A 53,838-nucleotide genomic window follows, 5' to 3' on the forward strand; every position below is an offset into this window, starting at 1 on the left:
GCGCGGTGAGGGCGACGAGACCGTCGCGCCAATAGAGGCCAGCCGCGATCGCAGCGACCAGAATGATCCCGAGCGTCTTCTTCATCGACGATGGTCCGTTTCGTTCCGTGGAGGGCGCCGTCGTGGAAACTTGACGGTCCTCGTGCGTCCGCCCGGGTCTGCCGGAAGGCATTGCCATCGTAAGCGGATTTCGCCTGTCGAGTGACGTGACAACTGTGGCAAATCCGGGAAATCGCCGCCGCTGATACAGATTGATGCACTTTTGTCGGTGGCCGGGCCGGCGCGACCGGCCGGATGCGCCGCCATTTACAACAGTCCCCTATAGGGATATCGACTGTCCTTAATCCGCCCGTGCTCCGTCCGACCGTGGAACGAACCGATGATCCTGAAAAGCCAAGTGGAGTGGGCGCTGCATTGCTGCGCCATTCTCGCCGGTCTGCCCGAGGGACGGTACCTGTCCACCAAGGCGCTGGCGGAGTTCCACGGACTGCCGAAGGAGTATCTCTCCAAGGCGCTGCAAAGCCTGTCGCAGGCGGGGCTCGTGCACACCACTCTCGGCCCGTCTGGCGGCTATCGCCTGGCGAGATCGCCGGAGGAACTGACCTTCCTCGATATCGTGGAGGCCGTGGAGGGCAAGACGCGGACCTTCGTCTGCAACGAGATCCGCGCCAACAATCCCTGTCGTCCGAAGGATCATTGCGACACTGCGCCCTGCGCGATCGCGCGGGTGATGTGGGATGCCGACAAGGCATGGCGCGACACGCTGCGCGGCGTCACCCTGGCCGATCTCGCGCGGACCCTGTTGCAGGAGCTTCCGCCGGAGCTCTTGAACGGCACGCGGGAGTGGGTGGAAGGCCGCGCGGGGTGAGGGCGAGCCGTCTCGCCCAGTAGTCCACACCGAAGACACACGGCCGGGGGCTTTGGTCCTTCGTCGTCCGAGCGGCGCCGTCCGACGCGCTCAGCAGAAGCAATTCCTCATCGCAGCTTCCCTCAACGGAGCCGTGAGCCGCCCCTCCTTGCCGATGGGCCGGCCCGAGCCCGCCTTCATGATCCGGTCCCCCGGCCGGTCGCGCTCCCCCTTTCTGCGTACCGGGCAGATTCCGCATTGACATCAATATTTCTATTATAGATATTTCTATTATTGAAATCGGAGGGGATCATGATCGTTGCCGACGCCAGCGCGCCACGTGAGTTGAAGACAGTGCATGTGGCGGCTGATTTCGTCGTGGTTGGCGGCGGCCTGTCCGGTACCTGCGCGGCCATCGCGGCGGCGCGCGCCGGGCTCAAGGTGGCGCTGGTGCAGGACCGCCCGGTGCTGGGCGGCAACGCGTCGAGCGAGGTGCGTCTCTGGATCCTCGGCGCCACCTCGCATGGCGGCAACAACAACCGCTGGGCTCGCGAGGGCGGCATCATCAACGAGCTGCTTCTGGAGAACCAGTTCCGCAATCCCGGCGGCAACCCGGTGATCTTCGACAGCCTGGTGCAGGACTGGGTGGGGCGCGAAAAGAACCTGACGGTGCTCGTCAACACCCAAGTGTTCCATGCGGTGACGGAAGCGAACCGCGTTCGCGAGATCCACGCCTTCAACTCGCAGAACAGCACCATGTATCGCCTCACGGGCGACTTCTTCGCCGATTCCTCGGGCGACGGCATCCTCGTGCACCTGTCGGGCGCCGCCTATCGCATGGGCGCCGAAAAGGCCGAGGAGTTCGACGAGCCGATGGCGCCGGGCGACAATTACGGCGAGCTGCTCGGCCACTCGATGTATTTCTACACCAAGGATGTCGGCCACCCCGTCGACTATGTGGCGCCCGACTTCGCTCTGAAGGACGTGCCGGCGCTGATCCCGCGCTATCGCCGCTTCCGGACCACCGAGCAGGGCTGTTCGCTCTGGTGGATCGAGTGGGGCGGCCGGCTCGACACCATCCACCAGTCGGAGGAGATCAAGAGCGAGCTGCAGAAGATCGTCTATGGCGTCTGGAACTACATCAAGAACTCCGGCGCGTTTCCCGATGCGGCCAACCTGACGCTCGAATGGGTCGGCACCATTCCCGGCAAGCGCGAAAGCCGCCGGGCCGAGGGCGACTACATCCTGCGCCAGCGGGACATCGTCGAGCAGGTGGAGCATGACGACGACGTCTGCCACGGCGGCTGGTCGATCGACCTGCACCCGGCCGATGGCGTCTATGGCGACGCGGACGGCTGCAACCAGTATCACGCCAAGGGCATCTACGGCATTCCGTTCCGCTCGATGTACAGCCGCAACATCGACAACCTGTTCACCAACGGCCGGCTGTTGTCGGCCTCGCACGTCGCCTTCGGCTCGACGCGGGTGATGGCGACGTCGTCCACCGTCGGTCAGGCCATCGGCACGGCCGCGGCGCTGTGCGTGAAGAACCACTGCCGGCCGCGCGACCTGCTGAAGGCCGAGTTCATGGCTGCGTTCAAGCGGATGCTGTCGGCGGCCGGCCACTACGTGCCGCATTACGACGCGCTCGCCGACGGCAACCTGGCGCGTGAGGCCGACATCTCGGTGTCGAGCACGCTTTCGCTGTCGGGCCTTGCCCATGACGGCGGCTGGAAGCGGCTTGCCGTCAGCTATGCCCAGATGCTGCCCGGCCGGACCGACAGGGACAACGTCATCCATGTTCCGGTGCGGGCCGACGCCGCGACGACGCTTGCCGTCGAACTCAGAGTTGCCGAAAGGCCGGAGAACCACACCCCGGAGGTGCGGCTCACGGCGATCGATCTGCCGCTCGTGGCCGGTGAGCAGACGGTCGCCGTGCCTTTACCCAGGCTGGAACGCCAGCAGTATCTCTTCGTCTCTTTCGGTGAGAATCCGGCCGTCGAAGTCGGTCTGTCCACCGAACAGGTCACCGGCCTTCTCGCGGTGAAGAAGGGCGGGCTCGACAAGGTGTCGACCACGGCGCGGCAGGAAGCGCCCGATGGCCTCGGCGTCCATTCCTTCGATTTCTGGGTGCCCGAGCGGCGGCCGAACGGGCGCAACATAGCGTTTGCGGCCGACGCCCCGGTGCATGTGTTCTCGGCCGACAATCTGGTGGGCGGCCCGCTCAGGCCGATCGCCGCGCCGAACGCCTGGGTGGCCGACCGCGCCGACGCCGCGCCGACCGTCGAGCTTGGCTTTGCCAAGCCGATCAAGGCGGCAAGGCTCAGCCTCTACCTCGATTGCGACTACGATCATCCGCTGGAAAGCGTGCAGTACCGCCACAACGACCGGGTGATGCCGCTCCTGGTTCATGGCCTCGACGTGCTGGCGAACGGCAGGTCGATCGCCGCGATCGCCGACAACCGCAGCCCGGTCATCACGGTCGATCTCCCGGAGGACGAGGAGATTTCCAGCCTGACCCTCAGGCTCGCCAACGCGCAGGGCCACCCCGTGGCCTTGCTCGGCATACGCATAGAGTAAAAACTGAAGCGGAGGAGAAACCCATGAATCTGATCAGAACCGGCATTGCCGCCCTTGCCCTCGCCGGATGCGCCACCTCGGCGCTGGCCGCCGACAAGCTGACCTTCCTCAACTGGATCACCGCCGAGCCGAGCAACGCGCCGGTCATGCAGAAGCTGATCGGCGACACCGGCGTGCCCGTCGAGGTGCTGTCGAGCTCCTGGGGCGACATGCAGAAGAGCGTGTTCCTGCGCCTGCGCACCAAGCAGCCGCTCGACGTGTTCCAGGCGCAGGAGCGCTGGTTGCCCACCTTCGCCCAGATGCCCAACGTCGTCGACTTCAATGACGTCTTCGGCAAGGAGTTCCTGGAAAAGACCTTCCCGCCGGAGGTGCTGGTCACCGGCCAGGTCAAGGGCAGGCAGGTCGGTCTGCCGTGGAACGTCGGCTCGATCAGCCTGATCTCCAACACCGAGGTGCTTGAGAAGGCCGGCGTCACCGACGCGCCGAAGACCATCGCCGATTTCGTCGCCGACCTCGAGAAGGTCAAGGCGGCGGCCCCGCAGAGCACGCCCTACGCCATGATGACCAAGGGCGACGACCTGATCTCCAGCGACTTCCAGCTGTGGCTGTGGGCGCACGGCGGCGCCATCTTCGATGAGAACGACAAGCCGGTGGTGAACTCCGAGGCGACGGTGAAGACGCTCACCTTCATGAAGGATCTGGTCGATCGCGGCCTTGCCTCGCTGGACGTCGATCGCGGCGCCGCCCGCCGCATGTTCGGCCAGGGCGAGAGCGCCTTCTACTTCGACGCCCCGGTGGCCAAGGGCTTTGCCGAGGACTTCAGCGGCAAGGGCGAGGCCTTCGTCCAGTATATCCACCCGATCCTGACGCCGGTCGAGACCGATGGCATGCAGTCGCGCTCGATGGAGTGGGGCCACCTCCTGGTCATGCTCGACACCGACGCCGCCAAGGTCGATGGCAAGCTCAGCGCCGACAGCCCGTCGGGCCGCTTCCTGAAGGGTCTGTCGATGAACGACGGCATCCAGCTCGAATACTTCCAGAAGCTCGGCGCCATCCCCGTCACCCTGTCGGCGCGGGCCAGCGACATCGTCACCTCCGACCGCTACACCGTCGAGTGGAACGCCTCGCTCGGCATGCCCAAGCTCAACGAGCTGGCGGCCCTGAAGGACAGCGCCAGCTATGTCGGCGTGGTCAGCGAGGAAGTGCAGTCGGCCGTGCTCGGCAAGAAGGACGCCAAGCAGGCGGCCGCCGATATGCAGAGCCGTATAGAAAAACTGCTCAATTAAGGGGCCCGCAAGGCCTGACACGGCGAGCCCTTGAACTCCCTCCCTTCAAGGGCTCGCCAACCCTCTCGCCGATGCCGCGTGCCGCTGGCACACTGAACGTCATTGAAAATGGCGAGCCCTTTCGCTCGCCGGCAAGAGACCCGCAAGAGGCACTGACATGGACATGGCGGCGACTACCAGCCAGGGGCGGACGCACCGCAAGCCCGGCTACCTGAAGCGCGGAGACAGGCGGTTCGCCTACCTCATCCTGGCGCCGGCCATGGCCGCGTTCCTGGTCATGGTCGCCTGGCCGTTCGTCGACGCCATGACCATGTCCTTCTACAGCTACACCGTCTACGACCCCGAGCCGGTGTTCATCGGCCTCGACAACTTCAAGACCATCCTGACCGACCCCTACGTGCTCGGCTCCTGGGTGACGACGGCGATCTTCGTGGCCGGCACGACGCTGCTCACCATGTTCCTCGGTCTTTCCTGGGCGCTGCTGATGTACCAGGACTTCAAGGGGCGGGCGGTGTTCCGCACCATGACGCTGCTGCCCTGGATCCTGCCGAGCACGGTCAGCGCCTTCATCTGGGCGTGGATGCTGAATGGCCGCTACGGTATCGTCAACGTGCTGATGATGAACGTCGGCGCCATCGATTCCCCGGTCCAGTTCCTGTCGGACGACATCGGCGCCATGGTCGCGGTCATCCTGACGCGCACCTGGATTTCGATCCCGCTGTTCATGTCGTTCTTCCTTGCGGGATTGCAGGGCATGGACTTCCAGCAGATCGAGGCGGCGCGCATCGACGGCGCCGGCAACCTCAGGATCGTCCGGCGGCTGATCCTGCCGCACTTGAAGCCGGTGTTCCTGGTGACCGGCGCCCTTGGCATGATCGGCAACCTGCAGCAGTTCGACATCATCTTCGCGCTGACCGGCGGCGGGCCGGTGCGGGCGACATCGGTGCTGTCGATCGAGGTCTACAAGCAGGCCTTCCAGAACTGGAGCCTCGGCATGGCCTCGGCCATCGGCGTGCTCTGGGTGTTCACGCTGATGCCGATCGTCATCTTCTATCTCCGCAGCCTGTTCCGGGAGGACTGAGCCATGTTCGAACTGCGCACATGGAAGGAAAAGCTCGGCTTCTTCGGCTTGCTGGCCGTGATCGCCTTCTTCCTGTTCTTCCCCGTCTACTGGGCCCTGTCGAGCGCCTTCAAGGCCAACGGCGAGCTCTACCGGATGGACCCGACCTTCGTCCCCCACGAGCCCTATCTCGGCCATTTCATCTCGGCCATCACCGAGGGGCCGCTGCTCTTGCAGCTCGGCAACAGCCTGCTCACCTCGACGGCGTCGGCGCTGCTCAACGCGGTGCTGGCGGCGCTGGCCGGCTACAGCTTCGCCAAGTTCGACTATCCGGCCAAGAAGCCGCTGATGCTGCTGATCCTGTCGGCGCAGATGTTCCCCTTCGGCGTGCTGCTCATCTCCATCTACCCGATGCTGCAATCGGTGGGGCTGCTCGACACGCGCATCGGCCTCACCGTCTCCTACATCGTCTTCGCGCTGCCGGTCAGCACCTACATGATGTACAGCTACTTCAAGCAGGTGCCGAACGAACTGATCGAGGCGGCGCATGTCGACGGCGCCAGCAATTTCAAGATCTTCCGGCGCATCGTCATGCCGATCTCGCTGCCGGCCTTCATCACCGTGGCGCTCTACGCCTTCATGTGGTCGTGGAACGATCTGCTCTATTCGATGACGCTGATCACCTCAGACGACAAGCGCACCGTCGGGCCCGGATTGCTGCTGCGATACATCAACGAAAACAACGCCGACTGGGGTGGGGCGATGGCCGCGTCCTTCCTCGTCGCCGCACCGATCATCCTTGTCTTTTCCGTGCTCCAGAGGCAGTTCATTGGCGGCGTGACCTCTGGCGCGGTGAAATGATGAAACCCGAGACATCCCAACCCAACCAGTCCCTGATCGACGGCATCCGCTGCTTTCAGGAACTGACGACCAGCGACCATCCGCTCGGCACCAAGGAACTGTCCGAGCGGCTGGGGATCAACATGATCAAGGTCAACCGGCTTCTCCGAACGCTGAAGTCGATCGGCATGGCCGAGCAGAACCAGCAGAAGAAGTACCGGCCGGGGCCGGTGGTGCATGTGCTGGCGGCGCAGAGCTTCCATTCGTCGGCCCTGTTCCGGGCGGCCACCCACGTGGCGATCCGCCACCCCTACGACGACCGAACGCTGGCCATCGGCATCCTGTGGAAGGACGCGGTGGTCTACATGTACCACGCGCTCGCCCACCAGAACCCGGCCGAGGGCCTGGGCGGCTACCACCTCTACCACGCCTCGCAGTCGTCGATCGGCAAGGCGCTTCTGGCCGAGATGGGCGACGAGGACCTGGCCATGTGCGTCGCCGGCTGGTCGCCGGAAGATCGGGTGGGGCTGGCCGAGATGCTGCCGACGATCCGCCGGCAGGGCTACGCCAGCCAGCGCGACAAGGCCGGCAAGATCAACAACATAGCCGCCACCTTCCAGGTGGGCGGCGCCCGGGCCGGCATCGCCTTTACCGACATGGTGATCGAGGACGGGGAGGTCGAGCGCCGTGTCGCCGAACTCCGCGGCCTGATCGGCGAGATCGAAAGCTACGGCTGAACAAAAAGAAGCGGAGAGCAGCAATGGCCGATGTGAAACTTGAGCGCGTGGTGAAGCGCTTCGGACAGATGGAAACGATCCACGGTGTCGACCTCGACATCGAAAGCGGTTCCTTCGTGGTGTTCGTCGGCCCGTCCGGTTGCGGCAAGTCGACGCTGCTCAGAATGATCGCCGGCCTCGAGGAAGTGACCGAGGGCGACGTCTACATCGACGGCGCCTGCGTGACCGAGGCCAAGGCCAGCGCGCGCGGCATCGGCATGGTGTTCCAGTCCTACGCGCTCTATCCGCACATGAGCGTGCGCGAGAACATGAGCTTCGGGCTGGAAGTGGCCGGCGAGCCGAAGGACGTGATCGAGAAGCGCGTCGCCGAAGCGGCGGAGATCCTGAAGCTCGGCGACCTCCTCGATCGCAAACCGCGCCAGTTGTCCGGCGGCCAGCGCCAGCGCGTCGCCATCGGCCGCACCATCGTCCGCCAGCCCAAGGTGTTCCTGTTCGACGAGCCGCTTTCCAATCTCGACGCCGAGCTGCGCGTGCAGATGCGCATCGAGATCACCCGCCTGCACGAGCGCCTCGGCAACACCATGATCTACGTCACCCACGACCAGGTCGAAGCGATGACCATGGCCGACAAGATCGTCGTCTTGCGCGAGGGGCGGGTGGAGCAGGTGGGTACGCCGCTCACCCTCTACCATCACCCCGAAAACCGCTTCGTCGCCGGCTTCATCGGCTCGCCGAAGATGAATTTCCTGCCGGTGACGGTGAAGACCGCATCCACCGACGCCGTCATCGTCGATCTCGCCGGCCAGGAGGTCGCGCTCGCTGCCGACGGCGCGACGCTGAAGGCCGGGCAGAAGCTGGAACTCGGCATCCGCCCCGAGCATCTGATGGTCGGCACCGGCGGCGACGTCGCCCTGTCGCTCCACTGCGACGTCGTCGAGGAGCTTGGCGGCACCACCTACGTCTATGGCGACCTCGCCGGGCAGCAGGTGATCGTCGAGAGCGACGGCGAAACGACGATCGAAAAGGGCAAGGCGAGCGCCTTCAGCTTCCAGAAGGCCCGCGCGCATCTGTTCGACGAGGCCGGCAAGGCGGTTGCCATGAGGCGGTGACCGGCAGCCCAGTTCGCGGGGCCGATCGAAAAGGGAGGAGACCATGACGACATTTGCAGTCCGCCTGATGGGCGGAGCCGGACTGGCGTGTCTTGCCTTGACCGGTGGCGCGTTGGCGGGGGAAGCGGTCAACGCCGGATCGCCGGCGCCCGAGTGCGCGGCCGACATCCACTACGATCAGAATGCCAAGGGCTGGCCCGGCTACTTCGCCGACGACCCCGATGGCCGGCACTGCGTGCCGTTCACGGCGACCAACCAGTTGGTGCCCGACGGTTCCCAGGGCGATTATTATGTCGACGCCTTCACCGACGCCAAGGTGCGCGCCGCCTGGGCTGCCTGCGTCGAGAAGGGCCCCGAATGCGCCGACCCCGTGCGCGCGCGGCTCAAGACCTTCGTTCGCGCCCCCTTCGCGGCCACGGGAACGGTGAACCCCACGGGCAAGATCGATCCGGATGGCGATGTCGATCTCAACGACATCCGCCGCCCGAAGTTCTTCGGCGAAGGGCCCTATTCGGAAAAGATCGCCGAGGTGGACGACCGGACCTCGATCGTCGAAATCGAGGTTCCCACCGAGCGCTACGAGCACGAGGCGCTGAACGTCGCGCCGTCGAAGACCTGGAAGCTGCGCGGCTGGTACATCGAGGGCAAGGGCGTCGAAGATGGCGAGGGCAAGCTCGTCCGGCCGCTCGCCATCCTGGTCGGCGGCCGCTCCATCGAAACGACGGCCATCCACGACCCGAAGGACGACAAGGTCTGGGTGTTCAATGCCGAGAAGGGCACCTACGACACCGCCAAGTTCCCTGGCAGCACCGAGGTCTGGGGCTCCATCCAGTGGCGCGAGTATCTGCGCAAGCTGAACGAGGCCGGCTTCGACGTGCTGACTCTGGATAAAAGGGCGCACGGCATTTCCGGCGGGCTCGACACCTCCAACACGGTCGAGCAGGCGCGCGACCTCTTCCGGGCCGTCGATGCGCTGGAAACCGGCAAGGGCCTGCGCATTGCCCGCCCCGACGGAACCGTGCTCAGCGGCGACGCGGCGGCCGGCATTCTGATGGCCGGGCAGAAGGCCAAGAACGTGCCGCTGCTGATCGGCGGCGCGTCGCAGGGCTCGATGGTGACCGGACACGCCATGTACCTCAACTTCGCCTGCGACCGGGCCTTCGAGGAGGCCGACGAGGCCTGTGGCGCGCCGCTCGGCTACAACGTCAGGGCCGGCATCGCCCTGGCCGAGTTCGTCCACGGCGTCGGCTACACGCCGCGCGTGCTGATCGAAGGGGCGCTGCGCAGCGAGTACCGCATCGCCTACGTTCCCACCGGCGGGATTCTCGGCAGCATCCCAAAGTGGCCGGCGGTGTTCCTGGGCCGTGGCCTCTGGGACATGGCCGGGGGCCTCGAAGGCGCGCTCGCGGTCTACGACCGGGCAACGGGGCTGAAGGAGATCGCCGTGGTGCGCGGGCCGCACGCCGAGGGTGCTGCCGGCCCGGAAAACGTCGCCCACCTGCAAGACCGCATCGTCGCCTTCTCGAAGGCGGTGATCCACGGCGACCGCGAAGTGCCCGGTGCCGCCAAGGTGGCCAACCTCAGGGATCTCGTGCTGTCGGCTCCCCCTATCTGGGAAGCATCGATGCAGCCCGGCGGAAACTGAGCGGGCGTGACACTACAGCCGGGGTGGCTCCGCCCCGGCTCTTATCTGCGACGAGAGGATCCAGGGACACTGGAACGCGGAGGTTCATGCCGGCTTGCTTTTGGAGCGCGATATTTGCGTTGCGCTCCATTCTGCCCGAGGTCCTCGCTTTCGCAAGGATGACAACTTGATAGAAAGGGGAAACAGCTGGAGTGCTGCCATACAGCTCGATGCCGCATGATCGGCAAGCGTTGCGAATGCCGGCGCGATGAAAGAGGATCTCCATCTAACCGATTGTCATTCCTATATATAATTCTGTCATCCTTGCAAAAGCCGCTTGAATTCGCGTGCGAATTCAAGGTGTACCTCGGGCAGAATGAAACAATCGGCCGATATCATGCTCCAAAAGCAAGCCGGCATGAACCTCCACGCTCCAACACCCCCGGATCCTCTCACCGCTGATAAGGGCGTGCCATACCGCGCCGGCTGTGAGTTGCGTGCCCCCCCGCGTCAGCTGAGGCCCGCCTTGTCGAGGCCATAGAGCTTGTCGGCCGAGCCGGGCACCGCCCTGAAGGCGATGGCGACACGGTTCCAGGCGTTGATGACCATGATCGCGAAGGTCAGGTCGGACAGTTCCTTCTCCGAGAAGTGGCTGCGCGCCTCGTCGAAGAGCGCGTCGGGAATGCCGCCTTCCGGCAGCCGGGTCACCGCCTCGGTCCAGGCGAGGGCGGCGCGTTCGCGCGGAGCGAACAGGTTCGATTCATGCCAGATGGCGACGTGGTGGAGCCGCAGCTCGCTCTCGCCGTGGATCTTGGCCTCCTTGACATGCATGTCGAGGCAGAAGGCGCAGCCGTTGATCTGCGAGGCGCGGATCTGGACGAGATCGTGCAGCTTCTGCTCGATGGCGCCGCCCTTCACCGCCATGCTGAGGTCGGACATCTTCTTGAGCAGTTCGGGGGATTGCTGGGCGTAGTTCAGGCGCTGGGTCATGATCGTCTCCTTGATCAAGGATATGCGTTATCCTTATGGATATTTAATATCCGTAATCTCTGGACGGTAAAGCCGTTCCGTCATACGCTCGGCGAATAAGGCCTATGTCCGGGACGAAGAGGACGGAGATGGACATCGTTGGCACGCTCAGGACGTTCCTGCGTGTGGTCGAGACGGGATCGTTTTCGGCCGCCGCCCTTGACCTCAAGCTGACGCAGCCAGCGGTTTCCCGGCAGGTTTCGGCGCTCGAGGCGCACCTCGGCCAACGCCTCCTCAATCGCTCGACCACCGCGCTGGCGCTCACCCCCGAGGGCGAGCGGACCATTCCGATGGCGCTCAAGGTCATCGAGGCGGTGGATGCGCTGGGCGAGTCCACCGGTCCGGCGGGAACCGTCTCCGGCAAAGTGCGGCTTTCCCTGCCGGCGCCGCTGGGGCTTTTCGCCAGCGAGCGGATCGGAGCGCTTCTCGACCGTCATCGGGAGCTTCAGGTCGAACTGCTGTTTCGCGAGGATCCATCGGATCTGGTCGGGGAGGGCATCGACCTGGAGGTCCGCCTCGGCCCCGTCCATGATGCCGGCCTGATCGGCCGCAGGATCGGCTGGACCACCGCCTATCTGGTCGCGGCGCCGGCCTATCTCGCAAAGCGCGGGGCTCCGAGAACGCCGGACGATCTCAACGGTCATGACTGCATCTGCTACAGGCGCGGCGGCGACGGTTCCTCCTGGCTGTTTTCCAATAGGATGGAGGAGTTGGCCGTGCGGGTCGCGCCTCGCCTCGTCGTCGACAGCGCGGTTGCCGTTCACCGGGCCGCGCTCGCCGGAAGCGGCCTCACCATCCTTTCGCACATCCTGGCAGTGCCCGACATCGAGAGCGGCCGTCTCGTCTGCCTGATGCCGGATTTCCCGCCGGCCCGCCTGCCGCTCAATCTGGTCTATCCGTCCCGCCGCAACATGCCGCTGCGCGTCAGGACCGTCATCGACTATCTCGTCGCTGCGATGCGAGATGACCCGCTGATGGCGTCCTCTCCGGCATCGGGCGCGCGTCTCCGTGCCGGGACCGATTGAGCCAACCGGCTCGCGGACCCGGGGGCTCCCCGCACCAGTGGTTCACGCTACCTTGCGAAAACTCGCAAGGTTGTCGCGATACCGACTAGTTGGTATGTCTCGTTGCAAGGAGGCGAGGCGATGTTCAGGCTGGCTGCGAAGATGGATGCCCGGGCGAAGCTGTTGGATGCCGCGCTGTCGGTGATCCGCCACAAGGGCTATTCGGCCTCGACGGTGGACGAGCTCTGCGCGGCGGCCGGCGTCACCAAGGGCGCTTTCTTCCACCACTTCAGGAGCAAGGATGCGCTCGGCGTCGCCGCGGCGGACCACTGGTCGGAGACCACCTCGGCGCTGTTTGCCGAGGCGGCCTATCACCGGCACGACGACCCGCTCGACCGGGTCCTCGCCTATGTCGACTTCCGCAAGAGCCTCATCGCCGGCGGGGTGCCGGACTTCACCTGCCTCGTCGGCACCATGGTGCAGGAAACCTACGAGACGGTGCCGGAGATCCGCGACGCCTGCGACCGCAGCATCAGCGGTCACGCGGCGACACTGGTGGCCGACATCGAGGCGGCGATGGCCGAGCGGGGCATGGTGACGACCGGATGGACGGCCCAGTCGCTGGCCCTCCATACGCAGGCGGTCCTGCAAGGCGCCTTCATCCTGGCCAAGGCCAAGGGTGGGGCGGAGGTGGCCAAGGACAGCGTCGACCATTTGCGGCGCTACATCGAGCTGCTGTTCGGCCGGGTGCCGGCCGGCCAGCCGGCGCGGAGCTCGGCGAACGCCTGACACGGCCGGGCCGTTCAGGGCGCTCATGGCCGCTTCACTCTTGATGCTCGCTCCGGAACACATCGCCGGCGCCGATGGTTTGACCGATGAACGGGAGGACACGACGATGCGGCTCTACTGGATCAAGGCCCAGGCTCCCCGGCGCGTGCTGGCGCTGATCAAGCACCTCGGCCTCGACGTCGACTGCGTCGAGAAGAACCTGATTGCGGGCGAACTTGCCGCGCCCGACTACGCCAGCCTCAATCCCAACAGGAAGGCGCCGACGCTGGTCGACGGAGACTACGTGCTGTGGGAAGCCAGCGCGATCATGGCGCATCTCTGCATCCGCGCCGGCTCCGACATGTGGCCGGCCCACGCGCCGGCCGAACAGGTGGAGGTGCTGCGCTGGCTGTCCTGGTGCGACAGCCACTGGTCGCCGGCGGTGGCGCCCTATTATTTCGAGCACGTGGTGAAGGCGACCTTCGGCGTCGGCCCGCCAGACGCCGATGCCTTGAAGGGCAAGGCGGAGGCGGTCAGGCGATATGCCGCCGTCCTCGACGGGCACCTTGAGCGGCACGCCTATGCCGCCTGCGACCGGCTGACCATCGCCGACTTCCAGCTGGCGTCGATGGCAAGCTATTGGCGGATCTCGGCCATGCCGCTCGAAGACTATGCCAACGTGACGGACTGGCTCGACCGGCTGATGACGCTCCCCGCCTGGGCCGATCCCTGGCCGGGGAAGTCTCCTGACAGGGGCTGACGTGCCCCGGTTGATTTATGACGATTCGTGAATGTATCTTGCCGGACCCCGAGTAACTGTTTAAGGGGTTATGACAGCTATCTGAAATCACGGAGGCGCTCATGAGAGTCCGTGGAACATTCAAAGCAAGCGATTTCAAACCCACATCTGTGGTCCCGGTTCCTCCCATCTCGACGGCCCTGCCCGTGAGTGTCTCAACGATCACGAAGACCTACATGGGTGAGATCAGCGGGCAGTCGGCATCGCTGTTCACCTCGGCCTTCGACCCCGCCCTCGGCATCGGCACCTATGTCGCCATGGAAAGCTTCGAGGGCAGCGTCGCCGGCCGGGCCGGCAGCGTCAACTTCCTGCATTCGGCTTCCACCACCGGGCGGGACAGGGCGAACGAGTTCTTCGCCATCGTCGAGGGCAGCGGCACCGGCGACCTCAGGGGCATGACCGGCAGCGGCGGCATCGCCATCGATCCCGACGGCACGCACCGCATCTGGTTCGATTGCGAGTTCGCGCCGTGAGGCCATCGGCGGCCGTGTTGCGGACCGCCCGCATGACGCTGGCGCCCTGCCGCCCCGACGACGCCGCCGACTTCATCGGCCTCGAACTCGATCCGGAGGTGATGCGCTTCCTGAACGGCGGCGCGGTCGATCACGCTGCAACCGATCCGGAGACGGCGGCGTTTCTGATGCCCAGGGGGACCGAGCCCTACGTCTGGACGGCCCGCCGGACGGACGGCGATGCGTTCGTCGGCTGGTTCTGCCTTTTTCCGGAGGACGAGACGCTGGCCGAACTCGGCTATCGCCTGCGCCGGTCGGACTGGGGGACGGGCCTCGCCTCGGAAGGGGCACGGGCGCTCGTCGCCTGGGGGTTCGAACACGGCGGCTACGAGCGGATCGTGGCGTCCACCATGGCGGTCAACCTCGGCTCGCGCCGGGTGATGGAGAAGATCGGCATGAGGCACGTCCGGACCGACTTCATCGACTTTCCCGACCCCATTCCGGGCTCGGAACACGGCGACGTTCAATACGAGATGACGCGAAGCGAGTGGCTTGCCTCGCTTGCTTCCATCCATCCCGCAAAAGGAGATGCCAGTGACTGACAAGACGACGACTGACAAGACGACGTCCGAACCGTTTTATCATGGAACGCGCGCCCAGCTGAACGTCGGCGACTTCATCAGCGTCGGGTTCGGGTCGAACCACGGCACGGGGAAGCCGCTGTCCTGGGTCTACTTCGCCCAGACCCTGGAGGCCGCCATCTGGGGCGCCGAGCTGGCGGTCGGCGATGGGCCGCAGCGGATCTACATCGTCGAGCCCACGGGCGACTTCATCGACGATCCCAACCTGACCGACAAGAAGTTTCCAGGCAACCCGACCAAGTCCTACCGCTCGCGCGAGCCGCTTCGGATCGTCGGCGAGGTGACCGAGTGGGAGGGGCACTCGGCCGAACGGCTGCAGCAGATGCGCGACGGTCTCGCGCGCCTCAAGGCGGAGGGGCGGGACATCATCATCGACTGACGGCAGAGCGATGAAAGCGCCGCCCGCGATGGGCGGTCGAGAGGAGGAGGAACCACCATGACCGATCTCGTGACGTGCCTTTGGTTCGACCATGGCGAGGCCCGCAAGGCGGCGGAGTTCTACGCCGCGACCTTTCCCGACAGCCACGTCGGCCGCGCCATGGCCGCCCCCGGCGACTACCCCGGCGGCAAGGAGAAAACCGAGCTGACCGTGGAGTTCACCGTGCTCGGGCGGAAGTTCGTCGGCCTCAACGGCGGCCCGGTGTTCACGCCGGACGAGGCGGTGAGCTTCATGGTGGTCACCGAGGACCAAGCGGAGACGGACCGCTACTGGAATGCCATCGTCAACGGCGGCGGCGCCGAGAGCGAGTGCGGCTGGTGCAAGGACCGCTGGGGCTTTTCCTGGCAGATCACGCCGAGGGTGCTGCTCGACCTGACCGCCGGGCCGGACGCCGCCAAAGCCAAGCGTGTCTTCGACGCCATGATGACCATGCGGAAGATCGACATCGCAACGCTGGAAAAGGCGGCGGCTGCAGCCTGAGGAGGACGGATGATCCCGACCATCACCGCCTTCGCGCGGTCGCCCGACGGCGGCCGGGGTCTTGCGCGCGACATGCGCGTGCGTTGGGCGCTGGAGGAGACGGGCCAGCCCTATGAGGTCAGGCTCGTGTCCTTCAAGGCCATGAAGGAGGCCGGCCATCTGGCGCTCCATCCCTTCGGCCAGATCCCGACCTTTGAGGAGGGCGATCTCGCCCTGTTCGAGACGGGGGCGATCGTCCTCCACATCGCCGAGCGTCACCCGGGCCTGTTGCCCGGGGAGCCGAACGCGCGGGCGCGGGCGATCGCCTGGATGTTCGCGGCGCTCAACACGGTGGAGCCGCCCATCCTCGACCGGGAGACGACGGCGCTCAGCGAACGCGGAGAAACCTGGGGCGAGGCGCGCCTGCGCCTCACCGAGGACCGCATCCGAGTTCGCCTCACGCAGCTCTCGGTCCGGCTCGGCGACGACTGGCTCGACGGGCCTTTCAGTGCCGGCGACCTCCTGATGGTGTCGGTGCTGATGCGCCTCGGACCACCCATTCTCGACGAGTTCCCCAATCTCGCGGCCTACGTGGCGCGCGGCCAGGCCCGCCCCGCCTACCAGCGGGCGTTCGAGGCGCAGCTCAGGGTGTTCCGGGAGGGGACGTGAAGGGCGATCAGCCCTTCGGTAAGTGTATGTGCACCTAGAGTTGGGGAAGCCGGCGGTGCCCACATTACTGGTCGGATATGGCGGCAGCCCTACTTTGAGCCCGATTTCATAGGCGAGCGACATCGAGCCCAGCGGTCTCGAGGCGCGCAGCAATTTTCCTCATCTTGGTGAACTCGGCACCGAATGACTCTCCTATCCCAAGGCCGGCGCAAAATTCCCGTCCAGTAAGTCCCTCGAGAAAAGCCGCATACTTGATAACCTGAATGTGCAGCTCGGCGACGTAGGCGTTGCGTGGTGACTCGTTAAGGGCGGTCCTGATCCTCGCGTAAACTTCTTCGATTGGCATGGTTCCCACCTCCGATTGGGTGTGTATGCCTGATATTTGTGATTTAAGCAATATGCTTTGATAATTTCAATATTTCACTGTTGAGACCCACTTCCAATCGTTCTCTCCATCTGCCGAGTGCCTTGCCGGTGACGGCAAATTTAGGATCATTCTGATGTTTGCGCCGCACGGCGAATAAACTTGACTCAACTTATCAACTTTGAGATTGGCGAGGGAGTGGCCCGCCTCGCCGGGCCGCGGTCGGCGCGTTGCCGACCGATGGTCAAGGGATAAGCGCGTGTTCTCCGTCTCCAACCTCGACGTCGCCATCGCGGGCACCCCACTTCTTCAGGATATCTCCGCCGCCTTCGCACCGGGCGAGATGATCGGCCTGATCGGCCACAACGGATCTGGCAAGTCGACGCTGGTCAAGGTGCTGGCCCGCCAGATCTCCCCGTTCGGGGGATCGGTGACCTATGGCGGCCGGCCGATCGCCGCCATCGATCCGCGCGCCTTCGCCAAGGAGGTCGCCTACCTGCCGCAGCACGGCGGCGACACCGGCCAGATGACGGTGCGCGAGCTGGTCGCCTGCGGCCGCTACCCCTGGCACGGCGCCCTCGGCCGGTTCAGCGCGGAGGACGCCCGGGCGGTCGAGGAGGCCATGGCGCGGACCCACGTCGACGGCCTCGCAGGGCGGATCGTCGCCACCATGTCGGGCGGCGAGCGCCAGCGGGTCTGGCTGGCCATGCTGGTGGCGCAGCACAGCCATTTCCTGCTGCTCGACGAGCCGACGTCGGCGCTCGACATCGCCCATCAGGTGGAGGTGCTGACGCTGGTCCGGGCGCTCGCCCACGACAGCGGCCTCGGGGTGATCGTCGTGCTGCACGACGTCAACATGGCCGCCCGCTTCTGCGACCGCATCCTGGCGCTGAAGGGCGGCCGGCTGCTGATCGACGCCGCGTCGGACACCATCATGAACCGGGCGCTGCTCAAGGAGATCTACGGCGTGAACATGGGCATCACCCGCCACCCCGAGCTCGACATGCCGCTCGCTTACGTCGGTTGATGAGGCTGGATATGCGATCCCTTTCACGACGGAGCCTGCTGGCGGCGGCCGGCGCAAGCCTCTGGATGTCAGCCCGTGCCGGCGCCGGGGAACAGAGGATCGTCAGCCTCGACTACGGCCTTTCCTCCACGCTTCTGTCGCTGGGCCTGACGCCGGTCGGCATCGCCGGCGTCGCCGACTGGGGCAAATGGGTGGTCGAGCCGCCGCTGCCGCCTGGTATCGCCGACGTCGGCGACGCGCTGATGGTCAACCGGGAGGCGCTGACCGCCCTGTCGCCGACGCTGATCCTGTCGACGCCCTATCTCGACGGTCTCAAGCCGATGCTGGAGACGATCGCGCCCGTTCTCAGGCTTTCCGTCTATGACGCCAGCGGCGGGCCGGTGCTGCCGAAGGCCGCGGCGGCGACGCGCCAGCTCGGCGACCATCTCGGCCGACGCGTCGAGGCCGAAGCCTTTCTCGACCGCGCCGAGCGGCATTTCGACACGTGCCGCGAGGCGGTGCGGGCGGCCGGCGCGCCGCCGGTGGCGGTGATCAGCTTTCTCGATGCGCGGCACGCCCGCATCTACACGGCGCCGGGCCTGTTCGACGATACGCTCGGCCGCATCGGCATGCGCAACGCCTGGCCCCAGGGCGGGCAATACTGGGGCTTCGACACCATCGGCATCGAACGGCTGACCGAGATCGACGCGCCCGGCGCGCATCTGATCGCGCTCGAACCCCTGCCGCGCGAGGTGCTGCCGACGCTGAGCGACAGCCCCATCTGGTCGAACCTCACCTTCGTACGCGAGGGCCGCTTCGCCGTGCTCCCCATCACGCTGATGTTCGGCATGATCAACGAGGCGATGCGCTTCGCCGGCCAGATGGCAGACTATGCGAGGCGGGTGACATGAGCGTTTCGGTTCCTCTCTCTCCGGTCCGGCTGAGGCATCCGGCACCCTTCGCCATCCTTCTGCTGGCGCTGGCCGGCTGGCTCGCCTGGCTGACGATGGCGCCGCTCCTCGCCGCTTCCGGGCAGTCGCCGATCAGCGGTCTTCTGCTGACGAACGCGGCCCTGCCCAGGCTGGCGGTGGCGCTGCTCGCCGGGGCCGCGCTCGGGCTGTCGGGTGCGCTGTTCCAGTTCGTCCTGAAAAACCCGCTGGCGTCGCCCGCCACGCTCGGCGTGTCGGCGGGCGCCAATCTGGCGCTGGTCGTCGCCATGCTGTTCGCGCCCGCCCTGATGGGTCTCGGGCGCGACGTCGTGGCGCTTGCCGGCAGCGGCATCGCGGCGGCCGTCGTGCTGCGCCTCGGTGCGCGGCGCGACTTCTCGCCCTTCGTGCTGATCCTCGCCGGCCTCATCGTGTCGCTGTGGTGCGGCGCGCTGGCCGCTATCCTGATCCTGATGAACGACCGCTATCTCGCCGGCCTGTTCATCTGGGGCGCCGGCTCGCTGTCGCAGCAGAGCTGGCAGCCGGTGCTGTCGCTCGCCCCCAAGCTCTTGGTCGCCGCCGTGCTCGCCGGGCTGATGCTGCGGCCGCTGGCGCTGCTCGAGGCGGGCGACGCGACGGCGGCGTCGCTTGGCGCCCGCGTGCCGCGCCTGCGCTTCATGGCCGTCGCCATCGCCGTGGTGCTGGCGGCGCTGGTGACCAGCACGGTGGGTGTGATCGGCTTCATCGGCCTCGTCGCGCCGGCCATCGCCCGCCTCACCGGCGCGCGGCGTCCGGCGGCGATCCTGCTCTGGTCGGGCGTGTTCGGCGCTGGCCTGCTCTCGGCCACCGACGGGCTGGTGCAGTGGATGGCCGGCGGCATGAAGGACTTCGTGCCGACCGGCGCCGTCACCGCCGTCATAGGCGCGCCGCTTCTTCTGGCCCTGCTCGGCGGGTTGAAGGCGCGCCACCGGCCGCTGCCGGCGGCCCGTCCGCAGATGCTGGCGGTACGCGCCGAGCGGTGGGGCAGGGCGCGCTGGGTCGTGCTGTCGCTCGGGTTCGCCGCGCTGCTGGCCCTCGCCCTGTTCGTCGGCCGGGCGCCGCTCACCGGCGGATGGAGCCTGCCGCCGCTTGAGGTCATCGACGATATCCTGGCGCTGCGCCTGCCGCGCGTCGTCGCAGCGCTGGCGGCCGGGGCCATGCTGGCGGTGGCCGGCGTCATCCTGCAACGGCTGACCGGCAACGAACTCGCCAGTCCGGAAGTGCTGGGCATCAGCGCCGGGGCGACCGTCGGCGTCACCGTGCTGCTGTTCGTCGCCGCCGTGCCGACGCTGCCGCTCCAGCTTCTCGCGGCCTCGCTGGGTTCGCTCGCCGTGCTGGCCGCCATCTTCACGCTGGGCTTCGGAAAGCGCTTCGAGCCGGAGCGACTGTTGATGGCCGGCGTGGCGCTGAGCGCGCTGGTCGACGCGATCTGCGGCGTCATCGCCGTCAATGGCGATCCCCGGGCGATGATCCTGTTGCGCTGGATGAGCGGCTCCACCTATTCGGCCGATCTGCCCTTGTCGCTGACGGTGCTCGGCAGTGGTCTCGGTCTGGCCGTCGCCGCTCTCGCCATGCGGCGCTGGCTCGACATCCTGCCGCTCGGAACCGAGACGGCGTCTGGCGTCGGCATCGATCTCGGCCGCGCCCGCTTCCTGCTGTTCCTGGTGGCCGGCATCCTCTCCGGCGCGGCGACGCTGGCCGCCGGTCCCCTCAGCTTCGCCGGGTTGATGGGGCCGCATATCGCCCGCGAACTGGGGCTGAAGCGGGCCGGTTCGCAGATCGTCGGTGGGGCGCTGGCGGGAGCCGGCATATTGGTGCTGGCCGACTGGGCCGGCCGCAACCTTGCCTTCCCCTACGAGATGCCGGCCGGCCTGGTGGCGGCGCTGATCGGCACGCCGCTGTTGCTGGCGCTGATCCGGCGCGGATGAACCGAAGCAATCTCAGCAAAAGTGGGAACCGGTTTTGCGGCCGAGATTGCGTTTTTACAAAAGGATGAAGCAATCTCAGCAAAAGTGAGAACCGGTTTTGCGGCCGAGATTGCGTCTTAACAAAAGGATAGAGCGTCCGGTGATTTTCACCGGAACGCTTTAGGCCCGTCCCTGCGGCAGCGGGCAGGTTTCCCCGCAGCCGCCGATGCCCGGCAGCATGTAGCGCAGGCAGCAGATCTTGCGCTGCGATTGCACGGAGCCATCGGCGACCGGCATGCGCTTGATCGACCCGTGCAGCGGATTGTCCGTGCCGTCGGTGAGCGGGTACTTGGCGAACAGCTCAAGCCCCTCGGCGTCGTCGTTGTCGGGGTCGAGCGCGCGGGCGATCCAGTCGATGTAGCCGGCGGCGTTGCACCAGAGAAGGCGCGGCGACAGGCGGCAGTGACCGCTCATGAAGGCGATGGCCGGGCGGAGGTGATCCTCGATCATCGGCCGGAGGGCCTCGCTGGCCCGGAGACCGGGCACGACCGTGCCGGTGCCGGGCAGCACGAAGGCCTCCGGCAATCCCGTGTCGGGCGCGGCGATCATCCCGATGTCGTCGAGCGTCAGCGGCAGCACCAGGCCGAGCCGTCGCCACAGGACGATCGGGGCGATGGCGAGGGTCGAGAAATAGTAGAGCGACCACAGCGACGCCACGGCACGCCGGTCGCTGTCGGGGTAGCGGGCCAGAAGCGGAGCGAGCGCGTCGTCGAGGCCAGCGGCGGTGAAGAGGTCGCGACAGGCGACCGCCCCGCCGCCCGGTGGGGCGACGAGGCGCAGCTTGCCCGTGAGATAGCCGGCCAGCGCCGGTTCGGCGCTGGCCAGCAAGGCATCCAACTCGCCGGTCATCTGGAAAGCCAATTCGCGAAGATGCTGACGCATCCGCTCATTGAACCCATTGCCGATTTCTCATTTGCATCAGGGACATGAGAAATCGGCAAGCGGAATACCAAGCCGCATTTGCAATGCATCTTGGTATTACCAGCTGTATTTCAGGGTGCCGAACACGGCGCGGCCGTCGCCGTAGAAGTCGGTGCCGTAGTAGGAGGTGGCCACGTATTTCTCGTTGAAGATGTTGGTGGCGTTGACCTGAAGGGTGACGTTGTCGGTCATCTTGTAGGCGGCCATGGCATCGAAGACGACGCGGGAGGGAACCTTCAGCGTGTTGGCCGTGTCGCCCCAGGTCGAGCCGACGTAGCGGGCGCCGGCGCCCAGGGTCAGGTCGCCGAAGTTGCCGCTGCCGGGGATGGTGTAGTCGAGCCATACGGAGGCGAGATGGCTGGGCACCCGCTCGGGCGTGTTGCCGACGAGGCTGCCGTCGCCGTCACGGGTGATCTCGCCATCCCAATAGGAGTAGGCGAGCGTGGCGTTGAGGCGGTCGAACACCTCGAACTTGCCTTCCAGCTCGACGCCGCGCACCCGCACCTCGCCGATCTGCCGCTGCACGGTGTGGGTATCGTTCCACGAGGGAACGTTGGTCTGGGTGAGATCGAAGACGGCCAGCGTGAACAGGCCCTTGAAGTCCTCCGGCTTGAACTTCAGGCCGATCTCGTATTGCGTGCCTTCCTGGGCTTTCAGCGATCCGCCGACGGCGTAACCGTTGGCGGTGGGCGCCACCAGCGGCTGGAAGGACTCCGAATAGTTGGCATAGGCCGACAGCCCCGGCGTCAGGAGGTAGCTGGCGCCGAGCCGCTTGGTCAGGGCGTTTTCCGTGCCGTGGTCGCTGGTGCCGCTGTCGACATAATCGGCGGTGCTGTCGACATGGTCGTAGCGGAGGCCGCCGGTCAGCGTCAGCCGGTCGAACAGGGTCAGCTCGTCCTGGGCATAGAGGCCGAGGGCGCTCTGCTTGACGTGCCAGTTCACGTAGGGACCGGTGGTGATGCAGGTAAGGCCGCAATAGATGGGGTTGTAGATGTCGAGCGGGCCGGCCGTGCCGTAGACGATGGTCTCCCTGGTGTTGTCGTAGGTGAAGTCGGCGCCGACCAGAAGCTTGTTCTCGGCGCTGCCGATGCGATGATCGTATTGCAGCTGGTTGTCGATGGCGAAGCGGTTGGAGGTGCCGTCGACACCGAAGGAGGTGCGGTCGGCGGTGGGATCGGCCGAGGCGCCATAGACCTCCTTGTAGTCCAGTCCGACATGCGAATAGCGGGCGTTCTGCCGGAAGGTCAGGCCGTTGTCGAACCGGTGCATGAACTCGTAGCCGGCGTCGGCCTGGTTGGTGTCGAACGCGTTGAAGTCGGGCTCGCCCAGGAAGGTGGCGGTGTCGAGGCCGGGAACGCCATGGGGAATGCCGCGGGCCGGCGAGCCGTTGCGCTTGGAGTAGTTGGTGAGGAGCGTCAGGCTGGTGTTGGCGTCGGGGCTGTAGGTCAGTGCCGGCGCGATGTAGAGGCGATCGTCACTGGAGTAGTCGTAGCCTACTCCGTCGGACTTCTGGCCCTTCATGGTGATGCGGTAGGCCCAGGGGCTGTCGGGCGACAGGGCGCCGCCGATGTCGAGGCCGGTCTCGAAGTGGTTGTCGGTGCCGAACGTCGCGTAGACCTCGCCGAACGGCGTCGCGGTCGGCTTCTTGGTCACGGCGTTGATCAGGCCGCCGGGGCCGTTGAGGCCGAACAGCGTCGAGGTCGAGCCCTTCAGCACCTCGACCCTCTCGAGCCCGTAAGGATCGAGCCGCGCGGCGGTGAACCAGGCTGGAATGCGCGCCGGCAGGCCGTCGCGGTAGGTGCCGAGCGAGGTCTGGTCGAAGCCACGGATGCGGAAGTAGTCGTAGCGGTCGTCGGAGCCGAACTCGTCGACCGACACGCCCGACGTATAGGAGACGGCCGCCTGCACCGACTGGGCGCCGCGCGTCTCGATCTCCTTCTCGGTGACGACGGATACCGAGTTGGAGCTCCTGAGGATCGGCGTGTCGCTCTTGGTGGCGCTCTGCGACGTGGTCGAGACGATCGACGTTGCCGGGTTGTCGCCCGTTCCGGTCTCGACGACGATCGGTTCGAGATCGGCGGACGACGTGCTGCCGGCGGATTGGGCGAGGGCCGGCGCCGCCGCGAGCATGGCGATGACGGCGAGGCTCGACCCGGTGAACAGAACGGCGGCGCCGCGGGCGGCGGTGGCCGACCGGGACGGGTGATTTGCTATGGCTCGAAGCATGGAGCCCCCCTTCAAGTGCCGGACATCCGCCTGCGGATGCGCGGTTAATATGAGTCAATAACTCCACTTAAAAGGGGCAAGGAAAGGCAGTCAACGCGAAAGCGCGTCTTTAGATACGTTTTAACTTTGTGGCCGGGTCTGTCCACAAATGTAGATTTGGAATAATTCGAATTTATGGACGAATAAGAGCGCTATGGTCGCGAATCCATCGAAGATGAGGTCGCTCGCGTCTGGACGTCTTATTGTACGGCCCACGATAAAGCTTGGCTCTCCGCACTCTGATGGTTGGGGTGGCATCTTGCCGGCTGGGAAATTTTGTCTTTTGCGGCGACCTGGTGAAGCGTGGATATGGCGTTCGGGAGTCTCGGTCTCCGAGGGGAGATGCCATCTTGAAGCGTCGCGACCGAATGATATATGATATGCATATCAGATGGAGATGGTGATGCGCGCGCTGGTGGATATTCCGGACGACATGGTCGAGAGGCTGAATGCTCTTTCGCGAGAGAAGGGTGTCTCCAGGGCGTCGCTGATCAGATCGGCGCTCACCCGCCTCGTCGACGAGGCGCAGATCGGCGATGTCGATGCGGCTTTCGGCCTCTGGCGCGGCGGTGAGGACGGTCTCGCCTATCAGGAACGGATGCGGTCGGAATGGTGAAGCCGCTGTTCGATAGCTGCATCCTGATCGATTACCTCCAGAGCATCCCCGAGGCCCGTGAGGAACTGAAGCGCTACGACCGAAGCGCCATCAGCATCGTCACCTGGATGGAGGTGATGGTCGGCGCGGATGCCAGCGTGGAAGCGGCGACGCGGGCCTTTCTCTCGACCTTCGAGACGATCGGCGTCGACGCGGACATTGCCGAGCGAGCGGTAGCCATTCGGCGGGAGCGGCGCATGCGGCTGCCCGACGCCATCATCAAGGCGACTGCCGATGTGGAGGGCGCGCTGCTCGTCACCCGCAACAGCCGGGACTTCCCGCCCGACATGCCCGGCGTCAGAATCCCCTACGGGCTGAAGGGGTAGAAGCGCCGCTCGCAGGGAGGCCCGCATATGCCGCTCGCTCTACCTTCCTGAGGTCCTGCGCCTACGCGCAGGATGACGAAATTATATAATTAAAACATATACATAGAATGTCTTCCTGCGCAGAGGCGCAGGACCTCGGCCAGAAAGAGGCGAGAGATCCATTAAGGGCGTCAGTGTCCTGTCCATCGCGGGCGGAGCCGCCCCTCCGCCTTGCCCTCGTCCGTTTGCGGCCTTATTGCTGGGAGACCCACGAAACGGAGGAAGCCCATGTCGTTCCTGAAGAAACTGTTCGGCCTCGGTGGCAGCGCGCCGGCGGCGGAAAAGCCGGCCGAGACGCAGGATTACAAGGGCTTCAAGATCGCCGCGACGCCGTTCAAGGACGGCGGGCAGTGGCAGCTCTGCGGCGTCGTCAGCCTGGAGGAGAACGGCGTCACCCGCGAGCACCGCTTCATCCGCGCCGACAAGTTCTCCGACGCCGACCAGGCCAAGGAAATGGCCTTCGAAAAGGGAAAGCTGATCGTGGATCAGCTCGGCAAGTCCGTCTTCGACTGAGAGCCTAACCCGAAACTCTACTGGAGCGGGCATCTGGCTTAGTTTTCTGCGCTTCCGGTGCTCACGGACCCCAGGCATTGGCGGTTTGCCGCCAATGCCCTGTGTTTTGCTCGACGCAACTCCGGACGCAAAACCGGTTCCCACTTTTGCTGGAGTTGCTGAAGTCCGCTCCGCTCCGGTTCTCGAAACCGTCGCCATCTGCCTCGCCCCAGCGAGTTTCAAGTTAGGCTCCAGGAGATCGCTCGGAAACTCTACTCCGGCGGCCGCCTAGCTCGACTTTCCGCGCGTTTCGAGACGGTCGTTATGCCTAGCCTGTCGGCGGCTCCACGGCTTCCGCCTTCATGCGGAGGCGATGGCGCTTGGCCTTGATGCGGTTGCCGCAGGAGTCCATGGCGCACCAGCGGCGCTTCTGCGATCGGCTGGTGTCGAGGAATACGCCGCCGCAGGGGTCGGCCTCGCACATGCGCAGCGTGCCGGCGTGCGGCAGGGCCAGGAAGGCGCCGATGGCGAGCGCCGCCCGGGCGAGCGGCAGCGCCATGTCCGCCCCGGTGAACGTGTCGTCCGGCAGGCCGGCGATGGCAAGATCCGGCGGGCCGAGGGCCGCCGTGACCATGCGGCGCAGGGCTTCGGGCGGCTGAAGGGCGGGGTTCAAGGCGCGCGTCGCCTCGCCGAGATGGATCTTCCAGATATCCCTGAGGCGCACGGCGGCCGAGAAGACGTCGGCCGCCTGCAGCGGCATCACGCCTTCGGCCTCCCTCAGGCGGGCGCCTTCCCCCTCCGACAGCAGGCCGGCGACCACCGCCCAATCGATCAGCGCCGGGTAGCCGGTGAGGAAGTCGATCTCGCGGCCGTCGCGCCAGTGGCGGGTGTTGGCAAAATCGAGCGCCGCGTCGCCGCCCAGCATGCGGAGCCGCCCCAGTTCGGAGAAATAGGCCGGTACGTCGTCCATTGATCGCTTCCGTCGCGTCCTGTAACCTTTTATGGGGTTACTTAATGCCGCCGTCGCGTTTTTGACAGTGGTCGAGACAACGATAGCGAGGGGAACCATGCGACGCATCCACTTGTTTCCGGCCATCGCGATGCTGCTCGCCGCGCTGGCCGGCCCGGCCGCCGCTTTCGAGCCGAGCGACATCTACACGTCGCAGGTGGTGGTGAGCGGGCAGGGCGAGGCCAACCGCCTCACCGGCTTCGGCATCTGCCTCGAACGGGTGCTGACGCGCGTCACCGGCGACGCCGCGCTGGCCGCCAAGCCCGAGGCCAAGGCGGCGATGGCTAGAGGGGCCGACTATGTCGCCGCCTATTCCTACCGCGACCGCCTCGAAGGCCGGCCCATCCACGACGAGCAGGGCACCTACGACCGGCCGCACAACCTCACCTGCCGCTTCAAGGTCGGCCCGCTCGACCGGCTGATCGGCGAACTCGGCGGCAAGCCGTGGCTGATGCGTCGGCCGGTGATCGCCGTCTTCCTCGACGTTCGAAAGCCGGCCGCCCGCTACACGGTGGCCGCCAACAACCAGCGCGACCTCGCCATGCGCCAGTCGTTCGGCAACGCCTCCAACCTGATCGCGCTCGACGTGGTGTTCCCGCCGGAGACGGCAGCGCTCAACCTCGACCCCGCCCATCTCGATCCCTCATCATCGGCGCTGAAGACGGCGGCCGAGGCGGCCGGCGGCGACCTGCCGCTCGCAGGACGGCTCACCTGGAGCGATGCCGACCACGGCTGGGTGGCCGACTGGGCGCTGGAGGCGGGCGGGGCGGTTCACCGCTGGCAGGTGCGCGGCGTCAGCTTCGACGATGCCTTCCGCACCGCGCTCCGGGGTGCGGCGCGGATCCTGTCGGGGAGTGGCGCGCCGCAGTGAGTACGGCTGCGTGCGCCGCCCTCGCGCAACGCTTTTCAGGGCGCATGAGCCCGGGGTCTTGCCGGGTTCCCGAAAACGGTCGCGCCATCGGGAACGTTGCGCGTTACCACGCTGCCAGCGCCGATGATCGCGTCGTTGCCCACCACCACGCCCGGCAGGATGATGGCTCCGCCCCCGATCCAGACGTTCTCGCCGATCCGCACCGGACGGCCGCTTTCAAGGTGTTGGGCCCTGCTTTCGGCATCGCGCGGGTGATCGGCCGTATAGATCTGCACGTTGGGCCCGACCTGCGTCCCCGATCCGATCTCTACCCTGGCGACGTCGAGAATGACGCAATTGAAGTTCAGCGCGACGCCGTCGCCAAGGAAGATGTTGTAGCCGTAGTCGCACTGGAACCCGGGACGGATGAAACAGTCCTTGCCGAGGCGGCCAAGGCCGGCGCGCAAGAGCGCATCTCGCTCGTCCGCCCTGTCGATCGAAAGGGCGTTCAGCGCCAGCGTCCAACGCGAGCAGGCGACGAGGTCGGCAATCAGCTCGTCGTCGACGCGGTAAAGCTCGCCGGCCAGCATCTTCTGCTTTTCCGTCTTCGTCATCGCTCACTCCCTGTTGGCGCCATGCCGGTCACCTTACCGGGCGTCGGGGATGGCGCAAAGACTGCTGCGGCACCGGGCATTTCCAAACGCCGAGTTTGATCCGTGGGGTGGTTTGGCTTAAGACCGCTTCACGCGCTAACAAATCCGGGTCGGACCATCATGTCGGAAGAACCGCACGGCGAACTCACCATCCGCACCATCGCCATGCCGGCCGACACCAATGCCAACGGCGACATCTTCGGCGGCTGGCTGATGAGCCAGATGGATTCGGCCGGCGGCATGGCGGCGGTGCAGCGCTGCGGCGGCCGGGTGGTGACGGTGGCGGTCAACGCCATGGTGTTCCACCGGCCGGTGAAGGTGGGCGACATCCTCTGCGTCTACACCGACATCGTCCGCGTCGGCCGCAGCTCCATGCACATCCGCATCGAGGTCTGGGTGCGGCGCTTCATCACCGATGAGCACGAGAAGGTGACCGAGGGCGAGTTCACCTATGTGGCGATCGACGAGAACGGCCGCTCGCGGCCGGTCGATCGCTGACCGGCGCGGCACCGGCCGCCTCGCCGGCCAGCCAGTCCACGAAGCCGGCGAGCAGGTTGCCGGCGTCGGCCTGACGCGGGATGACCGCGACATAGCCGGTGCGCGGCACCCTGATCTCCGGCAGCGGCGCCATCAGCCGGCCGGCGGCGACGTCGATCTCCAGCATGGGCAGCGGGCCGATGCCGATGCCAAGCCCGTCTTCCACCGCCTGGCGTGTCACGAAGAAGTGGTCGAACACCTGCCGGGGCTTGCCCGCGAGGTGCTGAAGCCCGGCGGCGTCGAGCCAGTTCGCCCAGTCGCCGGGGCGCGTTTCGCTGGCCAGCAGCCTGTGGCCCTCGATGTCGGCCGGCTTGAGAATCGGCCGCTCCTTGAACAGCGACGGGCTCATGATCAGCGTGTCGACGTCGGCGAGCACCGGCACGACGCGGTGCTGGGGCCAGGCGCTGCCCTCGGCCACGCCGCGCCGGATCGACACGTCGACGCCGCCGCGCAGGTCCTCCAGCACCGTCGACACCGTGGTGACCGCCACCTCCACGTGCGGATGGCCGGCGTGGTAGCGGTCGAGTCGTGGGATCAGCCAGCGCATGGCAAAGCTCGTCGGGGCGCTGACGCGCAGGATGCGGCGTGCGCCGGGCCGGCCGCAGGCATCGGCTGCGACGGCCAGCCGATCGAACGACAGCCCCACTTCGGCGGCGAGAATCTTCGCCATCGGCGTCGCGACCATGCGCCGGCCCTCTTTGGCGAACAGCCTTTGCCCCAGCCAGTTTTCGAGCAGCGCGATCTGCCGGCTGACCGCGCCATGGGTGACGCCCAGCTCGGCGGCCGCGTCGGCGTAACTGCCGGTCTGCGCGGCGATTTCGAAGACCTTGAGGGCGTTGAGGGGCGGCAGGCGACGCATGGGAGTCCGGTGAGGAAATCTGACGGGTATCGTGAGCAATGGGCGGCTTGTTGAGAAATTATCTCCTATTTATCATCCGGCCATGGCTACCTCAACCGCCCCCATCCGAGCAGCGGAGCATCCCGACCCGCCGCCGGCGACCAAGAAGCGCAGCCTGTGGGCCGCCTGCCTCGCCCACGCGCTGCACGACGGATACACCGATGGTCTCTATGCCTTCCTGCCGATCTGGCAGGCGCAGTTCGGCCTGTCCTACGCCATGCTCGCCGCCCTTCGCGCCCTCTACTTCGCGACCATGGGCGGCCTCCAGATGCCGGCCGTCCGGGTTCTTCGCGGCGTGTCGTCACGCGTGGCGCTGATCCTGTCCACCGTCGTCGCGGCGGCGGGGCTGCTGATCATGGCGCTGCCGAGTGGCCTTGCGGGCCTGTGCATCGGCCTTGCGGTGGCCGGCATCGGGTCGAGCATCCAGCATCCGCGCGCCTCGATGCTGGTCATCGACAGTTACGGCAAGGCGTCGCGCGGTCCGCTCGGCATCTACAACTTCGCGGGCGACCTCGGGAAGGCCGCATTGCCGGCCCTGGTCGCCGTCCTCTTGCCGGTTCTCGCCTGGCAACCGGTGCTGGGCCTGATGGCCGGGCTGGGGATTGCCCTGGCGGTCGCCTTGGCGTGGCTGGCGCCCGCGACCCTCTCGGCCGGGCAGGCGTCGGACAGGGCCGCCGCCGGTGGCCGGGGCGGCTTCGGCATCCTGATCGTCATCGGCACGCTCGATACCGCCACCCGCATGGGCTACCTGCTGTTCCTGCCGTTTCTGATCCAGGGGCGCGGCGGGGACACGCCGGAGATCGGGCTCGGTCTGGCGCTTCTGTTCATCGGCGGCGCGTTCGGCAAGGCGACCTGCGGCTGGCTCGGCGAGCGGATGGGCGTCATCGGCAGCGTCATGGCGACGAAAGGCGTCACCGCGCTGTTGATCCTCGCCACCCTGTTCACGCCGCTGACCGAGATGATGATCGTCCTGCCGGCGCTGGGCATCGTTCTGAACGGCACCTCCTCGGTGCTCTACGGCGCGGTGCCCGACCTGGCCTCGAAGGGCGACCTTGGCCGGGCCTTTGCCGTCTTCTACACGTTCGTCATCGGCTCGGGGGGATTGGCGCCGATCGCCTATGGCGCCATCGCCGACGTCGGCGGCCAGACCGTCGGCGTTCTGGCGACGGTGGCGACGACCGTCCTCATCGTGCCGTTGGCGCTCTCCCTGCGCCCAGCGCTCCGCCGCTGACGGCCATGCCCGCCGCGCCCCGATCACCTGAGGCACCACCATCATGAAGGATATCGACATGGACATCACCTCGGAGGCCCCGGTCATGCTGATCACCGGCGGCGGTCGTGGCATCGGGGCGGCGACGGCCCGGCTCGCCGCGGCGGCGGGCTACGACGTGGCGATCAGCTTCTTCGGCAACGAGGCGGCGGCCCAGGCGGTGGCGGTCGATGTGGAGGCGGCCGGGCGCCGGGCCTTGGCCGTGCGGGCCGACAGCGCCGACCCCGATGACGTCGCCGCGTTGTTCCAGGCCATCGACCGGGCGTTCGGGCGGATCGATGTGCTGGTCAACAACGCGGGGATCATCGGGCGGCAATCGCGGCTGGAGGATCTCGATTTCGAACGGATGCGGCGCATCTTCGCGGTGAACGCCATCGGCCCCATTCTTTGCGCGCAGCAGGCGGCAAGGCGCATGTCGCACCGCCACGGCGGCCGGGGCGGCGTCGTCATCAACATATCCTCGGCGTCGGCCCGGCTCGGCAGCCCCAACGAGTATGTCGACTACGCGGCGTCGAAGGGCGCGCTCGAGACCTTCACCACCGGCTTTTCCAAGGAAGTCGCGGCGGAGGGCATCCGCGTCAACTGCATCCGGCCCGGCCACATCTATACCGAGATGCACGCCAGCGGCGGCGAGCCGGGGCGGGTCGACCGCGTCAAAAGCTCCATTCCCATGGGGCGCGGCGGCCAGCCCGAGGAGGTGGCGCGGGCGATCCTGTGGCTGGCCGGCGCCGAAGCGTCGTTCATCACCGGCACCTTCCTCGACGTGACCGGTGGCAAGTGAAGATGAACGCGCCGGCGGGACGCTGAGCCCCGCCGGCGCTTCGTTGAGGTATGTCGGACGCTTACTTGGCGGCCGGCTCGATTTCCCAGGTCATGTTGACGGTGGCGCGGATGTCCTGCTCGCCGGCCATGAAGGGCACGGCGTCGGACTGCGGCGCCATCTTGGCCATCATCATCGGCATCGGCGGGGTCGGCTGACCGCCTTCGGAGACGGCCAGGACGCGCTTCAGCGTGAAACCGCCGGTCTTGGCGTAGAGCTCGGCGCGGGTCTCCAGCGTCTTCATCGCGTCGACGCGCGCCTCGTCCATCAGGCTGTCCTGATCATTGACGGTGAAGCTGATGCCGCGCACGTCGTTGGCGCCGACGCGGATCACCTTGTCGAGCAGGCCGCCGGCCTTGGCGATGTCGCGCAGCTTGACGGTGACGGCGTTGGAGACGCGGTAGCCGGTGATCTTCGGCGGGTCCTGCGTGCCGTCGTCCTTCTGCGGCGGGTAGACCATCACCGGGTCGATGGTGAAGGAAGAGGTGGCGATGTCCTTGTCGGCGACGCCGGCTTCCTTCAGGGCGGCGAGCGTCTTCTGCATGGCGGCGTTGTTGGCGGTGAGCGCCTTGTCGGCCGTGTCCGCTTCCTGCACGACGCCCAGCGACACGATGGCGGTGTCCGGCGCCGCGCTGACCACGCCGTCGGCCGTCAGCGTCAGCGTGGCGGTTGCCGGATCGGCGGCGAAGGCGGTGACGGGCAGCAGCGCGAGGCCGGCTGCAACCAGAAGCGGGCGGGAAAAGGCGATCATCGTCAGTCTCTCCGTCTCATCTTTCGGGGCTGGCCCCGAGGGCACGTTATCTTTTCGGGGCTTGCCCCGATCGACGCGGACCATCGCCCGGCATTGAGGCGGAATCGTGGGTGGTAGAACTACCGAAGGTCGTAGTCGGCAGGGATCGCTCAGCCGGCGCGCGCCTCGGCCGTCGCGGCGTCGGCGAGGGCATTGTACTCGGCATCGACGAGGCGGAGGATTTCCCGTTCGACGAGGTCGGCCAGCGTGCCGTCGGGCGCGCGGGTTCTGAGGAGCGCCGCGTCGAAGTCGTGGCCGGCGCCGCCGAACTCCGACCGGTAGGCGACGGCCGCGATCTCCCAGTCGTCGCCGTCGTGCTCCAGGGTGACGGTGCAGTCGATGCCGCCGATCAGCACGCCGGCCCGGCCGAACAGTTCGACGTGGGTGGGCACGTCCGCCGTCCGGCCGGCAAGGTCCGGTCCGTCGAGGCGGTCGGGATAGGCGGCGAGGCGGCTCGACCAGATGGCATCGGTGGTCAGCAAGGCGGTCTCCATCATCGGCGCCGTGGCGAACGGCGGGCATGACGGGACCATAATGGGCAATAGCCTATTATCTCCGATGGGCTGATCGGCAGCCGATGGGCTGAGAGGTTTACGGGTGGCGGCCGGGTAGCGATGGCGCGATCATCGGACTGGGCGACCAAGAAGGGAGGAGCGCATGCACACCGAGGCGACACTCGCCGCCGATCTCCGCCGGCTGGGCATCCGGCCGGGCGATCTCGTCATGGTCCATGCCTCGCTGAAGGCGATCGGCCCGGTGGACGGGGGCGCCAGAGCGATAGTGGATGCGCTGCGCGCCGCCGTCGGGCCGGAGGGCACGCTGATGGGCTATGCCTCGTGGGACCGATCGCCCTATGAGGAGACGCTGAACGGCGCCGTCCTCGACGACGAGGACGGCGGACCTGGCCGCCCTTCGATCCGGCCACCGCCGGCACCTATCGCGGCTTCGGCCTGCTCAACCGGTTCCTCGCGGACACGCCCGGCGCCCGCCGCAGCGCCCATCCCGATGCCTCGATGGTGGCGGTGGGGCCGCTGGCCGCGAGGCTGACCGAGCCGCACCGGCTCGGCGAGGCGCTGGGGAAAGGCTCGCCGCTCGAACGTTTCGTGGAGGAGGGCGGCCGGGTGCTGCTTCTCGGGGCGCCGCTCGATTCGGTCACGGTGCTGCATTATGCCGAGGCGATCGCCGACATTGCCGGCAAGCGCCGCGTCACCTACGAGATGCCGCTGTCAGGCCCCGACGGGCAGGTCGTCTGGCAGCGGGCTGAGGATTTCGATTCCAACGGCATTCTCGACCGCTTCGCCATCGAGGGTCAGCCCGACGCCGTCGAGACGATCGCCACCGCCTATGTGGCGCTGGGGCGGCACCGCGAGGGGGTGGTAGGGTCGGCGCAATGTCGCCTCATCGAGGCACGGGACATCGTCGCCTTCGGCGTCGCCTATCTGGAGGCGTTGGATTGAGATTGGCGAGTAGAGGGCTGGTGAGGACGCGTTGTTGAGGGAGCGCTATATCGGCGTTGCGCTCAGTCCTGCCTGAGGTCCTCGCCTTCGCAAGGATGACAGTATTATATATAACGATTACAATCTGTTAGGTGGATAGCTCTTCATTGCGCTGTCGTCCCAAACGCTTGCCGCTCATGCGGCATCACGCTGTGTGGTGCGCATTCCAGCTATCTCCCCTTTCTATCAAGTTGTCATCCTTGCGCAGGCGAGGACCTCAGGCAGGATGGAGCAATCGGCCGATATCGCGCTCCAAAAGCCAAGCCAACCTGCCCTCTCACCGCGGATATGGACCTGCCATAGCGCGAAGCTCTGGTGGATCTCAGGAAAGTGGGGCGATCAGCACACACGGCGCCGGGTCCGATCCAGCCGCCTACTTCTTCTCGGCCTTCAGCACGGCCATGCGCATGCGATGGAAGTAGAGGGCGCGGTCGGCGGCTTGCCGGTCGATTTCGGCATAGTTGGCGACCCAGGCGTCGACGGCCGCTGCCGGCTGCCTCAGGTGGCTGGCGCGCAGTTGCGACAGCTTGAGATAAGCCTTGTCGCCGATGCTGAGGCTGCGGCAGACGACGGCGATGCCATAGCCGTTGTCGTGATTGAGCACGTTGGCGATGTGCGAGTCCTCAAGGCCGCTCACCTGGACGAGCAACTCGCCAATTGCGTCCAGCCGATCGTCCCGCACGAAGACGTCGATGGCCTCGTCGAGCGTGGTGAGCCGCTGGCCGATCCGGCGCACGAGGGCGGTGATCTCCTTTTCCTGCTCCAGCTTCTGCTGGCGGGCGATGCCGGCTGCCTCGGTCACCAGCAGGGCCGCGAAATCGGGCGACAGGGCCACGAGGTTTTCCAGCTTGCCGCGCGCCTCGGCGTCGAAGGCGGCGACGGCCCGGGCCAGCCGTTCGGCCGGCATGTCGGCCCGTTTGGACAGTGCCCGCAAGACCGTGGGATGATCGAGGCCGCGCGTCGTCAGCCGCTTAAGGCCGATGTCTGAAAAGCGCGCCGTCGCGTTGCTGGTGACGCCTTCGAGTACCTCGACGTTGCCGCGGTCGGCCAGCACCTCGGTCACTGTTTCGCTGAGGCCCCTGCGGCGGGTGATCGCCAGAAGGTGGCCCTGCGACAGTGCGCCGGCGATCTCGCAGAGGTCGGTGTCGGTCAGGATGTCCGATTGCTCCAGCATGACGCCGGACACCGAAAGCTCTTCATCCTGGGCAAGGCGCAGCGCCACCGCGTGCGGTGTGCATGCGAGCGGCGCCATCCGCTCGGAAAACTGGGCGCGCACGTCGACCGAAACCTGATCGACGAGGCGGCAGAGAACGTCGCCGAACAGACGGGTCTCGGCGTCGGTGTAGTTTTCCGCGCCGTCGGTGAACAGCTCGGAGATCAAAACAAGGAGATCCCGGCGCTTTTCGCGGGTCTTCCCCTGGCTCAGAGCAATCAATCTGTCGAACATCATTGTGTGTCGCCCCTTCGGGGAGCACTCGCCGGCCATATGACCCGATATGGTCGGCGGGCGACTGCTCCGGCATTCCAACGAGGCGTCTTCATCCCCGGTGTGTCGAGGTTTTCAGCTCCGCCGAATGCCAACTACGCAAATACCAATAGGGTAAACCTGGGCGCCTGTGATTAACGTGTGGTTGAACCTCACCGATGCTACAAATCAGCGTTACGAAAGTCTTTCGGGGATAGCTCAAACTGTCGGCAATCGCCGCGAGCCGTTGCGCAGCTCGATAGCCGGCTCCGCGCCCTCTTTCTGGCAGGATGGAGCGGGCGCCGAACCCCGGGCGTCCTACATCCGCGACCACTTGCCGATGACGAGGCCGATGACGCGCACCAGCTCTGCCGGGCGGCGCTTGGGCGGCACGGCGGCGTTTTCGGAGATGATGTCGACGGTGCGCGGATTGTCGTCGTGGTTGAGGCGCAGGCGCTTCACCGAGGGGCCGTCGCCCTCGTCGATGACGTAGATTTCCGCGTCCTTGATGTCGCTCACCGTGGTGTCGACGGCGACGACGTCGGATGGGTTGAGGATCGGCTGCATCGACGTGCCGATGACCGGAATGAAGATGACGCGGGCCGGGTTGGCGCCGAGATGGGCGCGCGGCACCACCCATTCGCCGGTGACGAGGTGGCCCGACTGGATGCCGCCGGACCGGAGCGTCAGCACCTGGCCCGACGAGCCGTCGCCGGCGCCGGCCCGGGCGTCGACCTCGGCCGAACCGCCGGGCAGGCGCGCCTGCCAGCCTTCCTGCCAGCCGTTGCCGTTGGCCTCGTCGAGCGGCACGCGCTCGGGCGCCTCGGCCTCGCGAAAGCCGTGGTCGTCGCCCTCGCGGGTGATGGTGTAGGGCTCGTTCATGATCTCGTTGAGGCGGACGCCGAGAACGTCGGCCAGCGCGCGCATCTTCTCGACGCCGGGGTCGCGCCCGCGCTTGAGGATATCGCGCACGTAGGTTTCGCCGAGCTCGGCCTTGAGCGACAGCGACTTCATGTTGAAGCCCTTCTGGCGCATCAGCAGTTCGAGGCGTGATTTCCAGGTCTGTTCCATGAGTGGGATTATGCCCATTGTTCAGCGTCCCGTCAACGGGTATTTGCCCATTGACACGATGGGATTTTGACCATTACAATCTGTGCATGAACCCGATAACCGATCTTCTCCTTCGCATTGAGTGCTACTGCGCGGCACGCGGCATCAGGGAGAGCACCTTTGGCCGCTACGTCGTCAACGACGGCAAGTTCGTGGCGCGCCTCAGGGCGGGCCGGTCGATGACGCTCAAGACGTTCGAGCGCGTCGAGGCGGCCCTCGCGCATGACCTTCGCCGGCCCGGCTGACCGGGCGGCTCCAACAAACAGGAATTCGACGGCCGACGGGCACGTCGTGGGGCGGGGGAGGCTGGCCTTTCCGGCAAAGCCTCCCCCATATTCCCTCGCGCCGCCCGGACACGCCGGCAAGGACAATGGCAATGGCAACGCTCGCGCCCGCCGACACCGCGTCGGCCCTCATTCCCAAGGGCGACTATCAGGCGAAGGTGGTGGAGAGCGCCGTGCTGCCCACCGCCTCGGGCAATGGCGAAATGCTGAAGCTGGTGTTCGAGGTGACGGCCGGCGACTTCCGCCGCCGCCGGATCGTCGAGCGGCTCAACATCGTCAATGCCCACGCCACGGCGCAGCGCATCGCCCAGGAGAAACTGGGGCGCCTCTGTGCCGCCGCCGGGCTTGCCGGCATTGCCGACAGCGACGAACTGCACGGCATCCCGGTCGTCATCCGCGTCGATATCCAGCCGGGCAGCGACGGTTACGGCGACCGCAACGCCATCAAGGACTATCGCCCCGTCGCCCCGCCGACGCCGCCGCCACGACGGACGGCGTGCGCCCGCCGGCCATGGGACCCCGCGTCCTAGCTCCCTCCATCCGACATTTCCCGATCCACCCCACATCGCACGGAGGCGTGACGATGACCGCCGAACCCATGCCCGACGACAAGACCATGACCGCGCTGAAAGCCACGGCCGGCGTGCTGGAAGCCATCCGGCCCTATTGCCTTCTGGAACTCACCACCCGTTTCACCGTGTCGCACGGCGGCCATCGCCTCGGCGCCTTCACCATCGACGAGGCGCTGGACCTTGCCGATGCCGCTCTGGAGCAGCTCCAGCAAAAGTGGGAACCGGTTTTGCGTCCGGAGCTGCGTGAAAACAAAGAGATAGAGCACGTTGGCGAACCGAAGTTCGCCGGATGTGCTCCAGCCGAGGGAGCGCGGCGATGAGCCATCCATTGCGCGGCACCTTCGTGGGCAACTCCATCGTGCGCCTCGCCGACGAGGGCGTGCCGATCGGCGCGCTGAGCCGCACCTTCAAGATCCCCTACGACAGCGCCCATGGCATCGTGCGGCAGGCGCTGGAGGATGGCGTGATCGTCGACATGCCGCAGGCCGACTGGCCGGCCGGCTCACGGCTGCGAAAGCCGACAACGGCGCCGATCCGGCTTGAGGAGCGACCCGACTTTCTCGCCAGCTGCAAGGCGGCGTTCGGCCTCACTCCGGCCGAAAGCCGGCTGCTGCAATGCCTGTTGCGGGCGCGGGCCTGCACCCGGCCGCACCTCCACGCCGTGGTGGCGCCGGAGGCCGAGCCGAAGATCGTCGATGTGTTCGTCTGCAAGATCCGCGGCAAGCTGCGCAAGTATCAGGTGCGGATCGACACCATCTGGGGCCAGGGCTACGCCATGGGCGAGGAGAGCAGGCGCCTGGTGCTGGCGCTGATCGGCGAGCGGTCGTGATCGATCCCCGAGGCGGCAGAAGCGGTGCGTCAGGGCCAGCGGATCACCGGATGGACGGCCCGCACCTCATCGATGGCGCGCTGGATGGCCAGCCGGCGCGGATAGCTCAGAAGCTCGGGGTCGGCGGGGGCGGCGCGGAAGGCGAGGTCCCAGTTGGCGGCGTCGCGGGCGCTGTCGGGCAGGGGAATGAACTCGAAATTGACGACGCCGATCGATCCGAAACTGGCCTCCGCCAGCATCCGGACGAGCTCGATCGCCTGTCGCGGCGTGACGGCCTCCTGGCCGGCGGTGATCGGGCGGGTTTGGAAGCTGTCCATCACAAGACGATCCTTGGTTGGACGAGGAAGCGAACGATGCCGTGGTCGGGGTCTGTTGCCGCGATTCTCACGCCGAGCCTGACGCCCTCGTGGTTGATGTCGATGCGCCCGCGGGCGCCGATCATCAGCGTCAAATCCTCTTCGACGCTGGTCTTTCCTTCGACGATCAGGCTGCCGTCGCCGCGGAACCAGGCGTCGGCCCGGAACGCGAGCGGTATGGGAGAGCGCCCCTCAAGTTCGAGGCGGGCCCTCGGTTTGCGTGTCGATCTTGCAATCAGAGGTCGTTCTCCTCTCGGCTGTGCGTTTGGCGCGATGGTGGGAACGACAATCGAAAAGCCGGCAAAACGCCGGGTTCTCGCTGGCCAGTTAATATTGTCTTATTTGTTCCAGAAATGGAAGCGCAATTTTTGGTCGAAATTGTGGAGCGGCCCCTGGAGCGCGTCGCCATGAGGGGGCCTGCCTCGCACCACCATGCCACCTGCGGCATCTGCGGCCGCCGGGCCGACGGCATCGGCCATGCGATCGACGGTCGGATGCCGGCCATCTGGGTCTGCAACGATTGCGGACCGGAGCGAGCCCGGCAGGTGGCGCGCATGCGCGACTTCGACCTCTATGAGCGGAAGGCGTTCACGCAGGCAGCGCAGCGCGCCGGACAGTTCCTCGACACCATCGGCAAGACCGATTTCGCCTGCCTGACGCCCGAGGAATATGCCGCCTTCCTGACAACGTTTCAAACGCACTTCGTCGAGGAGATCCGGCGGCTGGTGGAGCCTGCCTGACCATGGCCCCGCTGACGACGCCCTTTGCCATCGCCGACCTGTCGCCGGCCCCCAACCGGGCGCTGGCGCTCGAGCTGGCGCGGGCGGGATTTTTCGTGTTCCCGGTGCGCGGCGCCGGTCCGGACGCCAAGAAGCCCTGCCCGACGGTGCGCTGGGGCATTGATGCCACCACCGACCCCCGGGCCATCGGCGACTGGTGGCGGCGCTGGCCGGACGCCATGCCGGCCATCCACCTGGGGCGGTCGCAGTTGCTGGTGGTCGACCTCGACCGGCACGAGGGCGGCGCCGACGGCATCAAGGCCTGGGGCGAGGTGAACCGGGGCGTGGCGGCGCCGGCCGTCGATACGCCCTCGGGCGGGCGGCACATCTATTTCCGCCAGCCGGACGGGCGCGCCCATGGCAACCGCGAGGGGCTGCTCAAGGGGCGCGGCATCAACATTCGCGGGCAGGGCGGCTATGTGGTGGCGCCCGGCGCGCTCCGGGCCGACGGCGAGGGCGCCTACCAGCCGCTGCCGGCCGGCTCGATCGCCGCCGCGCCGCCGGTGCCCGACTGGCTCTATGCGCTGATCGATCCCCCCGCCGCCAAACCGGATGCGCCCGACAGGCCGGAACCCCGCCCGCGCGCCGATGCGCCGCTCGCCGACCTCAGGCTCGGCCGCTATGCCGACAAGGCCGTCGCGGCGGAGCTCGACGCCGTTCGCGCCGCCGGCAAGGGCGGCCGCAACAACCAGCTCAACCGCGCCGCCTTCGCGCTGGGGCAGATGGTGGGCGCCGGCTGGCTCGGCGAGGCGGCGGCGACGTCGCTGCTCATTTCGGCCGCCGAGGATTGCGGCCTTGCCGCCGACGACGGCCTGCCGGCCTGCCTTGCCACCATCCGCAGCGGCCTCAGGACGGGCCGGATGCAGCCGCGCGAGGCGCCGAGGGATACGCGCCCCGAGCCGCCGCGCCCGTCCCGCCCGGCGGCCGGCCCGCGCCGCCTTCTGAAGGAGCGCTCCGGCGCGGTGGTCGACGAGGCGACCGGCGAGGTGGTGCACGAGGCCAAGCGCGCCCGCGCCGCCGTCGAGTTCCCCGACGCGCTGACCCACGTGCCCGGCCTCGTCGGCGACATCGTCGACTGGATTTCGGCCACCGCCCGCCGGCCCAACCGGGTGCTGGCGCTCGGCGCGGCGCTGACGCTGGTGGGCACTGCCATGGGCCGCTTCTGGGCCGGGCCGACGCTCAGCTCCACCGTGCTCTACATGCTGGCGCTGGCGCCGTCCGGCGTCGGCAAGGACCACGCGCTGCAACAGATCAAGCGGCTGCTTTCCGCCGCCAAGATGACGCGCACCATCGGGCCGGACGAGTTCATCTCCATGCCGGCCGTCATCCATTTCATCGAGCGCGAGCCGCTGTCGCTCTGCCCGATGGACGAGTTCGGCGCCTTCCTCAAGCGCATCAACGCCAAGCGCGCCTCCGGCTTCGAGCGCGGCATTTCCAAGATCATGCGCTCGGTGTGGGGCACCAACTTCGGCCTGATGACCACGCCGGAATGGGCGGCGACGCCGGCCCGCACCATCCGCGCGCCGTCGCTCTCCATCTACGGCGCCTCGACGCCGGAGGATTTCTTCGAGGCGCTGGATGGCGGCGACGTCAGCAACGGCTTCCTCAACCGCTTCACCCTGCTCACCGTGGCGAGCCGCACCGAGGACCGCGAACCGAAGGAGCCGCCGCTCGTCGTGCCCGAGAAGCTGTCGGAAAGCCTGCGCCGCCTGTTCGGCGGCGGCAACCCGCTGGTGGTCGCCTCGAAGCTGCACGAAACGGACGTGGAGATCGAGCCCTTCGTCATCCCCTGGGGGCCGGGCGCCGAGGCGGTCTACACCGGCTTCCAGCGCGAAATCCTCGCCTGGCAGGACCGCGACGCCGACGCCGAGAACTTCATCGGCCGCGCCGCCGAAATGGCCGTCCGCATGGCGACCATCCGCGCCGGCGGCCGCGACCCGGTGATGCCCCGGATATCCGAAGACGACATGCAATGGGGCCGCGCCGTCGCCCTCTGGTCCGCCCGCACCCTCTACCGCATGGGCCGCCTCTACATCTCCGAAACCGACTTCCAGTCGGAAGCCAACCGCGTGCTGCGTATCATCGACAAGGAGGGGGGAGAGATCAGCCAGGAAACGCTGAGGGCGCGGATGAAGAACCGGCTGAGGGCACGGGAGCTGAGGGAGGTGATCGAAACGCTGGAGGATACGGGCGCGATCACAAGGGAGAGCGTGGCGACGGAGGGCGGAGGGCCGAGGAAGACGCTGTATTTTCTGAGGGGGTAGGGGAGATTTTGTTGCGGCGGGGGACGCTAATCATGGGGGTACCTGCCCCGGCAAAAATTACTACGCCCAATAGATGTACTCAGATAGGCCCTAGGATGAGTGAGTTCATGACATGAGCGATTGGGTGCCACAAGAGATTCGACTGTACGAAAATATGATGAAGAAAAATGGAAACCAAATGTCATCTGGAAGATCGCAAACCGTCCAATGTGCAGATTGGTTCCATCCCAAAGTTCTTCAGGCGCAGAGGAAGGGAACTTTGGTGCATAAGCGATGGGTGTGTCGCTCGAATCTAGACCAAGTAAGTCGTGCTGATGTGGCGTTCAGGTCAGGACGAATCCAACCAAAAAAAGAAAGAAGGACCGGTAGTTCCCTACGGAAATTAACTACTCTACCGAGCGCTGTGTTGCGTTTTTCGGCATGCAGGTCCTTGATGGCCTTCTACACGCCAAACGCGATTCGGGGCCTCTATATGCTTACTCCTGCAGAGATCGTCGACCTTTTGTCGCCGACGACGCCCGATCTTACGCCCCGCATCGGCTGCATGAAAAAGACATGGACAGCCGAAGGCACAAAGATATCTGGACGCTTTTTCTACGTCGCCCTTCGGGATAGCAAGCCGACTATTGATGACCTAATCACAATTGCCCATGCGCGACTTGTCAATTTTGTTATGCCAAGAGCTCGGATTAACGAGGTTGTAGCTGAGATGACGGCTAGTCCGGGTGTACTAGATCCTTGGGTCTTACTGATGACTGAGGCTCGAGATCTTTTTATGCGAACTGATGAAGAAACAGGCCGTAGCGGCGAGTTAGGTGAACTTCTGCTCTACATGTTAATTGAGTGGGTGCTGAAGGCCCCTATTGTAGCGTGCAAGATGTATCTTAAGACAGCGCAACAGATGCCTGTTCACGGAGTTGATGGCATCCACCTCGGTTATGAGTCCGATAAACTAATTATGTACTGGGGAGAGTCAAAGCTCCATTCGACGCTGCATTCCGCACTAGACGATATATCGTCTTCGATATCATCATATGTAAGTGACCCTAAAAAGTATGAAAATGAAGTTAGAATCGTAAGATCAAATCTTAATTTAGATGCTGTAGATGAGATGGCGAAGCTAGCTATAAAGGATTACTTTAACCCATACAAGCCTGAAAGTAATAATTTTCTCGAAAGCTATGCATGCTTGGCTGGATTCGACTCAGTTCTATACGATAAAGTTTCGACTTTGGACCACAGCGCCTGCGAAGCAGCTTTCTGTGAGGCTTATGACAAACGCGTCGAAAGTGCTTGTAAGATGATTGTCAAAAAGGTGAAAGCCGCCGGTCTCGATCATCTTAGATTCTCATATTTCCTTCTTCCTTTCCCATCCGTCGACGACGCCCGCGCTAAGTTTCAAGCGCGTCTTTGGGGGACAAAATGAGTTTAGTAGGCGAACTGGCGACAGAGATTTGGATGGAGGACGCTTTCCATGCCGACTTGGCACAGCTGGAAGCTGCCAATATTCGCGCTGAGCTGTACGAAGGAGCTTTACTCAGCACTTCAGAAAAGGTTGATTCCGGTCTTATAAGGCGTCTCGTGCAGGCGGCCCTCATTTTTGCTGACACCGACGAAGACCAATACCTGAATGTTGCTCAGCGAATTTCCACAGCGGCGCTTCGGTTGGCCGGGACAGGCGCAAATGACCTCTTTGCAATGATACAGGGGCGCCTGCGAAATTTTCCTGCTCTCCTTACGGCGGGTGGTCGCACGTCGTTTCCGCAATATGCTCCGCTATCACTGCAGCATGAATTTGTTAGGTGTCGTTTAGAACAAACAGTTGCTACCGGCGATGACTCTGAGCACGTCTTTACGCCGTTCCAGCTTCAAAGCTGGAAGCTCCTCGCCGGTGGACGCTCGGGAACTCTTAGTGGCCCAACTTCAGCAGGTAAGTCGTATGTTCTCCTGCTCCATTTGGTCGAGCAGTTTCGAGCCGGCGTAGTGAAAACGGCGGCATATGTCGTGCCAACTAGAGCGTTGATCAATCAAGTATCTGATGATGCCTCGGCGGCGCTGGCAGCGCATGGTGTCCGTAATGTAACTATCGCGAGTATTCCGGTCGATCTCTCTCCGGGTGAGTTTGGCGGTCTTCTCTATGTCGTAACGCAAGAACGACTCGATGCACTATTGATCGCGAGTCCTAATCTTCACCTTGATCTAGTCATCGTGGATGAAGCGCAGATGATTGGCGATGGTAGTCGTGGTGTTCTTTTGGAATCTGTTATGGATCGCATAAACGCTAGTCCGCAGCGATCTCAATTAATTTTTAGCGGCCCACTCATAGAAAATCCCGCTTATTTTGGAGATCTTTTTGATCTAGAGGGATTCAATACCAGTATATCAAAGCGTTCTCCTGTTACGCAAAATATCCTCTTCTTGGACTACACGGAGCGACCAGAACCGACGGTGTCTGTTAAGGTTTTGGTCGATCCTGAAGAAGTCCAGGTTGCCACCATTACTCTTCCTAATCGGTTACTTACCGACCTTGATCGCTTGAGTTATATCAGTTTGCTCTTTGGACGGTCCGGTTCAAGCATAGTCTACGCGGGAGGAAAATCGGATGCCGAGAAGATCGCTCTGAAGATTGCTCTTGATCTTCCTGAAGACAAAATGCGGACTGACGCTCTCTCTGAGTTGATCGGCTTTGTAAAAAAGCATGTCCATAAGGATTATGCTTTGGCAACTACTCTGGAGAGAGGCGTTGGTTTCCATTATGGGCATATGCCAAGTCTTTTGCGAAAGCAGCTCGAAGATCATTTTCGCGACCGAAAGATCCACTATTTTATTTGTACCAGTACCCTTCTTTACGGTCTTAACTTGCCAGCTCGGAACATTTTCCTCTCTAAACCGACAACGGGAAGGGGTAGGGCAATATCCGGACCCGCGTTTTGGAATCTTTCCGGCCGTGCTGGCCGGATGGGTAAGGAGCTTGAAGGCAACGTTTTCCTGATTGACTACGGAAGCTGGGAGAATCGACCGCTAGAAGAGGGGCGGGGTGTGTCGGTCACGTCGGCATTGAAGACCGCGATTGTTGATCAAGCCGACGATCTGCTTATGTTCTTGAATGATGCGTCGATCTCCTCAGATGTTAGCCCTAACTTGGAGATCACGTTAGGCAAATTGGTGCTCGACGAACGTGTTGGACGCCTCGATCGAACTCTGGATCGCTATATTTCATTAGTAAATACACAGACGCTTCGCTCAATCCGAGATCGGATTAAACAAATATCGGCCACAGTTGATATTCCGACCGATGTTATAAACAGTAATATTGGTGTATCAATTTTTCGTCAGTTTGATCTACTTACATATATGGTGAAAAGACTCAAGAAGATTCCTCCGGAAGAGATGATCCCTTCGCACCCCTTAGGCGATTTCAAAGAGGTCTCGAATAATTACTATAGAGCGTTCAGGCGGATACATACATATCTTTTGAAGTATGACAGCAAGGACAAACGCCATTTTTTCTTTGCACCTTTGGCTTTGCGATGGATGCGAGGGGACGCCCTACCGGTGCTAATCGACTCAGCAATTCGCTACAACCAGACCAAGGAGAAGGGTAAAAAAAGCGTCGCCACGATTATCAGGGAGACTATGGAAAACGTCGAACAAGATTTGAGATTCCGTTATGTAAAGTATTTCACTTGTTATAATTCATTGTTGAGAGTTGCGCTTGAACGCGCAGATAAGGCTCAATACATTAAGATCATCCCTGATATTCCGCTTTTTCTTGAAGTCGGGGGGTCGTCTGGTGCAATGATCAACTTGATGGCGCTGGGGCTTTCGCGGACATCGGCAGAGTCTCTTGTCGAGTATATTACAGATAAAGAAATGCGATTGGCCGATCTTCGCGACTGGCTTCGTAAGCTCGACTTAGTGGCACTTGATATCTCCCCGATTTGCATCAGAGAAATTCGGACCGTTCTGGAGTTGAGTTCCACTCTGCCCAACGAATAGAGGTGCAATGGCGGCTGTAGCAGATCACAGTTAGCAGCTCCGGCAGGAAGGAGTGGATAGCGATTAGGTAGCGCGCAACTCTCATGTTAAGGTAGTGCGCAACCTTATGGAGGGCACTATGCCGCGCCCCAAGCAGACAGATGACAGGCTGAGCAAGTTTCAGCGTTATCGGCAGCAACAGCAGCGCCGGGGCATGAAGCAGTTGCGGATTTGGGTGCCTGATCCTAGTCGGCCGGAGTTTGCCGCCGAGGCCAGGCGGCAGGGGCTTTCCCTGCGCGGCCGGGCCGAAGAGGCCGACGCCTTGGGCTTTATTGCCGAAGCGTTTGAGTGGCCCGAGGAATGAAACGCGGCGATCTTGTCACGGTGGCGGCGCAAGGTGACTACGGCAAGCCGCGCCCCGCCCTCGTCATTCAGTCCGATGCGCTCGATGCCGCCGACAGCGTGCTCGTCGCCTTGCTGACCAGTACGCTTGCCGACGCGCCGCTCTATCGCCTCACCCTTGAACCCACCGCCGACAATGGCCTCAAGGCCGTGTCGCAGGTGATGGTGGACAAGGTGCTGGCCTATCCGCGTGCCAAATGCGGCCCGGTGATCGGCCGGCTTTCGCCACAGGACATGCTGGCGCTCAACAACATGCTGCTGGTCATGATCGGCCTTGCCGACTGACGCCCATCGCGCCACCTTGCCGGTTCCCCGATGGGCCATAAATGGTCCATAAAGGGGCCTCGCGATCCGTTTATGGATCATGGCGCAACGCGAGGTCTCCATGCCGCTCCCCCTCGAAGCCGTCCTCATTTCCGGCACGTCGCATGTCGGCAAGTCGACGCTGGCCGAAAGGCTGGCCGGGCGGCTCGGCTGGGCGGGGCTGTCGACGGATGGATTGGGGCGGCATCCGGGGCGGCCGTGGCTCGGCGTGCCGTCACAGGTGCTGGAGTTCTACGAGCGGCTGACGCCCGAGACGATCCACTGGTTCCTGAAGGTGCACCACGAGAACATGTGGCGGCAGGTGCGGCCGATGATCGAGGCGGAGCGGGCGGCGGGGCGGCCGTTCGTGCTGGAGGGCGCGGCGCTCCGGCCGGCCTACATCGCCCCGCTGCTCTCAAACGAGGTGTTCGGCGTGTTGCTCCACGCGCCCGACGGCTTCCTTGTCGAGCGGATGCGCTCGGCCGCCGCCTACGAGACGCGCGGCCCGGGGGAGCGCACGCCGATCGACGCCTTCATCGACCGTTCGCTGAGGGAGAACGCCGCCCTCCTTGCCGAAGCGCGCGACACGGGGCTGAGGGTCGTCGACGCGTCGGACGCGCAGGCGGTGGCGGACCTTTTCGACGAGCTGGTGGAGAGGGCGGCGGTTCCGCCGATACCGGGGCCATTGACCCCGCCGCGCTGAGAGCTTGACCCGAAACTCTACCGGGGGCGGCATTCTTTTCGCGATACGCTGACTCCCCATAGGCGCGGTTGGACTCCCATGGACTCCCAAGGAGGCCGCCTTGCCGGCCGCTCGATCTCGCGCTATTTCTGCCCTCGGTCGGCAGTTCACCGAGGCGTCGCTGTCCCCGAGAGGGGGTGCTAAACCTGCCGCTTGAGACAGCCGTGAACCGGCAGCGGTTCCGGGCGTTCTTACAGAGCATGTCCGGCGAACCCTGGTTCGCCAACATGCTCTGGTTCCTTGTTGTCGCATTGTTTTTGCGGAAAACCGGTTTCCACTTTTCCGCACAATGCTCCAGAGCCCGTGACGGACACTCACCCGTGCCGCGTCGCAAGGCAGCGACCACGACAATCGCCAGCGATTTCGGCACGCATCGAGGATGAGTCATGTCCAGGACGCTTTCCCACGCGGCCGACGCGCGTCGGTCGCCCCGCTTCGTTCCCCTCGCCGACCAGCCGGCCGTCTTGCTCACCGATACGCCGCGCGGCGTGGTGCAGCACACCGACGGCGGCGACGGCCCGGCCGTTCTGGCGCTGCATGGCGGCATGGGCGGCTACGACCAGAGCCTGATCCTGGCCGAGGCGCTCCTCGGCAAGGCGCCCGGCTACCGGGTGGTCGCCCTTTCGCGCCCCGGCTATCTCGGCACGCCGCGTGCTTCCGGGGACACTCTTGAGGCATCCGCTTCCTCCGAAAAGTCTGCAACTTTTCGGACGGATGCCAGCGTCGCCGAACAGGCCGATCTGTTCGCCGCCTTGCTCGACAGGCTCGGCATCGAGCGGACGATCGTGGCGGCGGTGTCGGCCGGCGGTCCCTCGGCCATCGCCTTCGCCGCCCGCCATCCCCAGCGCTGCGCCGGGCTGATCCTCGTTTCCACGGCGAGCGGCCGCTTCGACGTGCCGGATTACGTGCTGAAGCGGCTCGGCTGGTTCGGCTGGCTGATCCGCGTGCCCGGCCTGATGTCGCTGTTCGCCTGGCTGCGCGGCCGGCAGCCGGAAAAGGCGGCGGCGCGGGCCATCGGCGATCCGGCCTTGGTGCGGCGGACGCTCGACCACCCGGAGGCGGGGCCGCTGCTGCGCTCGCTGCTTGCCAGCACCTTCGACCGGCTGGCCGACCGGATGCCCGGCACGCTGGCCGAGACCATGGGGTTCGCCACCCTGCCGCCGCTGCCGTTTTCCGGGGTGACGGCGCCGACGCTGGTGATCCATGGCGACGCCGACAAGGTGGTGCCGTTCTCCCACGGCGAACGCTCGGCGCGCGAGATCGCCGGGGCAACGCTGCACGTGGTGCCGGAGGGAGGGCACACCGCCCTCTTCACCCACCTCGACGACGTGCGGGCGGCGGCGCGGGCGTTTTTGGCGGGGCTGGAGCGGTAGCTGGCGGCGCTATGGTGTGCCCGCATCTGTGGAGAGCGCGGAGGAGCATACTGGCACGGTTTGGGGAGCGCGATAGCGGCCGATTGTTTCATTCTGCCCGAGGTCCTCGCCTTCGCAAGGATGACAGCTTGATAGAAAGGGGAAACAGCTGGAGTGTGCGCCATACAGCTTGATTCCACATGAGAGGCAAGCGTTGCGGATAACAGCGCGATGAAAGGCGTTCTCCACCTAACCGGTTGTCACCACTATATATAATGCTGTCATCCTTGCGAAGGCCGCTTGAATTCGCGTGCGAATTCAAGGTGTACCTCGGGCAGAATGGAGCGAGCCGCCGATATCGCGCTCCCCGAACCAAGCCAGCGCGATACGTCCGTTCGGTCCACTGTCCCTGCATCCTCTCCCCGCAGATGCCTGCCTGCCATAGCCGTCACGTCGGAATGGCGGCGGAGCCGAAGGGGATCAGGATCTCCACCTCCAGGCCGTCGGGCGCGTAGGTTTGCCGGACTTCGCCGTGGTAGATGACGGTCTGGATCAGCCGGGTGCCGAAGCCGGTGGTTTTCGGCGGCGTCACCGGCGGGCCGCCGCTTTCCACCCAGGTGATCTGGAGGAAGCCGCTCGCCGCATCGGCCTGCCAGCCGACGGAGAGCCGGCCGTCCGGCACCGACAGCGCGCCGTGCTTGGCGGCGTTGGTGGCCAGCTCGTGCAGCACCAGGCCGAGCGAGGTCAGCGTGCTCGACCCCAGGATGACCGGCCCGTCGGGCGTGATCGTCACCGCCTCCGGATCGTTGGCGTAGGGCGCCAGCACGCGCTCGATCAGCGCCGTGAGGTCGGTGGCCTCGTCGCCGATGAAGCCCAGCTCCTGCGCCTCCACCAGCGCCCCGAACCGCCCCAGGAAGTCGTCGCGGTACTGGGCCGCCGACCGTCCCTCGGTGGTGGCCTGGCGGGCGATCGACCGGGCCACGCTGAGCAGGTTCTTCATGCGGTGCTTCAGCTCGCCGAACAGCATGTCTTTCTCGGAGTCGCGCTCGTCGCGCTCGGTGACGTCCACGATGGACAGCAGCATGAGGTGGCTGTTGTTGTCGGGGTGGTGCAGCGTTCGTGCCGTCAGCAGCATGACGCGCCGGCCGAGCCGGGGAAACTCGTGCTCGACGCGGTAGTCGATCACCGCCGCGCTGCGGGGGATCACCTGCATGAGCAGTTGGCGGAGGTCGGGAATGTCCCACTGGCCATTGCCGAGCTCATGGATCGGCTGGCCGATCGTCTCGTAGCGCTCGACCTGGAAGACTTCGAAGAAGGCGCGGCTGGCATTCTGCACGCAAAGCTTCTCGTCCAGCAGCAACATGGGGTCGGACACGGTGTCGACGATGCCCTGCGCCTGGATGTGGCCGGTGCGGAGAAGGCGGTAGAGGTCCTCCATGTTCATGCCGAGCACCTCCTTTGGTGGCCAGATTGCAGGTGAGGCCCTGGGGAAGTCTGAAGCTAGACTGTGGATTTTATCAATATCGGCGAAGCGACTGGCCGAGCGCCACCAGATCCTGTGTTGTAAAGACGCTCGACCTTGCCGGAAGTTCCATGCGGAACCCATGCTTTCTTGGCTTTCAGGAGGCTTCGGGACGGCGGCGAAGCGGGGCGGAACAAAACGGCGGGCTGGCGAGTTGGAAAAGCATCATCGGGAGATTTGCCCATGACGCCTCGCTTCGCTCGTCTGCTGATCCTCGTTCCCCTCACTCTGGCCGCGCCGGCCGGCGCGCAGGGGCTGCCCGCGTTGCTGCCCGACAGCCGCGTCATATCCGACGTGCTCGACGGGCGCGGCGGTGCGCCGGAGGCGGTTCTGCCGAGGGCATCGGCCACCGCCTATCGCGCCTCGCCGGAAGCGGGCGCCGACGCCCGGCGCGCCTATGCCGAATGGATGTCGCTCCTCAGGAGCGCCGAGAGCGGCCGCCGCGTCGCCGCCGCCCTCGGCGACCGCGATCCGGTGCGCGGCTGGGCCAGGATCGTCGGCGACGACGGCCTTCACCCCGGCGACATGGCCGATGTCGTGGCCGGCTACTGGCTGCTCAACTGGACCATCGCCAACGGCGCCGACAGCAGCCGCGAGGGCGCCGAGGCGGTGCGCCGGCAGGTGCGGCAAATGATCGTCGCCAGCCCCGGCTTCGACCGGCTCGACGGGCCCGAGCGGCAGCGGCTGTCCGAGGCGCTGATGCTGGAGTTCCTGGCAGAGCACGCCGCCTATGCCGACGCCGTGGCACGCGGCGACCGCGCCGCCGCCGATCGGCTGGCCGAGGCGGCCGTGGCCCGCTTCCGCGCCCAACTGGGCGTCGACCTTCGGGCGCTCAGGCTGACGGACGACGGCTTCGTGCGCAGCTGAAGGGGCCGCCGACGCGCGGCGGCACCCCATTCGTTTGACCGGTCCCGTTCAACGCACGGCGGGCGGCATGCCGGCCAGCGAGGTGAGCGGCTGGGACACCTGGTTCAGGAGATAGTCCGACTTCATCTCCTCGCCGAGCGACAGGGTCAACAGCTGGGCGATCTCGTGCTCGTGCAGCTGGATGGCCATGTTGCGGGCCGCCGTGTAGGCGGCGATCTCGTAGTGCTCCACCCGCTGGGCCACGCCGATCAGCGCCAGGTCGGCGAAGGCATCGGGGTTCTGCTCGCCCTTCTTGACGATCTCCTCGCTCTCTTCGACGAGGCCGCGCATGCCCTTGGACACCTTGGCGCTGGACGAGCCGCCGAGCGCCTTCAGCGCCTCGGTGAGCCGGTCGACCTGGGTGTTGGTTTCCCTGAGGTGGAACTCGAACAGGTCCTTGAGCTGCTGGGTGTTGGCGGCTTTCGCCATCTTGGGCAGCGCCTTGACGAGCTGCTGCTCGGCGCTGAGCAGGTAGCGCAGGTCCTCGATCAGCATCTGGCGCAGGGCATCGGCGTCCTTGGTGTCGCTGGTGACGGCGGCGACGTCGCTACCCTCGGGCGCCGCGCCATCGCCCTCAAGGCCCATGAAGGCCCTGGCCTCGACCATTTCCCAGTTGTCGCCCTCGTTCCACGGGCCGCGCGCGTCCACCTCGCCAAGCTGGCCCTCGCCGGTCGACTCGTTGAAATACTGGTTGACCAGCCGGGGCGTCGGGGCGATGCGGCCGACCATCAGCGGCGGCTTGCCCATGCTTTCCAGCGCCAGCGCGAAGGCCTTCATGTGGGTGATCTCGCGCGTCATCAGGAACTGCAGCGCATCCTTGGTGCCGGGGTCGCGGCAGAAGTCGATCAGCCGCTCGTAGACGATCTTGGCGCGCGCCTCGGCGGCGATGTTGCTGCGGAGGTCGACGTCGAGCTCGCCGGTGATCTTGAGATAGTCGGCCGTCCAGGGATTGCCCATGGAGTTGAACAGGTTGACGCCGCCGCCGCCGGCAATGGCGATCAGCGGATCGGCTTCGGCATCCTCGCGCACCGACTTCATCGGCTTCAAATGCATGCGGGCCAGCGTGCCGACGATCTCAAGGTGGCTGAGCTCTTCCGTGCCGATGTCCATCAGCAGGTCCTTGCGGGCGGCATCCTCGCAGTTGAGCCCCTGGATGGAGTATTGCATCGCGGCCGCGAGCTCGCCGTTGGCGCCGCCGAATTGCTCCAGCAGCATGTTGCCGAAGCGGGGATCGGGCTCGTCGACCCGCACGGTGTACATCAGCTTCTTGACGTGGTGGTACATGAAGATCTCCCTGGGCGGCCTCGGAGACGACGCGCCGCGTGGGGCTACAATCGTGGGGTCTGCCGATTGTTCCGACAAAACCGGCCGAGGCGGGCGGGAACATCTCCCGGCCTTCGGCCGTTCGATCCCTCCATGGATCCGGAGCAAGGGACACGGCGATGTTCGACGGCTTCACGCTGGAGACGGTGAAACTTCCCGAGGTGAGCCTCAGGGTGCGCCACGGCGGCTCCGGCCCGCCGCTGCTGCTCCTGCACGGCCATCCGAGGACGCACACCACCTGGCACCGGGTGGCGCCGCTCCTAGCCCGTCGTTTCACCGTGGTCTGTCCCGACCTCCGGGGCTTCGGCAAGTCGTCGAAACCGGCCGACGCGACCGATCACGAGTGGTCGTCCAAGCGCGCCAAGGCGCGCGACTGCGTCGACCTGATGCGCCACCTCGGCCATTCCGCCTTCCACCTCGCCGGCCACGATCGCGGCGCCTACACCGCCTTCCGCACCGCCATGGATCACCCCACCAAGGTGATGAAGCTCGCCGTGCTCGACGGCGTGCCGATCCTCGACGCGTTGGCCCGCTGCGACGCGCGCTTCGCCGCCCGCTGGTGGCACTGGTTCTTCTTCGCCCAGCCCGACAAGCCCGAGCGGGCCATTCTCGCCGATCCCGACGCCTGGTACGGCGGCTCGCCCGAGGCGATGGGCGGCGACAACTACAGGGATTATCGCGCCGCCATCCACGACCCCGATGTCGTCAGGGGCATGCTGGGCGACTATCGCGCCGGCCTCTACGTCGACCCGATGCACGACCTCGACGACCAGGAAGCCGGCCGCAAGCTGCGCTGCCCGGTCCACGTCGTCTGGTCGAAGAAGGACGACCTCGAGGAACTCTACGGCGACCTCCTCGCCCTCTGGCAGCCTTGGTCGAAGCTGCCGGTGACGGGAGCCGGCATCGACTGCGGCCACCACATGGCCGAGGAGGCGCCGGAGGCGCTGGCGGCGGAGCTGGAGGGGTTCTTCTTGGGGGAGTTGGAGTAGGGAACATCGCCGGCGCCACTATCATCAGGCGCCCTATATGAGCCGATCGCTTTGTTCTGCCTGAGGTCCCCGCCTGCGCGGGGATGACAGCATGATGGATGCGCTATCCATCTGTCTCATATATATAATTCTTCTGTCATCCCCGCGCAGGCGGGGACCTCAGGCAGGATAGAGCCCAAGGGACCTATAGCGCTCCCCTATCTCCCATCCTCCCAATCCCTCGTCGCCTCCGCCGCCGCTTCCGGCCCGTCGCAGATCAGGATCAGGCGGTTGTGGTGATCCGAATACTGGGTGAGGATGTTGACGCCCGCCTCTGCCAGCGCCCTCGCGATGGCGCCGAGCTGGCCGGGCGTGCCCTGTTTCAGGCGGCGGATCAGCGGGCGGTGCATGGCGACCACCGGAATGCCCGCCGCCTCGGCCGCCCGGCGCGCCGCTTCGCCGTCCTTGAACAGGAAATGCGCCACGGCGCGTTCGCCCTCGGTGAACACGCCGCCGCCCTCGAAGGACACGCCGGCGCGGCCCATGGCCTCGCCGAGATCGGCCAGGGCGCCGGGGCGGTTGGCGAGATCGAACTCCACGTCAAACATGCTGTTCCTCTGTCTTCTTGCCACGCAATTCCGGACGCAAAACCGGCGGCCACTTTTGCTGGAATTGCTAGGTGTGAAACTCTCGGCTGTCGGCAGGCGCTTCGGCTCGCTCGGTCATGCCGTAGTCGCGCAGCACCTCGGCAACGCGCAGGCGATAGCCGGCGAACACGTGGTCGCGGCCGGCGGTTTGTGCCCGGCGGTGCTCGGGGAGGGCGCGCCATCGGGCGACGGCCGCCTCGTCACGCCAGAAGGACAGCGACAGCAGCCGGCCCGGCGTCGTCAGGCTCTGGAACCGCTCGATGGAGAGAAAGCCGTCGATCTCCGAGAGCAGCGGCCGGAGCTCGGCCGCCCAATCGAGATATTCGCCCTTGGCTTCGGCGGGCACGTCCACTTCGAAAATCACTGCGAT

57 protein-coding genes and 1 pseudogene (2 of these 58 only partly in view) are annotated in these 53,838 nt (G+C 65.5%); 41 read left to right on the forward strand and 17 right to left on the reverse strand.

From position 1 onward, the window contains the following. Nucleotides 1-85 carry the start of an efflux RND transporter periplasmic adaptor subunit gene (locus QQZ18_RS20570; protein WP_284542854.1) on the reverse strand. 1,283 nt of this gene lie to the left of the window's left edge, so only the first 85 of its 1,368 coding nucleotides appear in the window; the start codon lies at nt 83-85; the stop codon falls past the left edge of the window. Between the two features lie 294 nt (nt 86-379). On the opposite strand from QQZ18_RS20570, the gene QQZ18_RS20575 reads away from it, so the two are divergent. From QQZ18_RS20575 to QQZ18_RS20610, 8 genes are all read left to right on the forward strand, one after another. Continuing rightward, on the forward strand, nt 380-868 hold the full coding sequence (locus QQZ18_RS20575) for an RrF2 family transcriptional regulator (RefSeq protein ID WP_284542855.1): 489 nt from the start codon (nt 380-382) through the stop codon (nt 866-868). A gap of 291 nt (nt 869-1,159) precedes the next feature. After that, a complete protein-coding gene (locus tag QQZ18_RS20580) occupies nt 1,160-3,427 on the forward strand; it encodes an FAD-dependent oxidoreductase (RefSeq protein ID WP_284542856.1) in 2,268 nt (755 codons plus the stop codon). Nucleotides 3,428-3,450: 23 nt separating this feature from the next. Continuing rightward, a complete protein-coding gene (locus tag QQZ18_RS20585; RefSeq protein WP_284542857.1) occupies nt 3,451-4,713 on the forward strand; it encodes an ABC transporter substrate-binding protein in 1,263 nt (420 codons plus the stop codon). A gap of 163 nt (nt 4,714-4,876) precedes the next feature. Then, the gene (locus tag QQZ18_RS20590; RefSeq protein ID WP_284542858.1) at nt 4,877-5,794 is read left to right on the forward strand and encodes a carbohydrate ABC transporter permease; all 918 of its coding nucleotides are present in this window, start codon (nt 4,877-4,879) and stop codon (nt 5,792-5,794) included. 3 nt (nt 5,795-5,797) lie between these two features. Then, the gene (locus tag QQZ18_RS20595) at nt 5,798-6,634 is read left to right on the forward strand and encodes a carbohydrate ABC transporter permease (RefSeq protein WP_284542859.1); all 837 of its coding nucleotides are present in this window, start codon (nt 5,798-5,800) and stop codon (nt 6,632-6,634) included. Further along, nucleotides 6,631-7,350: a hypothetical protein gene (locus QQZ18_RS20600; RefSeq protein WP_284542860.1), complete on the forward strand. Its 720-nt coding sequence runs from the start codon at nt 6,631-6,633 to the stop codon at nt 7,348-7,350. The genes QQZ18_RS20595 and QQZ18_RS20600 overlap by 4 nt, the downstream gene beginning before the upstream one ends. 23 nt (nt 7,351-7,373) lie before the next feature. Beyond that, on the forward strand, nt 7,374-8,459 hold the full coding sequence (locus QQZ18_RS20605; protein ID WP_284542861.1) for an ABC transporter ATP-binding protein: 1,086 nt from the start codon (nt 7,374-7,376) through the stop codon (nt 8,457-8,459). A 43-nt stretch (nt 8,460-8,502) separates the two neighbouring features. Continuing rightward, a complete protein-coding gene (locus QQZ18_RS20610) occupies nt 8,503-10,104 on the forward strand; it encodes a hypothetical protein (protein WP_284542862.1) in 1,602 nt (533 codons plus the stop codon). A 489-nt stretch (nt 10,105-10,593) separates the two neighbouring features. Here the strand turns inward: QQZ18_RS20610 and QQZ18_RS20615 are convergent, their stop codons facing one another. After that, complete coding sequence (locus tag QQZ18_RS20615; RefSeq protein ID WP_284542863.1) at nt 10,594-11,073, reverse strand: carboxymuconolactone decarboxylase family protein; 480 nt, start codon at nt 11,071-11,073, stop codon at nt 10,594-10,596. Between the two features lie 128 nt (nt 11,074-11,201). Between QQZ18_RS20615 and QQZ18_RS20620 the strand changes: the two genes are divergently transcribed. The 8 genes from QQZ18_RS20620 to QQZ18_RS20655 all read left to right on the forward strand — a co-directional run bounded on the left by QQZ18_RS20620 (nt 11,202) and on the right by QQZ18_RS20655 (nt 16,343). Next, the gene (locus tag QQZ18_RS20620) at nt 11,202-12,137 is read left to right on the forward strand and encodes a LysR family transcriptional regulator (RefSeq protein ID WP_284542864.1); all 936 of its coding nucleotides are present in this window, start codon (nt 11,202-11,204) and stop codon (nt 12,135-12,137) included. A 120-nt stretch (nt 12,138-12,257) separates the two neighbouring features. Then, nucleotides 12,258-12,905, forward strand: coding sequence for a TetR/AcrR family transcriptional regulator (locus tag QQZ18_RS20625; RefSeq protein WP_284542865.1), 648 nt, complete (start codon nt 12,258-12,260; stop codon nt 12,903-12,905). A gap of 25 nt (nt 12,906-12,930) precedes the next feature. Next, nucleotides 12,931-13,644, forward strand: coding sequence for a glutathione S-transferase family protein (locus QQZ18_RS20630; RefSeq protein ID WP_284542866.1), 714 nt, complete (start codon nt 12,931-12,933; stop codon nt 13,642-13,644). 101 nt (nt 13,645-13,745) lie between these two features. Continuing rightward, on the forward strand, nt 13,746-14,156 hold the full coding sequence (locus QQZ18_RS20635; RefSeq protein ID WP_284542867.1) for a DUF3224 domain-containing protein: 411 nt from the start codon (nt 13,746-13,748) through the stop codon (nt 14,154-14,156). Beyond that, nucleotides 14,153-14,737 carry a GNAT family N-acetyltransferase gene (locus QQZ18_RS20640; protein ID WP_284542868.1) on the forward strand — a complete coding sequence of 195 codons (585 nt, stop codon included), beginning with the start codon at nt 14,153-14,155 and terminating at the stop codon, nt 14,735-14,737. The genes QQZ18_RS20635 and QQZ18_RS20640 overlap by 4 nt, the downstream gene beginning before the upstream one ends. Continuing rightward, complete coding sequence (gene arr, locus QQZ18_RS20645) at nt 14,730-15,155, forward strand: NAD(+)--rifampin ADP-ribosyltransferase (protein ID WP_284542869.1); 426 nt, start codon at nt 14,730-14,732, stop codon at nt 15,153-15,155. Before QQZ18_RS20640 ends, arr begins: the two co-directional genes overlap by 8 nt. Nucleotides 15,156-15,212: 57 nt before the next feature. Then, nucleotides 15,213-15,695 (forward strand): VOC family protein, encoded by a 483-nt coding sequence (locus QQZ18_RS20650; RefSeq protein WP_284542870.1) that lies wholly within the window; start codon nt 15,213-15,215, stop codon nt 15,693-15,695. A 9-nt stretch (nt 15,696-15,704) separates the two neighbouring features. Further along, complete coding sequence (locus tag QQZ18_RS20655; RefSeq protein ID WP_284542871.1) at nt 15,705-16,343, forward strand: glutathione S-transferase family protein; 639 nt, start codon at nt 15,705-15,707, stop codon at nt 16,341-16,343. A 106-nt stretch (nt 16,344-16,449) separates the two neighbouring features. On the opposite strand, the gene QQZ18_RS23845 is transcribed toward QQZ18_RS20655, so the two are convergent. Further along, on the reverse strand, nt 16,450-16,689 hold the full coding sequence (locus tag QQZ18_RS23845) for an HTH-like domain-containing protein (protein WP_446728692.1): 240 nt from the start codon (nt 16,687-16,689) through the stop codon (nt 16,450-16,452). Nucleotides 16,690-16,966: 277 nt separating this feature from the next. On the opposite strand from QQZ18_RS23845, the gene QQZ18_RS20660 reads away from it, so the two are divergent. From QQZ18_RS20660 to fhuB, 3 genes are read left to right on the forward strand one after another with little or no spacing between them, the layout of a single operon-like run. Further along, a complete protein-coding gene (locus QQZ18_RS20660; RefSeq protein WP_284542872.1) occupies nt 16,967-17,734 on the forward strand; it encodes an ABC transporter ATP-binding protein in 768 nt (255 codons plus the stop codon). A gap of 11 nt (nt 17,735-17,745) precedes the next feature. Continuing rightward, nucleotides 17,746-18,624, forward strand: a complete 879-nt coding sequence (locus QQZ18_RS20665; RefSeq protein ID WP_284542873.1) for an iron-siderophore ABC transporter substrate-binding protein — start codon at nt 17,746-17,748, stop codon at nt 18,622-18,624. Continuing rightward, nucleotides 18,621-20,606, forward strand: coding sequence for a Fe(3+)-hydroxamate ABC transporter permease FhuB (fhuB, locus tag QQZ18_RS20670; protein WP_284542874.1), 1,986 nt, complete (start codon nt 18,621-18,623; stop codon nt 20,604-20,606). The genes QQZ18_RS20665 and fhuB overlap by 4 nt, the downstream gene beginning before the upstream one ends. 159 nt (nt 20,607-20,765) lie before the next feature. Here fhuB and fhuF read toward each other — a convergent pair whose 3' ends face one another. Both fhuF and QQZ18_RS20680 read right to left on the reverse strand, forming a co-directional pair. Beyond that, entirely contained in the window at nt 20,766-21,527 is a 762-nt protein-coding gene (gene fhuF, locus QQZ18_RS20675; RefSeq protein ID WP_284542875.1) for a siderophore-iron reductase FhuF, read from the reverse strand. A gap of 96 nt (nt 21,528-21,623) precedes the next feature. Further along, entirely contained in the window at nt 21,624-23,696 is a 2,073-nt protein-coding gene (locus QQZ18_RS20680; protein ID WP_446728695.1) for a TonB-dependent siderophore receptor, read from the reverse strand. A gap of 538 nt (nt 23,697-24,234) precedes the next feature. On the opposite strand from QQZ18_RS20680, the gene QQZ18_RS20685 reads away from it, so the two are divergent. The 3 genes from QQZ18_RS20685 to QQZ18_RS20695 all read left to right on the forward strand — a co-directional run bounded on the left by QQZ18_RS20685 (nt 24,235) and on the right by QQZ18_RS20695 (nt 25,364). Further along, entirely contained in the window at nt 24,235-24,447 is a 213-nt protein-coding gene (locus tag QQZ18_RS20685; protein ID WP_284542877.1) for a ribbon-helix-helix domain-containing protein, read from the forward strand. Further along, on the forward strand, nt 24,441-24,812 hold the full coding sequence (locus QQZ18_RS20690; protein ID WP_284542878.1) for a type II toxin-antitoxin system VapC family toxin: 372 nt from the start codon (nt 24,441-24,443) through the stop codon (nt 24,810-24,812). Before QQZ18_RS20685 ends, QQZ18_RS20690 begins: the two co-directional genes overlap by 7 nt. Nucleotides 24,813-25,079: 267 nt before the next feature. After that, nucleotides 25,080-25,364, forward strand: coding sequence for an HlyU family transcriptional regulator (locus tag QQZ18_RS20695; protein WP_284542879.1), 285 nt, complete (start codon nt 25,080-25,082; stop codon nt 25,362-25,364). Nucleotides 25,365-25,671: 307 nt separating this feature from the next. On the opposite strand, the gene QQZ18_RS20700 is transcribed toward QQZ18_RS20695, so the two are convergent. Further along, nucleotides 25,672-26,313 carry a CGNR zinc finger domain-containing protein gene (locus QQZ18_RS20700; RefSeq protein ID WP_284542880.1) on the reverse strand — a complete coding sequence of 214 codons (642 nt, stop codon included), beginning with the start codon at nt 26,311-26,313 and terminating at the stop codon, nt 25,672-25,674. Nucleotides 26,314-26,410: 97 nt separating this feature from the next. Between QQZ18_RS20700 and QQZ18_RS20705 the strand changes: the two genes are divergently transcribed. Beyond that, nucleotides 26,411-27,223, forward strand: a complete 813-nt coding sequence (locus tag QQZ18_RS20705; RefSeq protein ID WP_284542881.1) for a DUF2066 domain-containing protein — start codon at nt 26,411-26,413, stop codon at nt 27,221-27,223. Between the two features lie 35 nt (nt 27,224-27,258). On the opposite strand, the gene QQZ18_RS20710 is transcribed toward QQZ18_RS20705, so the two are convergent. Beyond that, a complete protein-coding gene (locus QQZ18_RS20710) occupies nt 27,259-27,816 on the reverse strand; it encodes a sugar O-acetyltransferase (RefSeq protein WP_284542882.1) in 558 nt (185 codons plus the stop codon). Between the two features lie 159 nt (nt 27,817-27,975). Between QQZ18_RS20710 and QQZ18_RS20715 the strand changes: the two genes are divergently transcribed. Continuing rightward, nucleotides 27,976-28,353 (forward strand): acyl-CoA thioesterase, encoded by a 378-nt coding sequence (locus tag QQZ18_RS20715; protein WP_284542883.1) that lies wholly within the window; start codon nt 27,976-27,978, stop codon nt 28,351-28,353. Here the strand turns inward: QQZ18_RS20715 and QQZ18_RS20720 are convergent. Then, a complete protein-coding gene (locus QQZ18_RS20720) occupies nt 28,301-29,251 on the reverse strand; it encodes a LysR substrate-binding domain-containing protein (protein WP_284542884.1) in 951 nt (316 codons plus the stop codon). The genes QQZ18_RS20715 and QQZ18_RS20720 overlap by 53 nt on opposite strands. Before the next feature lie 82 nt (nt 29,252-29,333). Between QQZ18_RS20720 and QQZ18_RS20725 the strand changes: the two genes are divergently transcribed. Next, on the forward strand, nt 29,334-30,521 hold the full coding sequence (locus QQZ18_RS20725) for an MFS transporter (RefSeq protein WP_284542885.1): 1,188 nt from the start codon (nt 29,334-29,336) through the stop codon (nt 30,519-30,521). A 58-nt stretch (nt 30,522-30,579) separates the two neighbouring features. Beyond that, a complete protein-coding gene (locus QQZ18_RS20730) occupies nt 30,580-31,341 on the forward strand; it encodes an SDR family oxidoreductase (protein WP_284542886.1) in 762 nt (253 codons plus the stop codon). Between the two features lie 61 nt (nt 31,342-31,402). Here QQZ18_RS20730 and QQZ18_RS20735 read toward each other — a convergent pair whose 3' ends face one another. Together QQZ18_RS20735 and QQZ18_RS20740 are read right to left on the reverse strand one after the other, a co-directional pair. Beyond that, nucleotides 31,403-32,131: an SIMPL domain-containing protein gene (locus QQZ18_RS20735; protein ID WP_284542887.1), complete on the reverse strand. Its 729-nt coding sequence runs from the start codon at nt 32,129-32,131 to the stop codon at nt 31,403-31,405. A 149-nt stretch (nt 32,132-32,280) separates the two neighbouring features. After that, on the reverse strand, nt 32,281-32,652 hold the full coding sequence (locus tag QQZ18_RS20740) for a hypothetical protein (RefSeq protein ID WP_284542888.1): 372 nt from the start codon (nt 32,650-32,652) through the stop codon (nt 32,281-32,283). 175 nt (nt 32,653-32,827) lie between these two features. Between QQZ18_RS20740 and aac(3) the strand changes: the two are divergent. Then, nucleotides 32,828-33,627: pseudogene (gene aac(3) / locus QQZ18_RS20745) on the forward strand (aminoglycoside 3-N-acetyltransferase). A gap of 412 nt (nt 33,628-34,039) precedes the next feature. Here the strand turns inward: aac(3) and QQZ18_RS20750 are convergent. Further along, nucleotides 34,040-35,116 carry a DUF2336 domain-containing protein gene (locus QQZ18_RS20750; RefSeq protein WP_284542889.1) on the reverse strand — a complete coding sequence of 359 codons (1,077 nt, stop codon included), beginning with the start codon at nt 35,114-35,116 and terminating at the stop codon, nt 34,040-34,042. 333 nt (nt 35,117-35,449) lie between these two features. After that, nucleotides 35,450-36,220 carry a LexA family transcriptional regulator gene (locus QQZ18_RS20755; protein WP_284542890.1) on the reverse strand — a complete coding sequence of 257 codons (771 nt, stop codon included), beginning with the start codon at nt 36,218-36,220 and terminating at the stop codon, nt 35,450-35,452. Between the two features lie 68 nt (nt 36,221-36,288). On the opposite strand from QQZ18_RS20755, the gene QQZ18_RS20760 reads away from it, so the two are divergent. From QQZ18_RS20760 to QQZ18_RS20775, 4 genes are all read left to right on the forward strand, one after another. Beyond that, entirely contained in the window at nt 36,289-36,486 is a 198-nt protein-coding gene (locus tag QQZ18_RS20760) for a hypothetical protein (RefSeq protein ID WP_284542891.1), read from the forward strand. A gap of 131 nt (nt 36,487-36,617) precedes the next feature. Further along, on the forward strand, nt 36,618-37,055 hold the full coding sequence (locus tag QQZ18_RS20765; protein WP_284542892.1) for a DUF669 domain-containing protein: 438 nt from the start codon (nt 36,618-36,620) through the stop codon (nt 37,053-37,055). Nucleotides 37,056-37,108: 53 nt separating this feature from the next. Beyond that, complete coding sequence (locus QQZ18_RS20770) at nt 37,109-37,417, forward strand: hypothetical protein (protein WP_284542893.1); 309 nt, start codon at nt 37,109-37,111, stop codon at nt 37,415-37,417. Continuing rightward, entirely contained in the window at nt 37,414-37,926 is a 513-nt protein-coding gene (locus QQZ18_RS20775) for a winged helix-turn-helix domain-containing protein (protein WP_284542894.1), read from the forward strand. Before QQZ18_RS20770 ends, QQZ18_RS20775 begins: the two co-directional genes overlap by 4 nt. A 29-nt stretch (nt 37,927-37,955) precedes the next feature. Here QQZ18_RS20775 and QQZ18_RS20780 read toward each other — a convergent pair whose 3' ends face one another. Beyond that, nucleotides 37,956-38,243: a hypothetical protein gene (locus tag QQZ18_RS20780; RefSeq protein ID WP_284542895.1), complete on the reverse strand. Its 288-nt coding sequence runs from the start codon at nt 38,241-38,243 to the stop codon at nt 37,956-37,958. A 17-nt stretch (nt 38,244-38,260) separates the two neighbouring features. Here QQZ18_RS20780 and QQZ18_RS20785 point away from each other — a divergent pair, with 17 nt between their 5' ends. The 8 genes from QQZ18_RS20785 (at nt 38,261) to QQZ18_RS20820 (ending at nt 48,123) form a co-directional block, all read left to right on the forward strand. Continuing rightward, nucleotides 38,261-39,022 carry a DUF6511 domain-containing protein gene (locus QQZ18_RS20785; RefSeq protein WP_284542896.1) on the forward strand — a complete coding sequence of 254 codons (762 nt, stop codon included), beginning with the start codon at nt 38,261-38,263 and terminating at the stop codon, nt 39,020-39,022. Between the two features lie 2 nt (nt 39,023-39,024). After that, nucleotides 39,025-41,325, forward strand: coding sequence for a bifunctional DNA primase/polymerase (locus QQZ18_RS20790; protein WP_284542897.1), 2,301 nt, complete (start codon nt 39,025-39,027; stop codon nt 41,323-41,325). A gap of 433 nt (nt 41,326-41,758) precedes the next feature. Further along, nucleotides 41,759-42,751, forward strand: coding sequence for a HamA C-terminal domain-containing protein (locus tag QQZ18_RS20795; protein ID WP_284542898.1), 993 nt, complete (start codon nt 41,759-41,761; stop codon nt 42,749-42,751). Further along, nucleotides 42,748-45,324 carry a DEAD/DEAH box helicase gene (locus QQZ18_RS20800; RefSeq protein WP_284542899.1) on the forward strand — a complete coding sequence of 859 codons (2,577 nt, stop codon included), beginning with the start codon at nt 42,748-42,750 and terminating at the stop codon, nt 45,322-45,324. Before QQZ18_RS20795 ends, QQZ18_RS20800 begins: the two co-directional genes overlap by 4 nt. A gap of 118 nt (nt 45,325-45,442) precedes the next feature. Further along, complete coding sequence (locus QQZ18_RS20805; RefSeq protein ID WP_284542900.1) at nt 45,443-45,667, forward strand: antitoxin MazE-like protein; 225 nt, start codon at nt 45,443-45,445, stop codon at nt 45,665-45,667. Further along, nucleotides 45,664-45,990 (forward strand): type II toxin-antitoxin system PemK/MazF family toxin, encoded by a 327-nt coding sequence (locus QQZ18_RS20810; protein WP_284542901.1) that lies wholly within the window; start codon nt 45,664-45,666, stop codon nt 45,988-45,990. Before QQZ18_RS20805 ends, QQZ18_RS20810 begins: the two co-directional genes overlap by 4 nt. Before the next feature lie 100 nt (nt 45,991-46,090). Continuing rightward, nucleotides 46,091-46,711 (forward strand): hypothetical protein, encoded by a 621-nt coding sequence (locus tag QQZ18_RS20815; protein ID WP_284542902.1) that lies wholly within the window; start codon nt 46,091-46,093, stop codon nt 46,709-46,711. A 425-nt stretch (nt 46,712-47,136) separates the two neighbouring features. Then, the gene (locus tag QQZ18_RS20820; protein WP_284542903.1) at nt 47,137-48,123 is read left to right on the forward strand and encodes an alpha/beta fold hydrolase; all 987 of its coding nucleotides are present in this window, start codon (nt 47,137-47,139) and stop codon (nt 48,121-48,123) included. A 427-nt stretch (nt 48,124-48,550) separates the two neighbouring features. On the opposite strand, the gene QQZ18_RS20825 is transcribed toward QQZ18_RS20820, so the two are convergent. Continuing rightward, entirely contained in the window at nt 48,551-49,546 is a 996-nt protein-coding gene (locus QQZ18_RS20825) for an HWE histidine kinase domain-containing protein (protein ID WP_284542904.1), read from the reverse strand. A gap of 261 nt (nt 49,547-49,807) precedes the next feature. Between QQZ18_RS20825 and QQZ18_RS20830 the strand changes: the two genes are divergently transcribed. Then, nucleotides 49,808-50,491, forward strand: a complete 684-nt coding sequence (locus tag QQZ18_RS20830; protein WP_284542905.1) for a DUF6683 family protein — start codon at nt 49,808-49,810, stop codon at nt 50,489-50,491. A gap of 48 nt (nt 50,492-50,539) precedes the next feature. Here QQZ18_RS20830 and QQZ18_RS20835 read toward each other — a convergent pair whose 3' ends face one another. Then, nucleotides 50,540-51,814 (reverse strand): DUF892 family protein, encoded by a 1,275-nt coding sequence (locus QQZ18_RS20835; protein ID WP_284542906.1) that lies wholly within the window; start codon nt 51,812-51,814, stop codon nt 50,540-50,542. A 158-nt stretch (nt 51,815-51,972) separates the two neighbouring features. Between QQZ18_RS20835 and QQZ18_RS20840 the strand changes: the two genes are divergently transcribed. Further along, nucleotides 51,973-52,842 carry an alpha/beta fold hydrolase gene (locus QQZ18_RS20840; protein WP_284542907.1) on the forward strand — a complete coding sequence of 290 codons (870 nt, stop codon included), beginning with the start codon at nt 51,973-51,975 and terminating at the stop codon, nt 52,840-52,842. 197 nt (nt 52,843-53,039) lie between these two features. Here the strand turns inward: QQZ18_RS20840 and QQZ18_RS20845 are convergent, their stop codons facing one another. Next, a complete protein-coding gene (locus tag QQZ18_RS20845; RefSeq protein WP_284542908.1) occupies nt 53,040-53,429 on the reverse strand; it encodes an amino acid-binding ACT domain-containing protein in 390 nt (129 codons plus the stop codon). A gap of 67 nt (nt 53,430-53,496) precedes the next feature. Beyond that, a protein-coding gene (locus QQZ18_RS20850) for an antibiotic biosynthesis monooxygenase family protein (protein ID WP_284542909.1) crosses the window boundary here: on the reverse strand, nt 53,497-53,838 show its 3' portion. It continues 3 nt past the right edge of the window; the window shows 342 of its 345 coding nt (coding positions 4-345); its start codon lies off the right edge, out of view; the stop codon is at nt 53,497-53,499.

The organism is Pleomorphomonas sp. T1.2MG-36 (assembly GCF_950100655.1).
Lineage (GTDB): Bacteria > Pseudomonadota > Alphaproteobacteria > Rhizobiales > Pleomorphomonadaceae > Pleomorphomonas.

What these genes read in the sequence shown, in the direction of transcription:
- QQZ18_RS20575 (WP_284542855.1), top strand. Translation starts at nt 380, where the DNA reads ATGATCCTGAAAAGCCAAGTGGAGTGGGCGCTGCATTGCTGCGCCATT.
- QQZ18_RS20580 (WP_284542856.1), top strand. Translation starts at nt 1,160, where the DNA reads ATGATCGTTGCCGACGCCAGCGCGCCACGTGAGTTGAAGACAGTGCAT.
- QQZ18_RS20585 (WP_284542857.1), top strand. Translation starts at nt 3,451, where the DNA reads ATGAATCTGATCAGAACCGGCATTGCCGCCCTTGCCCTCGCCGGATGC.
- QQZ18_RS20590 (WP_284542858.1), top strand. Translation starts at nt 4,877, where the DNA reads ATGGCGGCGACTACCAGCCAGGGGCGGACGCACCGCAAGCCCGGCTAC.
- QQZ18_RS20595 (WP_284542859.1), top strand. Translation starts at nt 5,798, where the DNA reads ATGTTCGAACTGCGCACATGGAAGGAAAAGCTCGGCTTCTTCGGCTTG.
- QQZ18_RS20600 (WP_284542860.1), top strand. Translation starts at nt 6,631, where the DNA reads ATGATGAAACCCGAGACATCCCAACCCAACCAGTCCCTGATCGACGGC.
- QQZ18_RS20605 (WP_284542861.1), top strand. Translation starts at nt 7,374, where the DNA reads ATGGCCGATGTGAAACTTGAGCGCGTGGTGAAGCGCTTCGGACAGATG.
- QQZ18_RS20610 (WP_284542862.1), top strand. Translation starts at nt 8,503, where the DNA reads ATGACGACATTTGCAGTCCGCCTGATGGGCGGAGCCGGACTGGCGTGT.
- QQZ18_RS20615 (WP_284542863.1), bottom strand. Translation starts at nt 11,073, where the DNA reads ATGACCCAGCGCCTGAACTACGCCCAGCAATCCCCCGAACTGCTCAAG.
- QQZ18_RS20620 (WP_284542864.1), top strand. Translation starts at nt 11,202, where the DNA reads ATGGACATCGTTGGCACGCTCAGGACGTTCCTGCGTGTGGTCGAGACG.
- QQZ18_RS20625 (WP_284542865.1), top strand. Translation starts at nt 12,258, where the DNA reads ATGTTCAGGCTGGCTGCGAAGATGGATGCCCGGGCGAAGCTGTTGGAT.
- QQZ18_RS20630 (WP_284542866.1), top strand. Translation starts at nt 12,931, where the DNA reads ATGGCCGCTTCACTCTTGATGCTCGCTCCGGAACACATCGCCGGCGCC.
- QQZ18_RS20635 (WP_284542867.1), top strand. Translation starts at nt 13,746, where the DNA reads ATGAGAGTCCGTGGAACATTCAAAGCAAGCGATTTCAAACCCACATCT.
- QQZ18_RS20650 (WP_284542870.1), top strand. Translation starts at nt 15,213, where the DNA reads ATGACCGATCTCGTGACGTGCCTTTGGTTCGACCATGGCGAGGCCCGC.
- QQZ18_RS20655 (WP_284542871.1), top strand. Translation starts at nt 15,705, where the DNA reads ATGATCCCGACCATCACCGCCTTCGCGCGGTCGCCCGACGGCGGCCGG.
- QQZ18_RS23845 (WP_446728692.1), bottom strand. Translation starts at nt 16,689, where the DNA reads ATGCCAATCGAAGAAGTTTACGCGAGGATCAGGACCGCCCTTAACGAG.
- QQZ18_RS20665 (WP_284542873.1), top strand. Translation starts at nt 17,746, where the DNA reads ATGCGATCCCTTTCACGACGGAGCCTGCTGGCGGCGGCCGGCGCAAGC.
- fhuB (WP_284542874.1), top strand. Translation starts at nt 18,621, where the DNA reads ATGAGCGTTTCGGTTCCTCTCTCTCCGGTCCGGCTGAGGCATCCGGCA.
- fhuF (WP_284542875.1), bottom strand. Translation starts at nt 21,527, where the DNA reads ATGCGTCAGCATCTTCGCGAATTGGCTTTCCAGATGACCGGCGAGTTG.
- QQZ18_RS20680 (WP_446728695.1), bottom strand. Translation starts at nt 23,696, where the DNA reads ATGCTCGCGGCGGCGCCGGCCCTCGCCCAATCCGCCGGCAGCACGTCG.
- QQZ18_RS20685 (WP_284542877.1), top strand. Translation starts at nt 24,235, where the DNA reads ATGCGCGCGCTGGTGGATATTCCGGACGACATGGTCGAGAGGCTGAAT.
- QQZ18_RS20690 (WP_284542878.1), top strand. Translation starts at nt 24,441, where the DNA reads ATGGTGAAGCCGCTGTTCGATAGCTGCATCCTGATCGATTACCTCCAG.
- QQZ18_RS20695 (WP_284542879.1), top strand. Translation starts at nt 25,080, where the DNA reads ATGTCGTTCCTGAAGAAACTGTTCGGCCTCGGTGGCAGCGCGCCGGCG.
- QQZ18_RS20700 (WP_284542880.1), bottom strand. Translation starts at nt 26,313, where the DNA reads ATGGACGACGTACCGGCCTATTTCTCCGAACTGGGGCGGCTCCGCATG.
- QQZ18_RS20705 (WP_284542881.1), top strand. Translation starts at nt 26,411, where the DNA reads ATGCGACGCATCCACTTGTTTCCGGCCATCGCGATGCTGCTCGCCGCG.
- QQZ18_RS20710 (WP_284542882.1), bottom strand. Translation starts at nt 27,816, where the DNA reads ATGACGAAGACGGAAAAGCAGAAGATGCTGGCCGGCGAGCTTTACCGC.
- QQZ18_RS20715 (WP_284542883.1), top strand. Translation starts at nt 27,976, where the DNA reads ATGTCGGAAGAACCGCACGGCGAACTCACCATCCGCACCATCGCCATG.
- QQZ18_RS20720 (WP_284542884.1), bottom strand. Translation starts at nt 29,251, where the DNA reads ATGCGTCGCCTGCCGCCCCTCAACGCCCTCAAGGTCTTCGAAATCGCC.
- QQZ18_RS20725 (WP_284542885.1), top strand. Translation starts at nt 29,334, where the DNA reads ATGGCTACCTCAACCGCCCCCATCCGAGCAGCGGAGCATCCCGACCCG.
- QQZ18_RS20730 (WP_284542886.1), top strand. Translation starts at nt 30,580, where the DNA reads ATGGACATCACCTCGGAGGCCCCGGTCATGCTGATCACCGGCGGCGGT.
- QQZ18_RS20735 (WP_284542887.1), bottom strand. Translation starts at nt 32,131, where the DNA reads ATGATCGCCTTTTCCCGCCCGCTTCTGGTTGCAGCCGGCCTCGCGCTG.
- QQZ18_RS20750 (WP_284542889.1), bottom strand. Translation starts at nt 35,116, where the DNA reads ATGATGTTCGACAGATTGATTGCTCTGAGCCAGGGGAAGACCCGCGAA.
- QQZ18_RS20755 (WP_284542890.1), bottom strand. Translation starts at nt 36,220, where the DNA reads ATGGGCATAATCCCACTCATGGAACAGACCTGGAAATCACGCCTCGAA.
- QQZ18_RS20760 (WP_284542891.1), top strand. Translation starts at nt 36,289, where the DNA reads ATGAACCCGATAACCGATCTTCTCCTTCGCATTGAGTGCTACTGCGCG.
- QQZ18_RS20765 (WP_284542892.1), top strand. Translation starts at nt 36,618, where the DNA reads ATGGCAACGCTCGCGCCCGCCGACACCGCGTCGGCCCTCATTCCCAAG.
- QQZ18_RS20770 (WP_284542893.1), top strand. Translation starts at nt 37,109, where the DNA reads ATGACCGCCGAACCCATGCCCGACGACAAGACCATGACCGCGCTGAAA.
- QQZ18_RS20775 (WP_284542894.1), top strand. Translation starts at nt 37,414, where the DNA reads ATGAGCCATCCATTGCGCGGCACCTTCGTGGGCAACTCCATCGTGCGC.
- QQZ18_RS20780 (WP_284542895.1), bottom strand. Translation starts at nt 38,243, where the DNA reads ATGGACAGCTTCCAAACCCGCCCGATCACCGCCGGCCAGGAGGCCGTC.
- QQZ18_RS20790 (WP_284542897.1), top strand. Translation starts at nt 39,025, where the DNA reads ATGGCCCCGCTGACGACGCCCTTTGCCATCGCCGACCTGTCGCCGGCC.
- QQZ18_RS20795 (WP_284542898.1), top strand. Translation starts at nt 41,759, where the DNA reads ATGGCCTTCTACACGCCAAACGCGATTCGGGGCCTCTATATGCTTACT.
- QQZ18_RS20800 (WP_284542899.1), top strand. Translation starts at nt 42,748, where the DNA reads ATGAGTTTAGTAGGCGAACTGGCGACAGAGATTTGGATGGAGGACGCT.
- QQZ18_RS20805 (WP_284542900.1), top strand. Translation starts at nt 45,443, where the DNA reads ATGCCGCGCCCCAAGCAGACAGATGACAGGCTGAGCAAGTTTCAGCGT.
- QQZ18_RS20810 (WP_284542901.1), top strand. Translation starts at nt 45,664, where the DNA reads ATGAAACGCGGCGATCTTGTCACGGTGGCGGCGCAAGGTGACTACGGC.
- QQZ18_RS20815 (WP_284542902.1), top strand. Translation starts at nt 46,091, where the DNA reads ATGCCGCTCCCCCTCGAAGCCGTCCTCATTTCCGGCACGTCGCATGTC.
- QQZ18_RS20820 (WP_284542903.1), top strand. Translation starts at nt 47,137, where the DNA reads ATGTCCAGGACGCTTTCCCACGCGGCCGACGCGCGTCGGTCGCCCCGC.
- QQZ18_RS20825 (WP_284542904.1), bottom strand. Translation starts at nt 49,546, where the DNA reads ATGAACATGGAGGACCTCTACCGCCTTCTCCGCACCGGCCACATCCAG.
- QQZ18_RS20830 (WP_284542905.1), top strand. Translation starts at nt 49,808, where the DNA reads ATGACGCCTCGCTTCGCTCGTCTGCTGATCCTCGTTCCCCTCACTCTG.
- QQZ18_RS20835 (WP_284542906.1), bottom strand. Translation starts at nt 51,814, where the DNA reads ATGTACCACCACGTCAAGAAGCTGATGTACACCGTGCGGGTCGACGAG.
- QQZ18_RS20840 (WP_284542907.1), top strand. Translation starts at nt 51,973, where the DNA reads ATGTTCGACGGCTTCACGCTGGAGACGGTGAAACTTCCCGAGGTGAGC.
- QQZ18_RS20845 (WP_284542908.1), bottom strand. Translation starts at nt 53,429, where the DNA reads ATGTTTGACGTGGAGTTCGATCTCGCCAACCGCCCCGGCGCCCTGGCC.